Raw genomic sequence first — 57,671 nt, forward strand, 5'->3', positions numbered from 1 at the left:
AAATTATCAAAAAAGCAGCTAAAGAAGTTTTAGAAACTTTAGGTGTTAATGATCCAATTTTAGAGATTGCTAAAAAGCTAGAATCGGCTGCTCTTGAAGACGATTACTTCAAATCAAGAAATTTATATCCAAACGTAGATTTCTATTCGGGAATTATTTACAGAGCATTAGGAATTCCAACTGATATGTTTACAGTAATGTTTGCTATTGGTAGATTACCAGGCTGGATCGCACAATGGAAAGAAATGCGTGAAAACAAAGAGCCAATCGGAAGACCTAGACAAATTTATACAGGGCATCCATTGAGAGACTTTAAGCCTAATAAATAAAATAACTTTAAAGCTTCACTTAACTGTGAAGCTTTTTTTATATTTGCTCAAAATATAATAGAGTTATGTTGCAATTAAATATAAAGAACGAAACGTCAAGACTGCGTGCCGTAGTTTTGGGTTCTGCCGTTCATAATGGGCCAACTCCATCTTTAGGTGAAGCCTATGATCCCAAATCATTGGAACATATTAAGGCAGGAACTTATCCTGTTGAAAAGGATATGGTTGCTGAAATGGATGCTTTTAATGCTGTTTTTCAGAAGTATGATGTAATAGTTTATCGTCCCGAAATGATTGAAAATTACAATCAAATTTTTGCAAGAGATATTGGTTTTGTTATAGATGATATTTTTGTAAAATCGAATATTTTACCTGATAGAGAACGTGAATTAGATGCGATTCAATATGTTATTGATCAAATAGATTCTTCAAAAGTAGTTCGCCCGCCTGAGGAAGTTCACATTGAAGGGGGGGATGTGATGCTGTGGAATGATCATATTTTTATCGGGACTTATAAAGGAAGCGATTATAAAGATTATATCACGGCAAGGACCAATATGTACGGTGTAAACTATATTAAAGAATTATTTCCGAATAAAATTGTCAAAGAGTTCGACTTGGTAAAATCTAAATTAGAAGCTCGCGATAATGCTTTACACTTAGATTGTTGTTTTCAGCCTGTTGGAAAAGATAAAGGGATAATTTATAAAAGAGGTTTTCGCGAAGAAGCTGATTATTTATATTTAGTCAATCTTTTTGGAAAAGAAAATCTATTCCACATTGAAAGAAACGAAATGTATCATATGTTTTCGAATGTATTTTCTATTGATGAAAATGTAGTTGTTTCTGAGAAAAATTTTACACGTTTGAATAATTGGCTTCGTGCAAACGGATTTACAGTTGAGGAAATACCATATGCTGAAATTGCCAAACAAGAAGGTTTGTTAAGATGCTCGACTTTACCATTAATTAGAGATTAAATAAGTTCCAAGTTTCAGGTTTTAAATTTGGGAAACCTGAAATATGGAAAAAAAACATAAAGAAAATGAGACAAACAACAAATGCAATCGTAATGATTCGTCCGGTTGCTTTCAGAATGAATGAGCAAACAGCAGTGAATAATTATTACCAAAAAGTATTAGACGGACTTTTGCCAAGTACAGTGAATGCAAAAGCTCAACAAGAGTTTGACACTTTTGTTGAAAAACTGAGAGCAGTAGGTGTTGATGTTACGGTTATTGATGATACTTTAGAAACGGATACGCCAGATAGTATTTTTCCAAATAACTGGGTTTCTTTTCATGAAAATGGAGATGTAGCTCTTTATCCCATGTTTGCTGAAAATCGCCGTCAGGAGCGTCGTGAAGATATTTTAGATACTCTTGAAGAAAAGGGTTTTGAGATTGCTAATATAATGGATTATACATCTGCAGAAGATGATGGATATTTTTTAGAAGGAACAGGAAGTTTACTTTTAGACCGTGCAAATGCAAAAGCATATTGTGCTTTATCCCCTCGTGCTGATGAAGAATTGTTTATAGAGTTTTGTGAAGACTTTGATTATGCTCCGGTAATTTTTGAAGCATTTCAAACTGTTGATGGAGAACGTAAGCTAATCTATCATACAAACGTAATGATGTGTTTAGGAGAGACTTTTGCAGTAATTTGTGCAGATTGTATTGATGATAAAAAAGAACGTAAAATGGTTCTGGAAAATCTAAAGGCAGATAAAAAAGAAATTATTCTGATTACAGAATCACAAGTAAATAATTTTGCCGGAAATATGCTGGAGGTAAGAGGTACAAATGACAAGAAATACATTGTTATGAGTGCATCAGCACATCAAAGCTTAACTCCAAAGCAAATTGCCCAATTAGAAAATCATGCTGAAATTCTAAGTTCAAGTTTAGATACTATCGAAGCTTGCGGAGGAGGAAGTGCAAGATGTATGATGGCTGAAGTGTTTTTACCAAGAAATTAAAAAATTAATAAAAATATAAAAAGAGGGATAAAACGTAAAAAAAAGTTCTATCCCTTTTTATTTATGTGAGATTTAAAACTGATTTACATCAAATTTCCTTTTATGATATTAATGATTGAACTCACTATATATTGAATTCCTATAGAAATTACAATAAAACCAACAATTCGTGATATCGCTACAATTCCTGAAGCACCTAATATTCTTGCTAAATAATGGGCACTTTTTAAAATAGCAAAAATGGCAACCGCAATCGCTAAAATGGCTAAACTCGAAATAATAATTTCATTCATTTGGTGATGTTCCTGATAGAAAGCAATCAATAATGATATTGAACCTGGTCCGGCAAGCATAGGGATTGCTAAAGGAGTTAAAGCAATATCATTTCTTTGGTGAGCTTCATTTTCAATCTTTTTATTAATTCCTCTTTTTTTATTGAATTTCCCTGAAAGCAATGAGAACCCCGAATTTACAATGACAATTCCGCCGGCAATTCGAAGGGCGTCAATACTAATTCCGAAAAAAGTCAGAACATATTGACCTATAAAATAAGATACAATCAAAATAATAAAAACGTTTATTGCAGTCCACAATGAGATTCGGGAACGTTCTTTTTGAGAATCATGTTGGGTAAGGCCAACAAAAATAGGAACAGTACCAATTGGATTTAAAACCGAAAAAAGAGCAGCAAATAAATAAATGAAAAGATCCATAGAGTTTTGGTTAGTAAAGTAAAAATAATCAAATTTTAATTGAACAAAGTAAAATCATGTTAGGATATTGTTTTATTGATTGAATTCTAAATTAATAAGATAAACCAAGCTCATTCTTTTTGATTACTTTTGCGTTATATTTTAAAAATAATGAAAAATAAAAAAACTTTAGTTCTGGGAGCTACTACAAAACCAGATCGATACGCATATAGAGCTATAAACATGTTGGTTCAAAAAGGACATACTGTATTAGCAATTGGTCAAAATACCGGTGAGGTTGCCGGAGTGAAAATTTACACTAAAGCAATACCTGTAAAAAATATAGACACAGTAACCTTGTATTTAAATCCAAGTCGTCAGCGTGATTATTATAATTATATTATTGAAGCGCAGCCCAAAAGAGTTGTTTTTAATCCCGGAACTGAAAATCCAGAATTATATCAATTACTGGAGCTGAATAATATTAAGGCTGAAGTGGCTTGTACTTTGGTTTTATTGGCTACTAATCAATATTAATTTTTTAAGAGCTAATCACGCTATTCGTTTCAAACGAAGTTCACTGAACTCCAATTAAATGAAAACAAGGTGAAGTAATCTTTTTGTTTTTAAAGGAAAAACAAAAAGCATTTCTCTCAAAGCTTCGGGACTATCGGGGCTAAAAAGCAACATTAAAGTATTACTTTTGTCGTTATGGAATTTTCATCAAAATTAATAGAAAAAGCAGTTAACGAAATGTCTCAATTACCCGGAATTGGTAAACGTACGGCATTACGATTAGTTCTTCATTTGTTAAAACAACCGAAAGAACAAACTGGTTTTTTATCTCAGGCATTATTAAACATGCGAGAGGATATAAAGTTTTGTGAAAGCTGTCATAATATATCAGATACAAAGGTTTGCGAAATTTGTGCAAATGCAACTAGAAATCATCAGACTATTTGTGTCGTTGAAGATATTCGTGATGTAATGGCTATTGAAAATACAGGTCAATATAAAGGAATCTATCATGTTTTGGGTGGTAAGATTTCACCAATTGAAGGTGTTGGTCCCAGTCAGTTAAATATTTCGAGTTTGGTTGAGAAGGTAAAGAACGGAAAAGTAATAGAAATTATTTTTGCACTGAGTTCAACAATGGAGGGAGACACGACAAATTTTTATATCTATAAACAAATTGGTGAGTCAGAGATTATAATCTCAACAATTGCAAGAGGAATAGCTGTTGGCGATGAATTAGAATATGCAGATGAAATTACGCTCGGAAGAAGTATTTTACATCGTGTTCCGTTCGAAAAAACTTTTAAAAATAATTAAATACACCCAAATATAAGTTAGATTTCCTGAGAATTAAAGGAAAAGCTATATTTGCGATAAATTTTTAATAATGACAAAAAAGAGCTTTTATATACTAATACTAATTAGTGCACTATTTACATCCTGTATTCCGGTAAAAGATTTATGGTATTTACAGGATAAAAACAATTCAGGCGAGCAAAATACAGTTTCGGCTGTAGAATCTAAACCTTATAGACTGCAGGTAAATGACGTTTTAAGTGTTAATATAAAAGCTATTGATCCTAAATTGGTTTCGATTTTTAATACAACAGAAAGTACAACTACAGGAAAATCAGAATCAGCTTTGTATTTTGATGGATTTACTGTCGATGATCATGGTAATATTAGGATGCCGATTTTAGGCGAAATAAATGTCATAGGATATACTTTGGAAGAAGTTAGACTTATGATCGAGAAAAAATTACTCGAAGAATATTTTAAAAGTGAGGCAAATGTTTTTGTGACAGTAAAACTCGCTGGTTTCAGATATACAATAAATGGGGAAGTTGGAAGCACAGGGACTAAAACATTGTTTCAGGCGCATGTAAATGTTCTGGAAGCAGTTGCCAACGCTGGAGATATAACTACTGTAGGTAATAGAAAAGCCGTGATGATCATTCGTCAAACTCCAACCGGAGTGCAGATGAATGAAATTGATCTTACAGATGTCAACGTAATGAAATCCCCTTATTATTATTTGCAACCTAATGATTATATCTACGTAAAACCATTGAGACAGAAAACATGGGGAACTGGTCAAACCGGTATACAGTCAATCGGTACTATAATTACCTTATTGTCATTGGCTACAACTGTATATTTAATTATCAAAAACTAAAGTAAATTCAAAAAATGTTAGATATAAAAGATTTTTCCATTTTTGAGAATCATTCAAATTTTGATTTTAAAGGATTTTTATTAAAAATTCTTAGCTACTGGAAATGGTTTTTAGTTAGTTTGATTATTGCATTTACGATTGCCTATCAGGTAAATATCCGCAAAGAAAAAATCTACGGAATGCAAACGATGATTTCTATTAAAGAGGAAAGCAATCCGTTTTTTACATCTAACACAAGTTTGGTTTTTAATTGGGGAGGTATTTCAGATCAGGTAAACGGAATATCAACCATATTGCAATCTAGATCCCATAATGAATTAGTAGTTAGTAAATTACAGTTTTATATCGATTACCTAACACAGGGAAAATATAATTTGGTAGATGCTTATGGTGCAGTTCCTTTTTATGTAGATATTGACAAATCAAAAGGTCAGCTTGCCAATGTTTTAATAGGAATAAAATTTTTAAGTCCCAATGAATATGAAATCCGAATTCCATTTGAAAATAATTCAGTTTCACTAATTAATTATTCTGACAATTCTTATTCCAATACAGCTGTTCAACCCACTGAGTTTGTGAAAAAATATAAAGTTGGAGACCAGGTTTCATTGCCTTTTCTGAATTGGAAATTACAAATAAATGATAATCCGGGACTTTATAATGGAAATGAATACTTTGTAAGATTTAATGATTTTGATGGTACAGTTTCCCGATATAAAGGAATCAATGTTGACGCTGATGATAAAGCGGGTTCCATATTAACCTTAGGAATGCAGGGCACAAACAAAGCCAGAATGGTTGAATATTTGAATTCGACAGTAAAAATGTTAATCAAAATTCAACTTGATGGTAAAAACCAATTTGCAACTAATACAATAAGATTCATCGACAGTACTCTTGTTGCTATGGAGTCGCAATTGAAACAAAATGGTAACGAATTAAAGTCTTTTAGAAAAGATAAAAACATCTACGAAATCGAAGGTGGAGGTGCTAAGTTTTCGGACAAAATAATGGATTTTGATGTTGAAAGAGATCAGGTTTCCAGAAAAATAGCGTACTACAATTCCTTAAAAATGTACTTGAATAATAGTGTTGATTATTCAAGATTGCCAGCTCCGTCTGTTGCAGGAATTGAAGATCCTAATATTGTGGTTGCTGTATCAAAACTTATTGCGCTTTCTACCCAAAGATCAGAAATGGCTTATGCTGTAAAAAGTGAAAAGATTTTTAAGGATTTTGATAATCAAATGCAGGCACTTAAAAGTGTCCTTTTAGAAAATATTGCTTCAGCAAAATCATCATTATTGTATGATTTGTCATTGGTAAACGCTAAAATTGGCGAGGCAGAAAGTGTTGTAAAACGTCTTCCGGAAGAGCAGCAGGAATTGTTAAAGATTAAGAGGAAATATGATTTAAACGATAATATTTATACGGAATTTCTTCAGAAGAGAAATGAAGCAGAAATCGTAAAAGCATCTAATTTATCTGACATCCATTTTATAGATCCTGCAAAAGATATTGGAGGAGGATTAATTGGGCCAAAAACTTCTGTGAATTATGTTTTAGCGCTCTTTCTTGGTTTCCTGATTCCGTTGCTGTTTGTGTTTGGTATTTTCTTCATTAATGACTCTATTCAGAATACTGATGATATTAGTAAATTAACGCAAATTCCGTTAATTGGTGTTGTTGGAGTTAATAAAGATAATGTGAGTTTGGCAGTATTTGATAAACCAAAATCGGCCCTTTCTGAAGCTTTTAGAACAATTCGTTCCTCCTTACAATTTTTGTATAAAAAACAGCAGGTAAGCGGATCAAAGACTTTAATGATAACCTCTTCAATTAGTGGAGAAGGAAAAACATTTTGCTCTATCAATATTGCAACTGTTTTTGCCTTAAGTGAGAAAAAAACAGTTATTATCGGTTTGGATTTAAGAAAGCCAAGATTAGCTGATGAATTTAATTTAACTACTCAACTGGGTGTTGTGAATTATTTGATTAAACAGAATAGCTTGTCTGAAATTACTAACTCCACCCAAATTCCAAATCTGGATGTTATTCTTTCAGGACCTATACCTCCTAATCCTTCTGAGCTTATTTTAAGTGATGCAATGAAAGAACTGGTAGATGAATTGAAACAGAAATATGATTATATAATTTTGGATACACCTCCCGTAGGATTGGTTTCTGATGCATTAGAGTTGGCTCAGTATGCAGATGTCACATTGTATATTGTAAGACAAAATTATACGAAAAAAGATATGATTACGTTGTTGAATACAAGAATAAAAAGAGGTGAGCTTAATAATGCGAGTATTGTGTTTAACGGGTATGAGAATAAAGCTAAGTATGGATCAGGTTATGGTTATGGTTACGGCGCCTATTCTAACGGATATCATGAAGAGGAAGAAAAAGCACACTTCTTAAAAAGTATTTTTAATAGATTTAATAAAAAATAATCTGACTTAAATGAAAACACCAACTCAAAATACTATTCTTATTACTGGAGGTGCAGGTTTTATTGGTTCAAATTTATGCGAACATTTTCTAGAATTAGGTCATAAAGTAGTTTGTTTAGATAATTTTTCAACTGGTCACAGACATAATTTAAATGATTTTATAAATAATCCAAACTTTAAATTAATTGAAGGTGATATTCGAAATATAAATGATTGTATTCTAGCTGTTGAAGGTGTTGATTATGTTTTACATCAGGCGGCGCTTGGTTCTGTTCCAAGATCAATTAATGATCCTATAACCACCAATGATGTAAATGTTTCAGGATTTTTAAATATGCTTGTTGCTTCTCGTGATGCGAAAGTTAAGCGTTTTATATATGCTGCGAGTTCTTCAACATATGGAGATTCTCAAGGCTTGCCAAAAGTGGAGGATGTTATCGGGAAACCATTATCTCCATATGCCATTACAAAATATGTAAATGAATTGTATGCGGAGTTTGTTAGCAGAACATATGGATTAGAAACTATTGGGCTGCGTTATTTTAATGTTTTTGGAAGAAAGCAAGATCCTAAAGGTGCTTATGCAGCGGTAATTCCCAAGTTTGTAATGCAGTTAATGAATTATGAAAGTCCCGTAATTAATGGTGATGGAAATTATTCAAGAGATTTTACTTATATCGATAATGTAATTCAAATGAATGAATTGGCAATGACAAGTCAAAATCCACAGGCCATAAACACAGTTTACAATACTGCATTCGGTGATCGAAATACATTAAATGATTTGGTAGGTTATTTGAAAAAATATCTAGCCGAATTTGATTCTAAAATTGCAGATGTGGAAATAGTTTATGGTGCCAATAGAGCTGGCGATATTCCGCATTCATTGGCGAGTATAGAAAAAGCAAAATCAATATTGGGTTATAATCCAAAGTATTCTTTACAAGAAGGATTGAAAGAAGCTGTTAGCTGGTATTGGAATAATTTGAAATAATAGAGATTAAGATAAGAATAAGATAAATGAAAATTACAAAAATTTGTTGCATTGGTGCAGGTTATGTTGGAGGTCCAACAATGGCAGTAATTGCTCAAAAATGCCCACATATTCAAGTCACTGTTGTTGATTTGAACGAACAAAGAATTAAAGATTGGAACGATCCAAATACGGATAATATTCCAATTTATGAGCCAGGTCTTTCCCAAATTGTCGCAGAGGCAAGAGGTAGAAATCTTTTCTTTTCGACAGAAGTAGATAAAGCAATTGATGAAGCTCAGGTGATTTTTATCTCAGTAAATACGCCAACCAAAACTTATGGAAAAGGAAAAGGCATGGCAGCCGATTTGAAATATATTGAATTGTGCGCCAGACAGATTGCAAAAGTGGCTAAGCACAATAAAATTGTAGTGGAGAAATCTACTTTGCCTGTTCGAACAGCCGAAGCAATTAAGAGCATTTTAGATAATACAGGAAATGGGGTTCAATTCCAAATATTATCAAATCCTGAGTTTTTAGCGGAAGGAACAGCGGTAACAGATTTATTAAATCCGGATAGAATTTTAATTGGTGGTGATACAACTCCGGAAGGAGAAGTAGCAATTAATGCTTTAGTTGATGTTTACGCAAACTGGGTAGATAAAGATAAAATTTTGACCACAAATGTTTGGTCTTCAGAGTTATCAAAATTAACTGCGAATGCATTTTTAGCACAACGAATTTCGTCAATAAATGCAATGTCAGAATTATGTGAAAAAACGGGTGCCGACGTGAATGAAGTTGCAAAAGCAATTGGAATGGATAGCAGAATAGGGCCAAAATTTCTAAAAGCTTCGGTAGGTTTTGGAGGTTCTTGCTTTCAAAAAGATATTCTGAATTTGGTTTATATTGCAAAGTCATATGGATTAAATGAAGTAGCAGATTATTGGGAACAGGTTATTATAATGAATGATCATCAAAAAAGAAGATTTTCAAATAAAATAGTTCAAACATTATATAATACAGTCGCTGATAAGAAAATTACGTTTTTAGGATGGGCTTTCAAAAAAGACACTAACGATACTCGAGAGTCCGCAGCTATTTATGTGGCTGATGATTTAATCAATGAGCAGGCTAAAATATCTGTTTATGACCCGAAGGTTTCGAGAAATAAAATGTTGAGTGATTTAGATTACTTACAAACCAGATCAGTTGAAGAAAATAGTAATGCATTGACGATATTTGATAATGCTTATGAGGCCTCTAAAGGAGCACATGCTATCGCCATTTTAACAGAGTGGGATGAATTTACAACCTACGATTGGCATAAAATTTACGATTCTATGCATAAACCTGCATTTCTTTTTGATGGAAGAAATATATTAGACGCCAAAGAAGTGGAATCAATTGGATTTATTTATAAAGGAATAGGTTCGTAAAGTATAAAAATATGTTGAAGTAAAAGTTAATAGAAATAATAGGAGATGTTGGTTTGAGTATTTTATTTCAATAAAGAAATTATGAATTGGTATGTAGTTTATACAAAGCCCAAATGGGAGAAAAAAGTAGCGGAGAAACTTGTGCAAACAGGAATTGAATGTTATTGTCCTTTAATTACACAGATCAAGCAATGGTCTGACAGGAAAAAAAAGGTTGAAGTGCCGCTTTTTAATTCTTATGTATTTGTTCAATTACCGGATGCTGATCGAAATACTGTTTTTGCAGTTCCAGGGGTAGTTCGTTATTTATTTTGGTTAGGGAAACCTGCCATTGTGCGAGATGAAGAAATTAATATTATAAAGAAAAATCTTAATGCCTCGAACATAGCTGATATTTCTGTGTCGTCAATTCAGGTGGGTGACAGAATAAAATTAGATTCGGGTGCGTTTAGTAACCAGGATGCAATTGTTCAGGAAATATCAAAAACGTATTATATTTTGGTTTTGGAATCCTTAGGATGTGTTTTGAAAATAAAATACAATTAAGATTTCGATAATCTGATGGTTGATATTTTAAAACTCTAAGTAAAATTTCGCTTATATGAAGTTTGTTTTTTATTTTTTTGTAGTAAAATATTTTATAACCTGACTGATAGTAGGTTGGTACAATTTTATTTTTTTTAATTGTTTGTTTTTGGCCTATTACGGGAAACCGTATTGATTAAATTGACTTATTATGTTATATTTGCCGAAAATGAATTTTTTTTAGGGTGTCTCTGTCAAATTATGTGACTCAGAACGGCGAAGCCATGAATTGTAATGAAGCAAATATAAAAAAGTAATGAAATTGGAACAAAAAATAAAAATAGCTGTGATTGGCTTGGGTTATGTTGGTTTACCTTTAGCCAGGTTATTTGCTACAAAATATTCAGTTGTTGGTTTCGATGTTAGCGAATCAAGAATAACTACTTTAAAAACTGGAACAGATACAACATTAGAAATTGATGACACTACTTTGCAAAAAGTTTTGGTTTATGATGCCAATGATGAAAAAGGTCTATATTGTACTAGTTCTTTAGATGATATTGCTAATTGCAATTATTTTATAATTACAGTTCCTACCCCGGTTGACAAAAATAATCGTCCAGATTTAACACCATTGTATAAGTCAAGCGAATCAGTTGGTAAAGTGCTAAAGAAAGGTGATATTGTAATTTATGAATCAACAGTTTATCCTGGTGTTACAGAAGAGCAATGTGTTCCCGTATTAGAAAGAATTTCAGGATTAAAATTTAATGTAGATTTCTTCGCAGGTTATTCACCTGAAAGAATAAATCCGGGAGACAAAGAACATACAGTTGAAAAAATACTTAAGGTTACTTCAGGATCAACTTCTGAAATTGGCTTAAAAGTTGACGAACTTTATAAATCGGTAATTACAGCGGGGACCTATCTAGCTCCAACAATAAAAATCGCTGAAGCAGCAAAAGTAATCGAAAATTCGCAACGAGATATCAATATTGCTTTTGTAAATGAATTAGCAAAAATATTCAATCTAATGAATATTGATACACAGGAAGTTTTAAAGGCGGCATCTACAAAATGGAATTTTTTACCTTTTAAGCCTGGTTTAGTTGGTGGACATTGTATTGGTGTAGATCCCTATTATTTAGCACAAAGAGCACAAGAATTTGGCTATCATCCTGAAATAATTTTGGCAGGACGACGTTTAAATGACAGTATGGGCGAATACGTCGCATCGCAGGTGGTAAAGTTGATGATCAAAAAAGGAATTTCTGTTAATGGAGCTGAGCTACTAATGCTTGGAATTACTTTTAAAGAGAATTGTCCCGATGTAAGAAACACAAAAATTGTAGATGTTGTTAAAGCGCTAACTGAATATGGAATTTCAGTAGTAATATTTGATCCTCTTGCTAATGCAAATGATGTAAAAAAAGAATATAATTTAATAACAAATAACAGTATTCCAAATAATAAATTTGACGCAATTGTTTTAGGTGTATCTCACGCAGAATTTTTAGAATTAAATTTTGCTGAATTACTAAAACCAAATAGTTTATTATATGATGTAAAAGGAATTTTGGGTACTATAGCTGACAATAGATTATAGTAGTTAAATTTCTTTTTTATTAAGAAAATATGGAAACAAATAACTCAATTATACATGTTATTTTAACTGGAGGGGTAGGCAGCAGATTATGGCCCCTTTCTCGCAAAAGCCAACCTAAACAATATTTAGAAATATTTGAAAATAAATCCTTATTTGAAATGACAGTTGATCGTAATAGTCATTTAGCAAATAAAGTAATGGTGGTAGGAAATGTAGATAATCATCATTTAAGTGGTAAAGTAATGAATAAAACAAATACTACTTATGTTAATATCGTTGAAGCGACACCAAGAAATACAGCAGCAGCTATTGCTTTTGCAGCATTTGCATCAAATCCTGACGATATATTAATTGTAACCCCATCCGATCATATTATTGATCATATGGAAAATTACAACAAAGCAATTAAGGAAGCAATTTCGAAAGCAAAAGATGGTTACATAGTGACTTTTGGAATTATTCCCACCAAACCAGAAACGGGTTATGGTTATATCGAATCAAAAGGAGATAAAGTGATTTCTTTTCGTGAAAAACCTAATGAAACGACGGCAAAAGAATTCATTGCAAAAGGAAACTTTTTATGGAATAGTGGAATGTTTTGCTTTAAAGCGGGTATTCTCCTCGAAGAACTAAAACAATTTCAACCAGACGTCTATGAAAAATCAAGGGCCGTTTGGGAATCGAGTAAAGATGGTTTCTTAGATTTAAATCTTTCATTAGAAATCCCATCAATAAGTGTTGATTACGCTGTAATGGAACGTAGTAAAAAAATTAAAGTAGTTCCCGCATCATTTTCCTGGTCAGATTTAGGCTCATTTGAATCGGTATATGATTACTTGGTGTCAAATGGTCATCCTATCGATAAAAACGGTAATATGGTTATAGGAAGTGAGAAGCATACAACATTTCTAGGGTTGAAAAATACTATTTTTGTTTATACTGATACAGCCAATTTAATTTTGCAAAAAGAAAATTCACAAGATGTAAAGGATATTTACAATGAATTAGAAAAACAAAATTCTGACCTTTTAAATTAATAGAATGAAAAAAATTCTTATAACTGGCGGAGCTGGTTTTATTGGATCTCATGTAGTAAGACGTTTTGTAAATAAATATCCTGAATATAGTATATTTAATTTAGACGCCTTGACTTATGCTGGGAATCTTGAAAATATAAAGGATATTGAAAATGAACCTAATTATACTTTTGTAAAAGGTGATATTGTTGATGAAGCGTTTATAAATGAGCTTTTTTCATTACATAATTTTGATGGTGTTTTACATTTAGCTGCCGAGTCCCATGTAGATCGCTCGATTGAAGATCCATTAGCATTTGTGAAAACGAATGTTATTGGAACTATGAATTTGCTAAATGCAGCAAAAAATCAATGGAAAGATAACTTTGAGGATAAAAGATTCTATCATATTAGTACAGATGAAGTATATGGCTCACTAGGTACTGAAGGATTTTTTACAGAAACGACCTCATATGATCCTAATTCACCGTATTCAGCTTCTAAGGCAAGTTCAGATCATTTCGTAAGAGCCTATGGTGAAACGTATGGTTTACCTTATGTTTTGACAAATTGTTCTAATAATTATGGTTCGTATCATTTTCCTGAAAAATTGATTCCCCTGTTTATCAATAACATTATTAATAATAAGCCATTACCGGTATATGGAGATGGAAATTATACACGTGATTGGCTATTTGTCGAAGATCATGCAATTGCTATAGATTTAGTTTTCCATGAAGGAAAAAATCATGAAACTTATAATATTGGGGGTTTTAATGAATGGAAAAATATTGATTTAGTAAAATTACTTTGTCAAATTATGGATCAAAAATTAGGAAGAGATCCAAGAACTTCTGAAGGGTTGATTACCTACGTTAAAGATCGTCCCGGTCATGATCTAAGATATGCAATAGATGCTTCAAAGATTAATAAAGAGTTGGGTTGGAAACCATCTGTTACTTTTGAAGACGGACTAGAGAAAACTATAAATTGGTATCTAAATAATGAAGAATGGCTGCAAAACGTAACCTCTGGAGCTTATAAAGAATATTACCAAAAACAATACTCATAGACAGAGTATAAAACAACATTTAAAAAAATCATATATGAAAAAAATAATATACGCTCTTATTCTTTGCGTGGTACTATTAATGTCACTTAATATTAATGCGCAAGATATACTTAAATCTAAGGATTTGAGTGCTATACAGGTTGACTATCTTTCAGATGATGATTTGGCAAATATTAGCACTCAATTAAAGAGTAATAATGCGACTATTGATCAAGTTGAACCAATGGCCTTATCAAAAGGAATGAGCCAGACAGAATTCAATAAACTTAAGGTTAAACTTAATGAATACGAGAAGAAAAATGGCAAGAATTCTACGAGTAATAAAAGTAGCAAGCCAAAAATAGAACAAAAAGATTCTGGGTTCGGAAGAAAGGAAGAAAAAATAAAAAATGAAAAAGTAAAAGATTCCACAAATGCATTAATTTTTGGTTCAGAATTATTTGATAATCCAACCTTGAACTTTGAACCTGATTTAAAATTAGCTACTCCAATGAATTACATTCTTGGCCCTGGTGATGAATTACAGGTTAGCATATATGGTGCTCAGCAATTTGATGCAGCTATACCGGTAAGCGTCGAGGGGAAAATTACTATTGATTATGTTGGACAAATCGAAGTATCGGGAATGTCAATAGAGGCCGCTTCTAACAAGATAAAAACTGCTATTGCAAAAGTTTATAGCACAGTTCGTTCAGGACAGTCTCAAGTTAGTATTAGTTTAAGTCAAATAAGAACTATAAAAGTAACGATAGTAGGCGGTAAGCAGCCTGGTAATTATTCAATTTCTTCATTAGCGACAGTTTATAATGCCTTGCATTTGGCTGGGGGACCAGGAAAAAATGGTAGTTACAGAAATATAGAATTGATTCGAAACAATAAAGTTTATAAAAATATTGACATCTATAGATTTTTAGTAAAAGGTGATCAATCTGATAATGTTAGCTTAAAAGAAAACGATGTAATCCGAATTCCGGCGTACAGCCAGCGAGTGACCGTTGAAGGAGAAGTAAAGCGACCGGGAATTTTTGAAATGAAGAAAGGAGAGAAATTCTCTGATTTATTGAATTTTGCCTCTGGCTTTAATGAATTTGCCTATACTGCTTCGGTAAATGTTGTACAAAAAACAGGTAAGGAGTTTAAGGTTCACGATATAAATGAAAGTGAGTATAATTCGTATTTGCCGCAGTCAGGAGATGTATTTAGGGTTACTAAAATTTTAAATCGATTTGAAAACCGAATTAAAATAGAAGGAGCAATTTTTAGACCGGATTATTATTCTTATAGTGAAGGAATGCGAATTTTAGATCTTATCACCCGGGCCGAAGGTTTAAAGGAAGATGCTTACACAAAAAGAGCAAGAATTATTCGTTTAAAAACCGATTTGACTACTGAAATTGTAAATGTAGATTTAAGTGCAGCACTATCTGGTGATCTAAATGCGGATATAGAATTAAAAAGAGAAGATATTGTAACCGTTTATTCAATTTTAGATTTCAGAGAGGAATATAAAGTGACAATTGATGGAGAAGTTAAAAATCCCGGTGTATATGAATATTTTGATAATTTAACTTTGAATGATTTAGTCGTTCAGGTTGGTGGCTTGACAGGTTCAGCTTCTAAAAGAGTTGAAATTGCAAGAATGACAAAATCGGATGTAATAGATGATGCTGATCCGAAACGTATTGAATTAATTGAACTTGAAATTACAGCTGATAACAACGAGCAAATTAAAAACTTTGTACTTAAACCTTTTGATGTAATTAATATCCGAAGAATGGCAGTTTACGAAAAGCCCCAAATGGTTATTGTAAGTGGTGCTGTAGGATATCCTGGTAAATATGTTTTGGCTAATAAAAAAGAATCGGTTTATAATGTGGTCATGCGAGCTGGAGGGTTAACGTCAATAGCTAATTTAGACGGGATGAAAATTAAAAGACCAATTAAGCAGGAACAAATTGATCAACTTGAAAGCATTGACTTGAATTTATCAAAAAATGATACATTAAAAGAAAAATTAACCAAAAAGTTAAAAGAGGATTTAAAATATGCTACAATACCTGTTAACTGGGAAGAAATTGTAAAAAATAAAAGTCATTATTCAAATGTAACTTTATTTCCAGGAGATGAAATTGAAGTGGCTATTTATAATGAAGGAGTAAAAGTGACTGGAAATGTTTTGTTAACTTCTGAAATTCCATATAGAAGCGGTAAAGGATTTAAATATTACATAAATGCAGTTGGTGGTGTTGATAATAAAGGGTGGAAGAGAAAATCGTATATAATTTACCCTAATGGTAAAGCCTCAGTAACAGGGTCGTTCTTGTTTTTTAGATCTTATCCTAAAGTAACACCGGATTCTCAAATCGTTGTACCTGAAAAACCTGAAAAAAGAAAAATGAGTACTGGTGAATGGGTTGGAATAGGGAGTGTTATTTCTAGTTTAGCTTTGCTAATTGTTACTGCTTTTAAATAAATTTTTAAATGGAAAAGAATATTATTGAGAACGATGAAATTTCATTAAAAGAATTAATCCACAAAATAAAAGAATATTGTAAATACTTATTTAACCAATGGAAAATTATTGTCTTGGCTGGAATAATAGGGGCAGTTTTAGGATTAGGATATTCTTTTATAAAAAAACCTGTTTATACGGCAACATTAACATTTGCATTAGAAGATGAGAAATCTGGTGGAGGATTGGGGGGAGCTCTAGGGTTAGCGAGTACTTTCGGTATAGATCTGGGAACTGGCGGTGGTAGTATTTTTACCAGCTCTAATTTAACAGAGTTGTTTAAATCGCGTACCATGGTGGAGAAAACCTTATTAACGCCAGTTACGGTAAATGGAAAAGAGATATCATTGGCTGAAATGTACATTGAAAATAATGAGTGGCGAGATAAATGGAGTAATAAGCCTAAATTAAAAGACATAAAATTTTTACCTGACAGTAAACGTAAGGGTTTTACTAGAGTTCATGATAGTATATTAGGAGAAATTTATCAGGATTTGTCTAAAAATTCTTTGTCTGTCGCTCAAAAAGACAAAAAAATTTCTATTATAACTATGGATATGGCTTCTAATAGTGAATTGTTCTCTCTTTACTTTTGTGAAGCACTTGCCAGACAGGTAGGTAAATTCTATGTGGATACTAAAAGCAAAAAAGCTCGAATGAATATGGAAATTTTAAAGCATCAGGTTGATTCCGTTCGTGGTGAATTAAATGGGGCTATTATGGGAGTGGCAGTAGCAAATGATAATACTTTTAATTTGAATCCTGCATTTAATGTTCGTAGGGCGCCTTCTGCGAGAAGACAGGTAGATGTTCAGGCCAATACAGCCGTTTTAACAGAACTTGTTAAACAATCAGAGCTGGCAAAAGTAACTCTACGAAAAGAAACACCTTTAATTCAAGTAATCGATCGACCTATTTTGCCTTTAAGGAAAGAAAAACTTGGTAAAATAGAAGGAATGTTCACAGGAACTCTTTTATTTGGATTTTTATCGATATTATTTTTTATTATTAAATCATTTTTTAAAATTACGCTTCGTGAGAAAATATAAGATTGCCATTATTGGCTTGGGCTATGTAGGATTACCATTAGCATTAGAATTTGCGAAAAAATACTCTGTATTAGGATTTGATATCAATCAAGATCGAATTGATGAACTTTCTAGTGGAGAAGATCGAACGAAAGAAGCCGATATTGAGGCATTGAAAAAATTGTTGCAAAAAAAAGATGAAAATGAAGGTATTGTATTTTCTTCAGATATAAATTTGTTAAATGAGTATAATGTTTTTATTGTTACTGTACCTACACCAATTAATCAATTTAAAGCTCCAGATTTGACACCTTTGTTAAAGGCATCTGAAATGTTAGGTAAAATACTAAAAAAGAATGATATTATAATTTATGAATCTACTGTTTATCCTGGTTGTACAGAAGAAGATTGTGTTCCGGTATTAGAAAGATTTAGTAATTTGAAATTCAATGAAGATTTTTATTGTGGGTATTCACCTGAACGTATTAATCCTGGAGACAAGATAAATACTCTGACTAAGATCAAAAAGGTTACTTCGGGCTCCACTCCAGAAATTGCTGAGGAAGTTGATCAACTTTATCGTAGTATTATTGAAGCTGGTACTCATAAAGCTCCTAGTATAAAGGTCGCAGAAGCTAGTAAAGCTATTGAAAACGCTCAACGTGATGTAAATATTTCTTTTGTAAATGAATTAGCATTAATTTTTGATAGAATTGGAATTGATACTAATGATGTAATCGAAGCCGCTGGAACAAAATGGAATTTTTTAAAATATAAACCTGGCTTAGTAGGAGGACATTGTATAGGTGTTGACCCTTATTATTTAGCTCACAAAGCTGAGTCGCTGGGTTATCATCCTCAAGTTATTTTATCAGGTCGACGAGTAAATGATAACATGGGAATGTTTGTTGCTAATAAGGTTATTAAATTAATGATAAATAAAGGTCAGAAAATTCAGGGGTCTAAGGCATTAATTTTAGGCGTAACATTTAAAGAGAATTGTCCTGATATTAGAAATTCCAGGGTAATTGATATTTATAATGAATTGAAACAATTCGGTTTAAATGTCGATGTTTATGATCCTCATGCTGATAGTATAGAAGTTAAAGACGAGTATAATATTCAATTGGTCAAAAAAATAAATGAACAGTATGATGCAATTATATTGGCAGTAAGTCATGACGAATTTTTAGCTTTTGATTTTAAAAAAATAAAAAATAGTTATAGTACTGTGCTTTTTGATACCAAAGCGTGTTTGGATCGTGATATTATTGACGGAAGATTATAGATTGTATGTTAAAAGTTATAGCAAATATTTTTTTTTCTATTTTTTTAAACTCCTATAAAAAGTTTAATGCATCTTATAATATTAGATTATCACCGGATATATTTATTAAATTACTTAAGTCAAAAGATAAAAAGATAAATTTAAGAAACGTAATAATTGGTAGGGGAGTAGAAATCAATGAAGGATGTTCTTTTTTTAATAACCCTGAAATATTTGGAAATGTTGTTTTAAATAAGTATGTAAGTGTGAGTGGACCCTCTACAAGAATTTGTGCAGAGGTTAATAAAGTAACCATTGGTTCTTTTTCGTCAATAGCATCAAATGTTATTATTCAAGAATTTTATCATAACTATAATTTACCTACCACATACAATATTTTGAATAATTATTTTGGGCTTAAATCTAAGCCAATATTTACTTTATCTAAAGGAGATATTCAAATTGGTGAGGATGTTTGGGTTGGATCGAACAGTGTTATTTTATCTGGAGTTAAGATTGGAAGGGGAGCAATAGTTGGAGCAGGTTCTATAGTAACTAAAAATGTTGAACCATATTCAATTGTGGGAGGAAATCCAGCTGTCAGAATTAAAATGAGGTTTTCACCAGAAACAATAACAAGATTGGAAAACATGAGATGGTGGACTTGGGATTTTGAAACCATGAATAAGAATAAAGAATTTTTTAGTGAAAATGTAGATGATAAATTTTAAAAGTTCTTTTTATTTCTTAGGAAATATGATTGGTCAAGCAATTTCTTTAATTACCGCAATTTTTATAATTAAAAATATAAGTCCCGAACAGTTTGGTAGATTCAGTGTATTTACTTCTGTAGGTTCAATAATAGGCTCAATTGCGACTTTAAAATTTGAATTATCCATCGCCATATCAAGTAGTTTGACACAAGTTTATGAAAAATTTAATTTTTCAATTTTTGTAAGTTTTATTATGAATTTATTAATGGTTAGTATTTCTTTACCATTTTTAGATTTAGGTAATGGAGAAAATATTTTGCTATTGTTTTTTTTTACAATTTGTGTATCACTAACAGGAATTATGCAACAAGTATTCTTGTATCGCGAAAACCATATATATAATGGATTGTTATCTATTATTTTGTCGTTGTTTAACTTCTTATTTATTCTCTACGTTTTTAAAGGTGAAGCTTTATTAATTAAGTCTAATGTTTATACAAATATAATTGCAATATTTGTTTTTTTTGTAATTCTTAGATTTTCAGGATTTAAAGTTACTTTTTTTTCAATTCAAAAGTTGAAAGTATTATTTAAGAATAATATTGAGTATCCAAAATTTATTCTTCCAGGATCTATTGCGACTATATTGCTTACCTATTTTCATCCAATTTTGCTTTCGCTGATATTTAGTGATAAAGAAGTAGGTGTTTTTTCATTTTCGTTACGAGTGCTACTTTTGCCTACAATAGTAATTGGCGCGGTGACATCTGGTTTGTTAAGAGCAAAATTATCTAAATTATATTTTGATAATAATTTTTTACAATTTCATATAGAGGTGGTTAAAGCTATTAAACTACTCGTTTTCGCCGCTGTATTTTGTTATATAGCACTTGTTTTGATAATCAATAATTTAAGTTTATTTATTAATATAAGTAAATGGAAAGGATTAGAAACTACATCTTTATTTTTGTTATTTTACTGTGTAGCTCAGTTTTTTTATGTGCCGCTAAGTAATATTGCAATGGTATTGGGAGAAAATAAAACACTACTTAGATATAATATTATCCAAGTAATAATAACAGCGATAACTTATATGTTTACATATATTTTAAATTTTTCTTTTTACCACTTTTTAATTTTATTGTCTATAATTTTCTCTCTTTTTGCTTGTTATACTTGTTTTAAATTTTATTATATGTCAATATCTAAAAGTAAAATATCTTGAAATATATATTTCCTGTAATGCTTTTTTCGCTTTGTTATCAATATGTTCATGTAAACTATTTGGTTGAAAATTTTGATTACATGGGTTATATATCCAATAAATTTACATTTTTTGATGTCTTTACTACATGTATTTTTTTATTATTACCCTTAGTTGTAAAACCAAAGAAAATTTTGTTTTTGGATATAGCATTTTCAATATTTTACTTCTTATTATATATACCGATAATTATTACGTTTTTAAATAGTTATGAAAACACCCTAGAAATTATATATAATCAATCTTTTTTTGTACTAGGATTTATATTAATGTTTTATATTCCTAAAATTAAATTTATTGGATTGTATTTTCAAAAAATTAAACCTTTAAAATTTAGATATCTTATTTATATATGTTTAATATTTATTGCACTGTTACTGTTTCAGTATCGGAATTCGTATAAAATTGTAAGTTTTGATGATGTTTATAAACAAAGAAGTGATTCTCAACAGGATTCTGTTTTTTTTGGATATTTAACTTTATGGATTACATATTTTTTCGGGCCACTTCTTTTGGCTAATGGGTTAATAAAGAAGAATATCTTTGTTACTATTTTTGGTGTCTTATCTGTAGTGTTTATTTATGGAATTGGTGGAAGCAAGATTTCTTTATTTATACCTTTTTTGATAATTGGAATATTTTTTATATATAATAAGGGATATTCTATATTTTCATTTTTATCATATAGTTTTACAGGAATTATTTTATTCGTACTATCTATATCAAAAGATTTTCTTATGATTTCTTCCGTAATATTAATGAGAACATTTGGGATAGCTGGTCTTTTAACTTTTCAGTATAATGAGTTTTTTAAGAAGAATGACTTAACTTATTTTTCGCATGTTAATATTGTTAATTTTTTTTCAAGAAATTATCCATATGATAAGGCACTTGGATTTGTTGTTAGTTCTTATTATGGAGCAGATTCTGATGTAAATTCTAATGCTAATTTTCTCGCAACAGATGGTTTAGCTAGTTTTGGTTTAGTAGGTGTATTAATTGTATCAGTTTTATTAGGATTATATTTTTCTTTTACTAAAACACAAGTAAAAGAAGGAAATAAACTGATTTTTGGAATAATGATAGTTCCTTTTAGTTTTATAGTTTTAAATGTTGGACTTTTTACTTCGATACTTAGTGGAGGTTTTTTGTTTTTGAACATTTACTATTTGTTTTTTAAATCTGAATAAATCAATAGATCTTAATAAATATTATTATGTTAACTAAAATCTTTTATTTTTGGTCAAAATTTTTTAAAAAGATTAGGGGTAGTTCAATCTTGAATAGTCAAATACATAAAACATCTAAGATTGAGGCTGGATCTACTATAGTAAATTGTTCTATAGGTAAGTATTCTTCAAGCGGTTATGATTGTAAATTTGTAAATACTGATATTGGGTCTTTTTGCTCAATAGCAAGTAATGTTTGTATTGGGGATAGTATGCATCCTATTGACTGGGTTTCTACTTCTTCTGTATTTTATGATGTCAATGATAGTATAAAGAAAAAATTTTCGAAACATGCTTTTTCTGATGTCAAGAGAACAATTATTGGGAGTGATGTGTGGATAGGGCAAAATGTTTTGGTAAAACAAGGTGTTGTAATTGGTACGGGAAGTATCGTGGGTATGGGTAGTGTTGTAACTAAAGATATTCCGCCTTATTCAATTTTTGGAGGAAATCCTGCAAGATTAATCAGATACAGATTTCCAGTTGAAACTATTGATAAGCTATTAGAAACAACTTGGTGGGAATTAGATGATGACAAAATAGTAAGTTTGGCTGTTGATTTTAACTCCCCTGAAGAATTAATAAAAAAAATATAATAATGAAAATATTACATTGCTGCTTAGCAGCTTTCTATATAGATAATTATAGCTATCAGGAAAATGTGCTGCCTAAGATGCACAAAATTCAAGGGCACGATGTTAGAATATTAGCATCAACAGAAACTTTCATAAATAATTCTTTATTAGGGTTTACAGAATCTGGCAAGTATTATAATTCGGACGGTATTTTAGTATCAAGGGTTCCGTATGCTAAATTTTTACCGAGATTTATTATGAAAAAACTTCGTTTTTATAATTATATAAAAATAAATATAGAGGAGTTCAAGCCTGATATTATTTTCTTACACGATTGTCAATTTTTGAGTATTAAGGAGATTGTCAAATATGCTCAAAAAAATAAAAATGTTAAAATTTTTGTTGATGGACATACAGATTTTATAAACAGTGGGACTAATTGGATTTCGAAAAATATTCTTCATAAGATCATTTATAGAAAGTGTGCAAAAATGATTGAACCTTTTACGGAAAAATTTTACGGAGTTCTCCCAATACGAGTCGATTTTTATAGAGACGTATATAAAATCCCGGCGTCAAAAATAGATTTACTTGTTCTTGGCGCTGATCATACTCAGATTGATATTATAAACAGAAATAAATATAGAGATACTATCATTGAAGAGTCAAAATTTGAGAAGGATGATTTTATTATTGTAACCGGTGGTAAAATTGATGAGAGGAAAAATATTCATTATTTAATGGAGGCTGTTAGTTTAATAAATAATCCCAAAATTAAATTAATTGTGTTTGGTAGTGTTACAGAGGAAATGAAAGAAAAAATTATGTCATTTGCATCTTGTAGTAGTATTAATTATATTGGATGGATATCTGTTCAGGATTCCTATAAATATTTGCTTTCTGCTGATTTAGCGGTTTTTCCTGGTACTCATTCTGTTTTATGGGAACAAGCTGTTGGGTTAGGTGTACCGACTGTTTTTAAGCTGTGGGAAGGAATGAGACATGTTGATGTTGGCGGAAATTGCCTATTTCTCGAAAGTGTTGACGCTATTGTTTTAAAGGAAACAATTGAGAGGATTTTTAATGACCAAACTCTTTATGATAAAATGAAAGATGTTGCAATAAATCATGGAATTAATAAATTTTCTTATTTTGAAATAGCTAAGAAAGCAATAGCTCCTAACTATTTCTATTCTAATACTACAAATCAAATTTAAACAGTATTAATTACTTATATGAGTAATTAATTTAATATTATATAAATAAACTATATCATGAAGCAAAAAACATATCAAATTTGCACAAAAACAATTATGGATACTTCAGATCCTAGTATTATTTTTGATGAAAATGGAGTGTCAGATTATTATCATAATTTTCATAACAATATGTTGCCTAATTGGCATCCAGATGAGCGAGGGCATATTGAGTTAATGAAAATGGCTGAAAAAATTAAAAAAGAAGGAAAAGGAAAGGACTTTGATTGTATTATCGGATTAAGTGGTGGTTTGGATAGTTCTTATGTTGCGTATCTTGCAAAAGAAGTTATGGGTTTAAGACCATTGTTATTTCACGTGGATGCTGGATGGAACACAAGACAAGCAGTTAGTAATATTGAAAAATTGGTTAATGGTTTAGGTTTAGATTTATATACTGAAGTAATTAACTGGGAGGAAATGAAAGATTTGCATGTAGCATTATTAAAATCTCAAATTGCCGATCAGGATTTACCTCAAGATTACGCTTTTTTTTCGTCTCTATACAAGTTTGCTAGAAAAAATAAGATAAAATATGTAGTTACAGGGTCTAATATATCAACTGAATGTTGTAGAGAACCAAGAGAATGGGGGGGGTCTATTGGTATCGATACGACTTTAATTAAAGATATACATTCTAAATTTGGATCCAAGCCGTTAAAAACTTTTCCACTTGTGGACGTATTAACATATAAGATATTTTACCGTTACTTTCTTGGTATGCAGGTTTTTAAGCCTTTGGATTTATATCCTTTTTATAAAGATGATGCAGAAAAACTATTATTTGAAAAATTTGGATGGGAAAAATTTCAACATAAACACCATGAATCTCGTTTTACGAGATTTTATGAAGATTACTGGATGCCAAGAAAATTTGGTTATGAAAAAAGAAGAGCACATTTTTCGAGTTTGATTTTAACTAATCAAATGACAAGAGATGAGGCGCTGGAAAGAATTTCAAAGCCGGAATTGGACGAGTTTACTTTGAAGCAAGAATTTGAATATGTTGCTCACAAATTAGATTTAACAGTTGATCAATTGCAGGAGATTTTTGAAGGCGAAAATAAAACTTTCAAGGATTATAAAAACAAACAACATATAGTAAATATGGGTGCAGTTATTATGACTAAGCTTGGTTTGGAAAAAAGACTATTTAGATGATAACGATAATAGATTATGGTGTCGGTAATATTAATGCGTTTGTTAACGTATATAAAAGAGTGAATGTACCAACGAAAATCGCCAAAACAGCCGCTGATTTAGAAGACGCTCAAAAAATAATTTTACCAGGCGTCGGTCATTTTGATCATGCAATGGATGAATTAATTAAATCTGGGATGCTTGATAAGTTAAATGAGCTGGTTTTGATTAAAAAAATCCCTGTAATTGGTATTTGTGTGGGTATGCAAATGATGGCAAATTCAAGTGATGAAGGTACTTCAGAAGGACTAAAGTGGATTAACGCTACAGTTAAAAAGTTTGATGAATCAAAAATAAAGCAAGTTACCAGATTACCGCATATGGGGTGGAATGATGTCGAGCCTATCTCAGCTAATCCACTTTTTGAGGGCTTAGAAAAAGATGCTTTATTTTACTTCTTACATTCATATTATTTTCATTGTAATGATAGAAGTGATATTTTGGCGACTTCTGAGTACGGTGGTCAATTTACATGTGCAACAAATCATGATAATGTTTATGGAATTCAATTTCATCCTGAAAAAAGTCACAGTTTTGGAGAAACCTTATTACATAATTTTGCAAAATTATAAACATGCTTAGACCAAGAATAATTCCAAGTTTATTAATTCATGAAAATGGTTTAGTTAAAACTGTAAATTTTAAAAATCCGAAATATGTTGGTGACCCAATCAATGCAGTAAAGATATTCAACGAAAAAGAAGTCGATGAATTAGCTGTTTTTGATATAGATGCGACTGTGAAAGGTTTAGAACCAAATTACAGTTTAATTGAACGGTTAGCAAATCAATCTATGATGCCGTTATGCTATGGAGGTGGTGTTAAAAACATCGAACAAGCTCAGCGCATTTTTAGTTTAGGTATCGAGAAAATTGCATTAAGTTCTGCAGTATTGGAAAACCCCAAATTAATTACAAGTATAGCGGACCGGGTAGGAGCTCAAAGTGTTATTGTAGTTTTAGATGTCAAAAAAAAATTGCTTGGAGGTTACGAGGTATATACACATAATGGTAAAAAAGCTACAGGAATTAATCCATTTAAATTTGTAGAAGAGGCTCAGAAATTAGGAGCAGGTGAAATTGTTATAAATTCAATTGACAAAGATGGTCTTATGAAGGGATACGATCTAGATTTAATAGACAAAGTTAGAGAGAAGATTACTTTACCAATGACAGTTTTAGGCGGCGCTGGCTCTTTAGAAGATATTGAAAAGGTTATTGACAAACATGGAGTAATAGGTGTCGCGGCAGGAAGCTTATTTGTATTTAAAGGTCCGTATAAAGCAGTTTTGATAAATTATCCATCACAAAAAGAAAAGAACAAGATTTTCAAAATAAATCAATAATGAAAATACAAAATAAAATTCTTCTTATAACAGGAGGAACTGGCTCTTTTGGGCATGCAGTATTAAATCGTTTTTTACATACCGATCATTTTAAAGAAATTAGGATTTTTTCTCGTGATGAGAAGAAACAAGATGATATGCGAAATCAATTGAAAAATGATAAACTTAAATTTTACATAGGTGATGTAAGAGATTATAATAGTGTGGAGCGTGCAATGCGTGGTGTAGATTATGTATTTCATGCTGCAGCATTAAAACAAGTTCCTTCGTGTGAGTTTTTTCCTTTGGAAGCAACGAAAACGAATGTTTTTGGAACCCAAAATGTAATTGATGCTGCTGGAATTAACAAAGTAAAAAGAGTTATTTGTTTAAGTACTGACAAAGCTGCATATCCCATTAATGCAATGGGGATTTCAAAAGCCTTAATGGAAAAAGTAGCTGTAGCTGCTTCTAGAAATTTGACTGACACTACAGTTTGCCTAACTCGTTATGGGAATGTTATGGCTTCTAGAGGATCAGTAATCCCTTTGTTTTTAAAGCAAATTAAAGAAAATAATCCAATTACTATTACAGATCCAAATATGACTCGTTTCTTAATGTCATTAGATGAGGCAGTAGAATTAGTTTTATTTGCTTTTGAAAATGGTAATCCAGGTGATTTATTTGTAAATAAAGCACCAGCAGGAACTATTGGTGATCTTGCACAAGCTCTAAAAGAACTTTGTAATGCAAGTAATGAAATAAAAATTATTGGAACGCGTCATGGCGAAAAACTTTACGAGACACTTTGTACTCGTGAAGAAATGGTTAAAGCTGAAGATATGGGGGATTTCTATCGTATTCCTGCTGATAACCGTGATTTGAATTATGCACAATATTTTTCTGAAGGGGAAGAAGATATTTCTTTAATTGAGGATTATCATTCACACAATACTGAACAACAAGGTGTAGAAGGTATGAAGAAATTATTATCAACATTACCATTAATTCGAAAAGAAGTTTTTGGCGAAGATGTAGTTCAAATGCCTGGATAAAATACTATATGGAACCTAAATTAATTTCAGGTAATTGCCACTCCGATCACCGCGGACTTTTGTTTTATAATAATGAATTTAACTCTTCAGTTGTTAAAAGAATTTATATAATTCAAAATAAAAGCAATGATTTAATTAGAGGCTGGCAAGGTCATAAAATTGAGCAAAGATGGTTTTCTGCTATCTGTGGACAATTTAAAATTCAATTAATTAAAATAGATGATTGGGAGAATCCGTCTAAAAGTTTAGAGATAAAAACTTTTTTAATTGATTCTGAAAAGTTAAATATACTTCATGTCCCTCAAGGATATATAAGTAGTATTCAATCTTTAGAATCAGACTCTAAATTATTAGTAATGGCGGATTATTTATTAAGTGAAAATAAAGATGAATATCGTTACGATATTGATTATTTTAAAATTTAAAATCAAATATGTTAAAAATAGGAGTTACTGGTCAGGCAGGGTTTGTTGGTACACATTTATATAATACACTTGGATTGTATAACGAAGAATTTGATAGAATTGATTTTCAAAAGGAATATTTTGAAGATGAATATAAATTAAATGATTTTGTGGCACAATGCGATGTAATTGTTCATTTAGCAGCTATGAATCGTCATAATGATCCCCAGGTTATTTATGATACTAATCTTAGTTTAGTTCAAAAATTAGTCAATTCCCTTAAGTCAACAAATAGTAAAGCTCATGTTCTTTTTTCTTCATCAACTCAGGAAGAAAGAGATAATTTGTACGGAAAATCTAAGAAAGCAGGAAGAGAATTGATGATTGATTGGGTAAAGAGTTCAGAAGGAAAATTTACCGGAATGATTATTCCTAATGTTTTTGGACCTTTCGGGCATCCAAATTACAATTCAGTCATAGCTACTTTTTGCCACAAATTATCACATAATGAAACACCTGCTATTGATGTAGATGGTGATTTAAAATTAATTTATGTTGGAGAATTAGTTGATGCTATTCTTTCTGAAATTAGAAGTAAAAAAGGGGGACATGAAATAGTAGTACAGCATACTTCTGAATCTAAAGTTTCTCAGATTTTGAGTTTGTTAGAAAAATACAAATCAGAATATCAGGAGAAAGGAGTGATACCAAATATAGATAATACATTTGAATTGAATTTATTCAATACTTTTCGTTGCTATATGGACATAAAAAATCACTTTCCAGTAAAATTTGTAGAACATACTGATCCGAGAGGATCTTTTGTAGAAATTATTCGATTGGGAGTTGGCGGGCAAGTTTCTTTTTCAACAACTGTTCCCGGAATTACAAGGGGAAATCATTATCATACAAGAAAAATTGAACGTTTTGCAGTAATTAAAGGGAAAGCTTTAATTCAATTACGTCGTATTGGTACTGATGAAGTATTGGATTTTTATTTGGATGGAAATGAACCAGCATATGTAGATATGCCTATTTGGTTCACTCATAATATAAAAAATATCGGTGGTGAAATTTTGTATACCAATTTTTGGATTAATGAATTTTATGATCCTAATGATCCGGATACATATTTTGAGAATGTATAATATTGACTTAAGTTAAGCCATTTTTTTTAGGTAAAAGAAAATATAAAAATGAAAACACAATTAAAAGTAATGACCGTGGTTGGTACACGACCAGAAATTATACGATTATCAAGAGTGATGGCTGCTTTAGACGCCTCTGAAGCAATTGAACATATAATTGTTCACACAGGTCAAAATTACGACTATGAATTAAACCAAATATTTTTTGATGATTTGGGGATTCGTAAACCAAATTTTTTCCTGAACGCAGCTGGTGCTACTGCTACAGAAACAGTTGGTCAGATTTTAATTAAAATAGATCCTTTATTGGAGTCAGAAAAACCAGATGCTTTCCTAGTTTTAGGAGATACAAATAGTTGCTTGTGTGCTATTCCAGCCAAAAAAAGACATATTCCAATTTTTCATATGGAAGCAGGAAACCGTTGTTTTGATCAAAGAGTTCCGGAAGAAACAAATCGAAAAATTGTTGATCATGTTTCTGATGTAAATTTGACTTATAGTGATATTGCGCGTGAGTATTTACTGCGTGAAGGATTGCCAGCGGATAGAATCATTAAAACTGGTTCTCCAATGTTTGAAGTATTGAATCATTATTTGCCTGAAATTAAAGCTTCTACTATTTTAAGTAAACTCAATTTAGAAGAAAATAAATATTTTGTTGTTTCAGCACATCGAGAAGAAAATATCAATAGTGACAAAAACTTTAATGGTTTAATGAAGACACTTAATTTGATTGCCGAAAAATATGGCTATCCTATTATTGTGAGTACACACCCAAGAACCCAAAAGATGATTGATTCTAAACAAATTGCGATGCGTTCCGAAGTGCAATTCCTGAAGCCAATGGGATTTAATGATTACAATGCATTGCAAATGAAGTCGTATGCTGTTTTGTCAGATAGTGGTACTATTTCTGAAGAATCTTCTACATTAAATTTTCCTGCCTTAAATATTAGAGATGCTCACGAACGTCCGGAAGCTATGGAAGAAACATCGGTTATGATGGTTGGTTTGAATCCAGAAAGAATTATGCAGGGATTAACTGAATTAAAAACGCAAAAAAGAGGGGTTGAGCGTAATTTTAGGCCAGTAGCTGATTATTCTATGCCGAATGTATCACAAAAAATGGTTAGAATTATCTTGAGTTATACCGATTATATTAAAAGAGTGGTTTGGAGCGAGATATAAAAAATAAAAAAATGGTTTGGATTATTTCGGAACTGTTTTATCCTGATCAAGTTTCAACAGCTCAAATATTGACAGATGTAGCAAAAAAAATTGCTAAAGAACAAAAAGTTAGTGTTTTGGCAGGGCCAATTGGATATGAAAAAAGCTATCATACTAATGATAGTGGATTAAATGAAAATATCATGGTCCATAGAGTTTCACTTCCTGAATTTGATAAAAATAATTTATTAGAAAGGGTTTTGAAACTTCTTTTGTTAACTTTTAAAATGAGTTTCTTTATATTGTTTAATGTTAAAAAAGGAGATAGAGTTATACAAGTAACAAATCCAATTTTTTTAATTTTAACAACATCATTAATTAAGAAAATAAAAAGATTTAATCTAGAAATTCTCGTTCATGATGTATATCCGGAAAATTTAGTTCCAGCGGGTATGCTTACTGAAAATAGTTTAAAATTTAAATTCATTTCAAAGTTGTTTAATTATTCATTTAAACAGGCTGACAGACTAATAGTTTTGGGTGAGGACATGAAACAATTGTTGATCTCTAAAACAAATAATAAAGTAAAGAAAATTGACATTATACCAAATTGGGCGGATGATGATATTCAACCAATTGCAGATTTTGATAAGTCAGGTTATTTAAATGAAAATGTTAAAGATAAAATAGTAATTGGATTTGCTGGAAATTTGGGAAGAGTTCAGGGGATTGTTGAATTTATTACTGTTTTTAAAAAATCAGAAAATCCCAATTTAGTATTAACAATAATTGGAGATGGAGCACTTAAAGATGAAATTAGCGATTTGATTTCAAAGGAAAACATTAGTAATGTTTATTTATTGGGGTCAAGACCTAGAAATGAACAATTAAAATTTCTTAATTCTTGCGATATTGGACTGATAACTTTAAAAAAAGGAATGAAAGGATTAGGAGTTCCTTCTAAAACGTATAATTTAATGGCCTCAGGAAAACCAATTTTGTTTATAGGGGATATTGATTCTGAAATTGACAATTACATTAAGAAATATAATTGTGGATGGTCATTTGAATGGGATGAACAAAGCATGATTGATTTCTTTAATAGATTAACACTTGATAATAAAGAAATAGTTGCTAAAGGATTAAACTCATTTAATACTTGTAATGATTTATTTTTAAAAGAAATAATTTTAAATAAGTTTTGATATGATTTTAATAACAGGAATAAGTGGCTTTTTAGGAAAGTCAATTACAAAAGCGCTAGAAAACAATTACGAACTGTTTAGCTTATCTAGAACTTATGGGGATTACAAAATTTCTTTAGAAAAAGAAGTTCCTAAGTTTGTCCAATCATTTGACATGGTTATTCATGCAGCAGGGAAAGCTCATTCTGTGCCTAAAACAGAATCAGAAAGGAAACAGTTTTATGATGTAAATGTTATAGGAACTGAAAATCTATTAAGAGGATTAGAAAATAAAGGAGTACCTAAAGAATTTGTGTTTATCAGTTCGGTTTCTGTTTATGGGCAGGAATTTGGAATAGAGATAAAAGAAGAACAGATGCCACAAGCGAAAGATCCTTATGGTCTAAGTAAAATTAAAGCAGAAATATTGATAATGGAATGGTGTAAAAAACATAATGTTGTTTGCACGATTTTGCGTTTGCCATTGTTAGCAGGAGAAAATCCTCCAGGGAATTTAGGGGCAATGATAAAAGCAATAGAAAAAGGATATTATTTTAATATTGGAGGAGGAAAAGCAAGAAAAAGTATTGTGCTTTCAGAAGATGTTGCCAACTTTATACCAAAAGTTGCAAAGATAGGAGGTGTTTATAATCTAACAGATGGGTTTCATCCTGATTTTTATGAACTGAGCATGGCTATTTCAAGGCAAAAACATAAAAAAGCACCATATAACATACCTGTATTTATAGCAAGAATGATTGGTTTTGTTGGAGATATGTTAGGAGAGAAAGCGCCATTTAATTCATCGAAATTTAAAAAAATAACTTCAGATCTTACCTTTGATGATTCTAAGGCCAGAGAGATAATTGGCTGGAAACCGCAAAGCGTTTTGGAATATTTTGAAAGAAAAGTATTTTAAATTCGTTTAAATTTAAAATACTTTGCAAAACTGACTATAGTTGCATGAGATAAAATCTTATAGATTGATATTAATAATATTTAATAAAACTACCTTTAATTCAGAAACAATTCAAAAGTTAACTGAGAATTTAGCACTTTAAATCAAAAATATAGTTAGCAGTAGTATTAAATACTTCCAAATGCTATTTATCGATGAGTAGAAAAAATAATAAGTTTTATAACTAAATAATGGAATATATAATATTAGGAATTCTTTTAATGATATTAATGCTTCTTTATTTTAAAGTGGCAAATCACTTTAATATTATAGATAAACCCAATCAGAGAAGTTCTCATACAGAAATAACATTACGGGGAGGAGGAATCATTTTTTGGTTTGCTGCATTATTGTATTTTTTACAGCATATTCAGGTTAATTATTTCTTTTTTGTAGGCATAACGATGGTCAGTTTAGTAAGCTTTTGGGATGATATTCAGAGTTTATCAAATAAAGTAAGAATTTCTATTCATTTTATTTCCATCACGCTGATTTTCTATGACTTACAGTTGTTTGATTTATTTCCGATTTGGGGAATTGTAATAGCTTACATTTTATCAATAGGATTAATCAATGCCTATAATTTCATGGACGGAATTAATGGTATAACCGGGCTTTATACTTTGGCTGTGATGGGATCATTATTGTATGTTAATACAAAAGTGCAATTATTTACAGATGGAAATTTAATAAGATACGGAATGATTGCAAGTTTAGTCTTTTTGTTTTTTAATTATAGAAAGAAAGCTAAATGTTTTGCGGGTGATGTTGGAAGTATAGCTATTGCTTTTTGGATAATTTATTTGGTTTTGAAACTTAGTTTGATTACAAATTCCCTTATTTGGCTTCTATTCATTGCTGTTTATGGCGTTGATGCTATTTGTACCATCATGCATCGTTTGTATTTAAAACAAAATATTTTCGAGGCGCATAGATTGCATTTATATCAGGTTTTAAGTAATGAATATAAGATACAGCATAGGCTTGTGTCACTATATTATGCATTAGTTCAAATAGGAATTTCGATTTTGGTTGTGTTTCTTTATCAAAAAATTCACGATGTATTGCTTTTTGCAATTATAATAACGCCATTACTTTTAATATACACATTGAAGTTTTATTTGTTAAGTAAAAGTAATTTAAGATTAAAAGCATGACTCGTAAAATAATCTAAAGTAATCTCAATTTCGATTTTACCATTTAGCAAATGTTGGCATACTCTGTCAAGTTATTGGAAAATTAATGAATAATAAACGAATTTATTTATCCTTATCACAGCAAAGTGGTTTTGAACAAGACTATGTTCAGAAGGCATTGGATACAAAATGGATTACCTCAGGAGGTCCACATGTAGATGAGTTTGAAAAGAAAATAGAAAATTACCTTGCGGACAATTTATTTATCACCGCTTTAAATTCAGGAACTTCGGCAATTCATTTGGCATTGATTTTATTAGGAATAAAAATTGGTGATGAAGTTATTTGTCAAAGTATGACTTTTTCTGCTTCTGCCAATCCGATTTTATACCAAGGAGCAGTCCCTGTTTTCATTGATAGTGAATCGGATACTTGGAATATTTGTCCTGAAAATCTTGAAATCGCAATTAAGGACAGAATTAAGAAGGGTAAAAAACCCAAAGCAATAATTACAGTTCATTTATATGGGAATCCATATAAAGTAGATGAAGTTCATGCAATTGCAGATCGCTATGAAATACCTATTATTGAAGATAGTGCTGAAGCACTTGGAAGTTCATATAAAGGAAAAAAATGCGGAACGTTTGGAGCTTTCGGTATATTTTCATTTAATGGAAATAAAATTATTACAACTTCAACTGGAGGGGCATTAATTTCAAATTCAAAGGAGTTTAAAGAAAAAGCAATTTTCTATGCTACCCAGTCTAGAGATGAAGCGATTCATTATGAGCATAGTGAAATTGGCTATAACTATAGAATGAGTAATATATGTGCAAGTGTTGGACTTGGGCAAATGAAAATTTTGGACAGAAATGTCAAATTAAGAAGGGAAAATCATAATTTTTATAGAGATATTTTTGATTCCATTGAGTATGTTGAGCTTTTTGAGTCACTCAATAAAGACTATTTTTCTAATTGTTGGATGAATACTATTTTGTTTGAGCCAAATATTAAAAGAAATTTAAATAGAGAAAGTTTAAGACTTGCTCTTGAGATTGCTAATATCGAAAGTCGTCCACTTTGGAAACCAATGCATTTGCAGCCATTTTTTAAAAAACACCTATACTATGGAAATAAAATTGCTGAAAATTTGTTTCAAAAAGGATTGTGTTTGCCATCAGGGTCAAATCTTACGAGTGAAGATAAAAATAGAATTGAAAAAGCAATCAGAAACTTTTTTAATTAAAAATTAATATGAATTAGGTTTTATATGAAAATTGAAGAAACATATATAAAAGATTTAATTGTTGTAAAACCAACAGTTTTTGATGATGGACGAGGTCATTTTTTTGAATCTTATAGCAAAATTAAATTTGAAAATTTGGATATTCATATTGAATTTATTCAGGATAATCAATCGTTTTCAAAAGGAAGTACGTTAAGAGGTTTGCATTACCAAAACCCACCTTATGCTCAGACCAAGTTAGTTCGTGTTCTTGATGGAGAAATCATTGATGTTGCAGTAGATTTAAGAAAAAATTCTCCTACATATGGGAAATCATTTAGTATTTTATTATCCTCAGAAAATAAAAAACAACTCTTAGTTCCGAAAGGTTTTGCTCATGGCTTTTCAGTTATCAGTGAAACAGCTTCTGTATTTTACAAATGCGATCAATATTATAATAAAGCCTCTGAAGGAGGGATTAAATTTAATGATCCTTCTTTGAATATTGATTGGGGTATGGATTTAGAGAATGCAATTGTTTCAGAAAAAGACCAGTTTCTTCCTTTTATTCAAAATTGTAATAGTTTATTTTAGTGAAAAAAATTCTTGTGACAGGAGCAAATGGACAGTTGGGATCTGAACTTTCTGTTCTATCTAAATTTTACCCAGAATTCAAATGGATTTTTGCTGACAGGAAAAAGATTACTCTTGATAATTTAGAGTTATTGCAGGTTCAGTTAGATAAAATTAAGCCAGATATTGTGTTTAATTGCGCTGCGTATACTGCAGTTGATAAAGCTGAAACAGAAAGAGAATTAGCTTTTACAATTAATTACTCAGCTGTTGAATTAATTGCAAAATATGCTTTTAAAAATGATCTAAAATTAATCCATATATCTACAGATTATGTTTTTGATGGATCTTCTTCAAATGCTTTAGATGAAGATGCTGAGACTAATCCTGTAAATATGTATGGTAAAAGCAAAAGAGCTGGTGAAATAGCTTGTTTACAAGAAAATCCCAATTCAATAATAATAAGGACATCTTGGGTTTATAGCAGGTTTGGAAACAATTTTGTTAAAACTATGCAGAGATTAATGCAGGAAAGAGATGAAATAAATGTGGTTAATGATCAGATAGGTTCTCCGACTTATGCAGCGGACTTGGTCCAAGCAATGCTAGATATTATTAAATTTTCGAGATGGATTCCTGGAATATACAATTATTCGAATGAAGGGGAAATTACCTGGTATGAATTTGCTCTTTCAATAAAGGAACTAGGGAATTACAATTGCAAAGTTGGTGGAATTTCATCTTCGGCATACTCCACTCCAGCAGAACGTCCAAGGTTTTCATTATTGAATAAAGAGAAAATTAAGGCAACTTATAATTTAAATGTGCCAGATTATAAAAAGAGTTTAAAAAAAATGTTTATTTAAAAATCTAAGACTAGAATTTTAGAAGTTTGAGTGATCAGGAATCTAAATAAGATTTATGAAAGGAATTATTTTAGCTGGAGGATCTGGTACACGTTTACATCCTCTAACTTTAGCGATGAGTAAGCAGATGATGCCTGTTTATGATAAGCCAATGATTTATTACCCATTGTCAACTTTAATGATGTCAGGGATTAATGAAATTCTTATTATTTCAACTCCTCATGATTTGCCAAATTTTAAAAAATTATTGGGAGATGGCTCTGCTTTAGGCTGCAAATTCAGTTATGCTGAACAAGCAATTCCTAATGGCCTTGCTCAGGCTTTTGTTATTGGCGAGGACTTTATAGGTAATGACGATGTAGCCTTAATATTAGGTGACAATATTTTTTTTGGGTCTAATATGCAAGAACTTTTAAAATCAAATACTAAACCTGAAGGAGGTGTTGTGTTCGCATATCATGTGTCAGATCCAGAAAGATATGGTGTTGTGGAATTTGATGAAAATCTGAAAGCTATTTCCATTGAAGAGAAACCAAGGGAGCCAAAATCTAATTATGCGGTACCGGGACTGTATTTTTATGATAATTCTGTGGTACAAATTGCCAAAAATATAAAGCCAAGTGCTCGTGGTGAATATGAAATTACTGATGTAAACAAAATATATCTTAGAAAGGGATCTTTAAAAGTTGGTATTTTAGGGAGAGGTACTGCATGGCTTGATACTGGTACTTTTAATAGCCTGATGCAGGCAGGGCAATTTGTTCAGGTTCTGGAGGAAAGGCAAGGTTTAAAAGTGGGCTGCATTGAAGAGATTGCCTGGAGACAGGGATTCATAAATGATAACCAATTAGAAAAATTGGCATTACCTTTAGTCAAGTCGGGATATGGCTCTTATTTAATTGAATTTTTAAAACAAAAAAGAAAAGGTGTTAAAGTCTAAATTACTACAAGAAATAATTTTTTAAAACCTTTAATTTGTATTTTTGTAAAACATAAATGTATACAAAATCAAACCAGTCAAAATTGAATACAGATAAACAAACCAAAATAGCCGATATATTGCATAGCTCTTTGTCGCCACGAAATTTAAGAGCTAATATTAATAATCTTAGTTATCTACCTAGATGGATTATTATTGCCATTGATGTAATGGTTCTAATCTTCTCATTTACGTTTACTTATATGCTCTTTGAAGGAACTGCATTAGGTTACATAATTACTTCGCATGATTTTTATTTTGTTGCTAGTTTAATAGTTGTAAATATATTTTTCTTTTGGCTCTTTAGAACGTATTCTGGAATTATTAGGCATTCTTCTTATATTGATGCAATAAAGCTTTTGTTTTCTCAAATGTCGGTTTTAGTATTTTTTTTATTTTTCAATTTAGTTTTTGAATTATATACTGGACACAAAGCTTTTTTAAATACGGCACTTTTTATCAATTTGGTTTTATCCTTTTGTGGTTTGTTTTTATATCGTGTTATCGTTAAACAAACTTTTGAATTGTATTTTTCTGAAAAAACTAGTACTAAGCTAATTAGAACGGTAATTTACGGAACTGATGCTAATGCTATTTCAGTAGCTAATGCTTTAAAATTTGAAACTCCTTCCCGATTTAAAATTGTTGGTTTTGTAGATAAAAACAATCAAAATGCATCTAAACGAATGCTGGATTTACCTATTTTGATTTTGAGAAAAAAATTGCCTGCCTTAATGCGTTCTGTGGCAGCAGAAGGTGTAATTATAGCAGATAAAAGTTTGTCAAAAGAAGAACAATTGATTATTGTTGATCAATGTTTGGAGTTTAACTATAGAGTTTATACTGTCCCATTGATTTCGGATTGGGAAAATCAGAAGGAGATTTCTCAAAAAGTAAAAAACATTCAAATTGAAGATTTATTAGAAAGAAAACCAATTGTATTGGATAGTAAGTCAATTTCTAAACAGTTAAAAGAGAAAACAATTCTGATTACCGGAGCAGCAGGATCTATTGGAAGTGAAATAGTGAGACAAGTTCTAAGCTTTAATCCAAAGACGGTTATTATTTTAGATCATGCTGAAACTCCTCTGCATAATTTATGTTTAGAAACATTAGGAATGAATTCTGAAGCAAAAATTGTTGCGGTAATTGGTGATGTCAGAAGTAAAAAAGCCTTAGAAAAAGTATTTAAAAGTTATAATCCCCATGTGGTTTTTCACGCTGCAGCTTATAAGCATGTTCCCTTAATGGAAGAAAACCCTTCGCAGGCCATTCTCACAAATATAAAAGGAACAAAGAATTTAGCTGACTTATCATGCAAGTACCATGTTAAGAAATTTGTGATGGTCTCGACAGATAAGGCTGTGAATCCTAGCAATGTTATGGGAGCAAGTAAACGTATTGCAGAAAAGTATGTACAATCTCTTTTCCTGAAAAATCAACGTGAAAATAACGGAGGGGCTACAAAATTTATTACAACCCGTTTTGGAAATGTTTTAGGCTCAAACGGATCTGTTGTACCATTATTTACGAAACAAATTGCCGAAGGCGGACCAGTTACCATAACCCATCAGGATATTATTCGTTATTTTATGACAATTCCTGAAGCTTGTCAGCTGGTTTTAGAAGCCGGAGCAATGGGTAATGGAGGTGAAATTTACATCTTTGACATGGGTAAGCCAGTTAAAATTATAGATTTGGCTAAAAAAATGATCAAATTAGCAGGTTTTATTCCGGACAAAGAAATCAAGATAAAAATTGTAGGTTTGCGACCAGGTGAGAAGCTTTATGAAGAGTTATTAAACGATACCTCTAAGACCTTACCAACTTATCATAACAAAATCATGATAGCACAGGAAATTCAGGATGAATATGAAAATCTGCATACTGAGGTAGATGAACTTATTGGTATTGCCGATTTCTATGATAATGATGACATTGTGGCCAAAATGAAAAAAATAGTTCCTGAATTTAAAAGTATGAATTCTGCTTTTGAAGTTCTGGATAAATAAAAAGTCGGAGTCATATTTTAAATTTAAAATAAATGATATAAAGGTGTTTTGTAAAAACGCCTTTTTGTTTTTTTAAACAATTTTAAAATGTGTAAAATCTTGTTAATTAGAAATTAATGCCCTATAATTTCATTTGACAAAATAAAAAAAATACAATACTATAAGATGAACCCTACTAATCATTCTAATGACTGGCTGTTTGAGATAACGCCAAAAAATAAATTTTTCTCCCTTAATCTCAAGGAAGTTTGGCAATATAGAGATTTATTAATGCTTTTCGTAAAACGCGATGTAATTACTGTCTATAAACAAACAGTTTTAGGACCACTTTGGTACTTAATTCAACCCTTGTTTACTGCGGTTACATTTACTATCATATTTAATAATGTAGCTGGTATAAATACAGGAACAATTCCACCATTTTTGTTCAACTTAGCTGGAATAACAGTTTGGAATTATTTTACAGCATGTCTTAATGGGACTTCTGATACTTTTAAGGGTAATGCAGGTGTTTTTGGTAAGGTTTATTTTCCCAGAATTATTACACCTTTATCAGTTGTTATTTCTAATTTGATTAAATTTGGAATACAATTTTTTATATTTATAATTTTTTACTGCTTTTATTATATACAAGGTGCAGATTTAATTTTAAACAACAATGTCGTGTTTTTTCCTGTTTTAATTGGTGTCATGGGAATTCTTGGTTTAGGTCTGGGAATGTTAATTTCGTCTATGGTGACTAAATATCGTGATTTTAGTAATTTAATTGGATTTGGTATACAGTTGCTAATGTACCTTTCCGCCGTAATGTATCCTATGGAATTAATCAAGGAAAAAATGCCACAATACGGTTGGCTTGTTGATTATAATCCTTTGGCATACATTATACAAACTTCTCGGTATATGCTTTTAAACGTTGGAGAAATTTCATATTTAGGTTTAGGATATACAATACTATTCACAATAACTGTATTTTTTATTGGACTTTTGGTTTTTAACAAAACTGAAAAAAGTTTTATTGATACAGTTTAGTTAATATTAACAAGAGTAAAAAACGAACCTTTTTGTTCTATTCACAATATTTAAAGTTAAATTGAAAAAAGATATAATATTAAAAGTAGAAAATATTTCTAAGCAGTATCGCTTAGGATCGGTTGGAACAGGGACTTTGGCTCATGATATAAATCGTTGGTGGCATGAAATAAGAGGCAAAGAAAATCCATACTTAAAATTAGGGGAAATCAATGACCGTTCTACTGAAGGAACTTCAGATTATGTTTGGGCTTTACAGAATATTAATTTTGAAGTGGAAAGAGGTGAAGTCTTAGGGATAATTGGTAAAAATGGCGCAGGTAAATCTACACTTTTAAAAATTCTTTCAAAAGTTACAGCTCCAACTACTGGAATTATAAGATATAAGGGAAGAATAGCATCTCTTCTTGAAGTAGGGACTGGCTTTCACGGAGAAATGACTGGGCGCGAAAATATTTTTTTAAATGGAGCTATTCTTGGTATGACTAAAAAAGAAATTGCATCAAAACTTGATGAAATTATTGAATTTTCTGGCTGCCAACGTTATATAGATACTCCGGTGAAACGTTATAGTAGTGGAATGACCGTTCGTTTGGCTTTTGCTGTGGCTGCTTTTCTCGAACCTGAAATTTTGATAATCGATGAGGTTTTGGCGGTTGGAGATGCTGAATTTCAGAAGAAAGCCATTGGCAAAATGCAGGATATCTCTAGAGGAGAAGGAAGAACTGTTTTATTTGTGAGTCATAATATGGCAGCAGTAGAAACATTGTGTACACGAGTTATTAGTATGAAGAACGGAAGTATTGATGGAGTTGGAGATCCTACTAAGATTATATCAGATTATTTGCAAAGCAACTCTTTTTCGGAGCGTTTAATATCTTTCGACTCAATTGATATTGCTAAAGGGAATGAAAATATTAAAATTATGTATGCTGCAATCGAAAATGTATCATCTGAAAATGCAACTGATGTTATTGATGTGACTTCAGAAATTGACTTCAGATTAAAAATTATTAATCAGACAAACCAATCGAAAATATCTATAGGATATGATTTATTAACCATTAAAGGGGATGTTATCTTTGGCTCTGGAGGTAAATTTGAATGTTCTATTAATCAAATTACAGATATTTCTTGTCGAATTCCATCCAATTTTTTAAATGATGATGTTTATCAAATATATTGTTACTTTCATACTAATGAAATGAAGGAGTTATTTAGTGATGAAGAACTATTGACCTTTGAGGTTAAAGATGTAAAGAGAGAATCTGGTTATTTAGGGAAGGTTAATGGAATGCTAAGGCCTTCTTTACCTTGGACTATCAAACAGTAATTTGAGATGAAAAAAATTGTTATTACTCAATCCAATTATATTCCTTGGAAAGGTTATTTTGATGCTATTGCATTAGCAGATGAATTTGTAATATATGACGATATGCAGTTCACTCGTCGAGATTGGAGAAATAGAAATATTATTAGGACAGTTAAAGGCAATAAATGGCTGACAATTCCTGTTGAAGTAAAAGGTAAATATTTTCAAAAAATAAATGAAACTAAAATTTCAGATAAAAATTGGAATATAGATCATTGGAATAGTATTAAGAATAATTATAGTAAATCTAAGAATTTTAATGATTATAAGGATTTTTTTGAAGATTTATATTTAAATTCGACATCACTTTATTTAACTGAAATAAATTTTAAATTTATCTCAGCAATTTGTAAAATACTAAATATAAAATCAAATATTCGGTTTTCTTCTGAATTCGAATTAAAAGAAGAGCGGTCAGAAAGATTAGCAAATCTTTGCTTAAACTTGGATGGGACAGATTATTATTCAGGTCCTGCTGCCAAAGCATATATGAATGAAAAAGTTTTTGATAAAGCGGGCATAAAAGTTCATTATTTTGATTACTCAGGTTATCCTGAATATAATCAATTGCATAACCCATTTGAACATTATGTGTCTGTTTTAGATTTGATTTTTTGTGAAGGAAAAAATGCGATTAATTTTTTTAAAATTGCTGGAAATGAATAAGATAATTAATCAAGTAAGCGAGTATTATACATCAAAAATTAAGAAACATGGGACAACTGCTCAAGGAGTAGATTGGAATTCGCCTGAATCTCAGGAATTACGATTTGAAGTATTGTCAAATTTAATTCAAGAACAGGAACATTTTTCAATTCTTGATTTTGGTTGCGGATTCGGTTCGATGTTTGACTATTTTAATTTAAAATACAGTTCATTCGAATATATTGGATTTGATGTTGCTGAAGAAATGATCGTCGCCGCATTAAATAAATTTCCTACACAAGAAAACGCTAAATGGACATCTAGCCTTCCGATCAAAAAAACAGATTATGTTATTGCAAGTGGTATATTTAATGTAAAACTTGAAAATACAAATGAAGATTGGCTGACTTATATTTTAGAAACATTAGAAAAAATTGATGCTATTAGTGTAAAAGGGTTTTCTTTCAATATTTTGACTAAGTATTCTGATATCGAATATATGAAAGAATATTTATACTATGCAGATCCTTCACTATTGTTCGATTATTGCAAAACGAATTTTTCAAAAAATGTAGCTTTATTACACGATTATAATCTTTATGAATTTTCAATAATTGTTAGAAAATGAAAACAAAAAAAGTAGTCATATTTGGAACAGGAGATATTGCTCAATTGGCTAAATATTATTTTGATATTGATTCAGCATATGAGGTTGTGGGTTTTACTGTTGATAAAGATTATTGCTTATCTCCAACTTTTGAAAATCTCCCATTAGTTCCTTTTGATGATGTTGAAAAACATTTTTCTCCAAATGAGTTTGAAATGTTTATTGCTTTAAGTTATGCTAAAATGAACAAACTAAGAGAAATAAAATATTTTAAAGCTAAAGAAATGAATTATAAAATCGCTTCTTATGTTAGTTCGCATTGCAGCTATCTTTCTCAATTTTCTCCTGGTGAAAATGCTTTTATTCTTGAAGACAATACGATTCAGCCTTATGTGAAAATTGGTGATAATGTTACATTATGGAGTGGAAATCACATAGGACATCATTCTGTAATAAAAAACCATAATTTTATTAGCTCACATGTAGTAATATCAGGACATTGCATTATTGAGCCTAATTGTTTTATTGGTGTTAATGCTACTATTGGACATCAAGTAACAATAGCTAACGAAACTCTTGTAGCCGCTGGAGCAGTGATTACAAAAAATACAGAAGTAGCTTCTGTTTATTTACCAACCAGATCAATAAAATTGGATAAAAAAAGCAGTTCAATAAAACTTTAATATGGATACTGAGAAATCATACGGAGTTAATAAGCAAACCAAACTTCAAAGTTCGCTTGATTTCCATATCGAAGAACTCCAAATAAATGGGTTTTCCATATTGGAAGATATTTTGAATCCTGTCGAGCTATCTGATTGCAGAATTAAACTTGACTCTATTTACGAAAAACAAAAAGAACAATTCAGTGAAGAGAAATTAAAAAAGATTAATGAGCAAAATTTAGTAAGGTGCCCATTAGTTTATGACGAGTATTTTTTAAATATTGCTACTAATTCTAGAGTTCTTGAAGTCATAGAAAAAATGATTGGGGATTATTTTATTTTGCATCTTCAAAATGGAATAATAAATATGCCAAAAGAAGAACATCATCAAAGTTCGTGGCATCGTGATTTACCATATCAGAATTTTACTATTTCAAAACCGCTTGCAATAGGTGCTTTATATTGTATTGATGATTTTACTAATGAGTCAGGAGGAACATTTGTTTTGCCGTATTCTCATAAAGTAGAATCAATTCCATCAAAACAATATGTCGAAAAATATAGTAAGCAAATAATTGTAAAAGCAGGTTCGGTAATTTTATTTGATTCTATGCTTTTTCATAAAGCGGGATACAATTCATCTGGCTTTATAAGAAGAGCAATTAATAATGTATACGTTGTTCCAATTTTAAAGCAACAAATCAATTTGTATAAAGCTCTAAAGGGAAAATATTCTGAAGATGAATATTTGTCGAAATTTTTAGGTTACCGTTCAAATAGCCCAGATAACGATATTGAATGGAGAAATGATAAATTTAACAGATAAAAAAAATATGAATGTTAACTGTTATGTCTGTAATACTATATTTTTTAAACCTATTCTTAAAGCAATACCCTCTATGTCGTCAGATGGACAAACTGTAGACATAGAAATTCTTAAAGAAGAATGCCAAAATTGCGGTACTGTCCGTTCTTCTGACATATCCTTTTTAAATGATTTTTATAATAATTTTTATAAACTCAATATAGTAAACAATGATCCTCGATATATTTATAATTGTGAGAGTATGCTTAAAAGCGAAATGCATTTTGAGTGGATTGAAAAATTAGCAGGTGAAAGCATAAAAGATGCTGATAGTATTATTGAAATCGGCTGTGGCAGTGGGAATTTATTAAATTTATTTGATGTTAAAAATAAATATGGAGTAGAACCAAGTATCGAAGCTGCTGTACATGCTAATAAAATTGCCAACGTACGGAATATTAGTTACGAAGACATATCAGATCAGGAAAAGTATGATCTGATTTTATCTACATGTGTGATTGAGCACACAATGGACCCAAATGATTTTCTTATAAAAACCAGAAATATTGCGAAAGAAGATAGTTTAGTAATAATTGGCTTGCCAATACAAGACTCAGAGAGTTTTGATGTTTATTTCCTGGATCATTTACATCATTTTACAACGAATCAATTTATATATCTATGCCAAAAAAATGGATTTGAAGTTGAAAAATACGAAGTGGGTTATAAATGTATGACAACAATAGGTTATTTTTTTTTACGAAAACGAATTTCTAGTTCCAATATATTAACATATGAAAAAAATAAAAATTTTTATACATCATCCAATTGGATATCAAATTTAAATACATATTTGGAAAATAAAAAAGAAAAAAATATTATCGCTTTTGGATATGGCGAAACATCTTTTTTCTTTCAGACCTATACGCATCTAAGTTCTTATATAAGTTATTATATAGATGATGTAAAGGCAGGAACAGTTGAGAATGTAATAAGTACGGAATATGCAATTCAATCAAATATATTAAAAAATAGTATTTTAATTTTACTTGCCAATCCTCATTATCACGAGTTTTTGAGGAAAAAATTTGAAGGAGTTGACAATCTTGAATTTTATTCTCCATTCTCAAATGTTATTAGTTAGATGGTATGAAATGGAAAAAGTTAGGTCAAATATTTAAAGTATCAAGTAGTTGTGACGAAATTGTTTCTCATGCTTCAAATCCACTTGCAATTCATCTTTATAATGATGTATTTAGAATATTTTATAGTGCAAGAAATGTTTTAAATAAATCCTCAGTATCTTTTGTTGATATAGATGTAATTACTTTAGAAAATATCAATAATCCAGATGAAGTTATTTTTTCTTATGGTCAAAAAGAAAGTTTTTATTCTCATGGAGTCAGTATTGGAAATTGTTATTTGGAGAAAAATAAGCATTATATACTTTTTATGGGGTGGCAACTTAAAGATGGTGAACATTGGAGGGGAGATGTTGGGAGATTAGAACTGATTGATAAAAAAACCTTATTACTAAATCCAATTGATCCATTTATGGGAGTAGATGAAGAAGATAAAATAAGTTTATCATACCCTTGGGTAATGTTTCATGAAGGCATTTACAAAATGTGGTATGGGTCGACAATAGATTGGACTTCAGAAAATGGAGAAATGATACATATTATTAAATATGCTACATCAATAGATGGAGAGAGTTGGAAAAAACACGGTATTGCGATACCATATGAAATAGGGGTTGCTCAAGCATTTTCGAAACCGTCTGTATTAATCGATGACAAGGGTTATCATATGTGGTATTCGTATCGAAGCGGGGATGGAACAAAATACAAAATAGGATATTCTCATAGTGTTGACGGAATTCATTGGGAACGAAGGCATAATGATGTTGGTATTGATGTCTCAAAAACAGGATGGGATTCAGAAATGATATGTTATCCTTTTGTTTTTGAACATAAAAACAATAGATATATGCTTTATAATGGTAATGAATATGGAAAGTCAGGATTTGGAATGGCAAAATTTGAATAAATGATATTAAAAATTATCGATTTTTTTATTTCTAAAACATTCTTAAATGTAAATTATGTAGTAGAAAATGAGTTTAAAAAAGTTTCAGTTTTAAGAATTTTAACAGGTGTAATTATTTTTTTTCGTTTTTATGAGATTTTTGCTTCACATATTTTTATTTATGGCTTTAGTAGGATTTCTGTTTTTTTTTTAATTACCTTACTTGCAATACTGTTATTTACGATTGGATTTTTAACCCCATTAATGAACATTCTTCTAATAATTGGACTGCCAATTTTAGACTCTATTTTATCTACAAAAACACTTGGGACTACTATATTGGTAAATTTGTTGATTGTTTTTTTACTAACAAATTCTGGTCTATATTTTTCAATAGATAATTTGTTATTAAAGAAAAATAGTTTTTTTTCTAAATTACTTTTTAAAAGTTACACACTCATTGGTATTCCTAATAGCTTAGGAATAAGAAGAGCTTATTTTTTGGGTTTTATTCTATATGCTATTAGTAGCTTATTTGCTTTGTTTCTTCATATTCAGGATCCTTATTGGGTCGAAGGAATTACTATAAAATCAATACTTTCAAATAGTTTTTTATGTAAATATGCGCTTAATTTCAGGTGTTTAGAGTTTCTTTTTCCTAAAATATTTGATATTGTTAGCATTGTAGGAATTGTTTTACAATCTGTATTTCAAATTTTAATGATTCCTTTAGTTTTCTTTAAAACGGGAACAAAATATGTTAAATTTTGGGGATTCATTTTTTTTACAATATCATTGTTTTTTTTATCATTATCTTATTTGCCACATATAGAATTAATTTTATGGATAACAATCTTTTGTCCTTTACAATCGCCGACTAGAAGAGTAAGAATATTGTTTGATGATAAATGCAATTTTTGTAACAAGTCCATATCTTTATTAAGATGGACAAACATTAATAATATATATGAATTTTTACCAATTTCTACGAATTCCAATATCTATGAAAGATATTCACTCAGTGAAGTAGAAATTAAAACTTACATGGCAGGTTTTTATGAGGAACAACTTTTAAAAGGATATGATTTATATATGGTTATTGTCAAAAAGAATCCTCTTTTATTCTTTTTGTTTCCATTATTTTGGTTAGGAAAAATAACTGGAATAGGGGAGTATTTATATAAATTAATTGCTCAAAATAGATATAAGTTGTTAGGTACATGTAAACTTCAGCTTAATAATGAAATAAGATCTAAAGATCATATTTTGAGGAGTAATATTAAAAATGATACCCATTTTATTAAATTTATTTATTCATTCTATTTCATCTGTGTTTTTTTGTTTATTGTGGTAAATAATTCCAAATACAATAGAATATTTGGATCTCGAGACTCAGTTGTTTTATTCAAAGAATCTTATATTGCTTTTTGTAAAAATATTGGAATTGAGGCACCTCAAGTTTTCAATAATATTGATTTATCAATGGGAGATAATTTCATGACAATTAAAAAATTAAAAAATAATAAATGGGAATTAATTCCATATACAGGAATAAATGGAGAGCGATTAAATTATTTAAATTTTGATATTTTACTTTTTGCAAATTACAATTCAGATTTGCTTTATTTTGGAAATTCTTTAATGTATCGAAGAATGTTAATTTCACAGATTAATAATGTTGAAGAATTTCATAATAATGGATATGGTAAAAATCAAATAGATTTTTGGTTAAAATATGATTATATTAAAACTAAAGAAATAGGGAATGTTAAGTATCGTATTGAAATATTTACCAGCCAATCTTCAAAGGTTAAGTTGCTTGAGTATAATGGTAATAGACATAACTTAAAAAAAATATTTGAAAGAATAATAGTATTTAATGGACAAACTTACTAATTAAATGATTGGATTCAATAAACCATATCTAACAGGTAGTGAAACTCAGTATATTACCGATGCAGTAGCTTCCGGAAAAATATCAGGAAATGGTAAGTACACACAATTGTGCCAGCAATTTTTCGAAAAAAAATACGGTTTCGGTAAATGCTTGCTTACTACATCTTGCACAGATGCTCTGGAAATGGCTGCAATTTTAATAAATATTGAGCCTGGTGACGAAGTTATAATCCCGTCATATACTTTTGTCTCTACTGCAAATGCTTTTGTACTAAGAGGAGCAAAGATTGTTTTTGCAGATTCTAATGAACAAAATCCAAATATAGACACTAAAAAACTAGAATCTTTGATTACGTCTAAAACAAAAGCCATAGTTCCGGTACATTATGCAGGTATGGCATGTGATATGGATACAATTATGGAATTGGCTAATCGTTATAGTTTATTTGTTATAGAAGATGCCGCCCAAGCAGTAGATAGTTTTTATACAGGGAAAAATGGAGAAAAAAAAGCTTTAGGATCTATAGGACATTTAGCAGCTTTTTCTTTTCATGAAACTAAAAATATTATTTCAGGAGAAGGAGGAATGCTGGTTATCAATGATAAAAAGTTTGCAAATAGAGCAGAAATAATTTGGGAAAAAGGAACCAATCGTTCTGCTTTTTTTAGAGGTGAAGTAAATAAATATGGTTGGGTTGATATTGGTTCCTCTTTCTTGCCGTCAGAGATTATTAGTGCTTTTTTATGGGCTCAAATAGAACGCTTAGATGAAATTCAGAAAAAAAGAAAACAAATTTGGAATCAGTACTATGATGGGCTAAAAGAATTTAATATTAAATATAATTTTGAACTACCAGAGATTCCCATATATGCCAGTAATAACGCACATATGTTTTATTTGGTTTTTGAGTCTTTAGAAAAAAGAAATGAATGCATTTATCGTTTGAAAACTAAGGAAATCCACGCTGTGTTTCATTATCTAAGTTTGCATAAAAGTCCTTATTACAAAGATAAATACATGGGAGATGACTTAATTTGGAGTAATCATTATTCAGATAGGTTGTTGCGATTGCCATTTTATTATGAGTTGTCAAATGAGGATATTGCATTTATTATAGCTACATTAAAAAATGAGTAAAAAAAGGATATTATTTGTGGTATCTGATTTTTATCACAATGGAGCTCAACGGGAAATGTATGAGTTTGACTATGCATTGGATAAAACAAAATTTGAAATATCGATTTTGAGTTTAATAGAATTGAACACCAGAAAAGATTTGCCAGATTTTTTTTACGAAAAACACCTTCAGTTAGGATCTGAAATTCTCTTTTTAAAAGATTTTATTACACAATTCAAGAAAGGACTATCATATAAGATCGTAAACAAATTTTTGAGAAATTCATTAAATGAAAGAATTAAAAAGAAGAATAGTAAAAATCTAATTACGCTATTCAACAACTATGATAAGGTAGCTTTTATGGGGGAATATGTTTATCAACATTTATCACCTATAATACCAGTTGATTATTTCAAAAGAATTTTTATTTTCATTATGTCAACTAGATTTCAAGATGAAAATTATAGAAATTTTGCAAAAAATAATAAATACTTATTTTTTACAGGTTTTAACAGTTTAGAAGAAATAGAATATGAATTCGAAGGTTTTAATAATTATAAACATCAATTTATGCCTTTGTGTTTAGCAGTAACAGAGGTCTATAATAAGTGGAAATTCAATCAGAACAAGGAAGCAAAAAAGATTGGAATTTTTACAAGGCTGCATAAGGATAAACCTTTAGATCCATTTTTATATACTTATCAAGTATTACTTTCTCAAGGTTTAGATATAGAACTGCATGTTTTTGGGGTAGGAAATTATAAACTGGCAGAATATGATCGTTATATCAATAATCTTGACCTGGAAGGGAAGGTTTATTTTCGAGGTCATCAATCTGATATGAAGAAAACTATTTTGGATGAAAAATTAGATTTGATATGGTTTCAGGGATACAATAATTCTCCAGCAGGGTATGCTGGATTAGAGGCTTGTTTGACAGGAACGCCTCAATTATTTTGGGAATTTTTTAGTGGTGAAAACACAAAATTGAATCAATTGAATGATGATACAATATATCCTCATTTTAAAAATTTACTTGCTTTTTCAGAAGTTGCAAAAAAAGTTTTATTTGATAAAGAGGTTGCTGAATCAATTTCAATTAAGCAATTTCAAGATGTTGTCAATAACAGGGATATTTTTAAAAGAATACATATAATTGAAAAAAATCTTTTAGATAATGAATGATTTTGCAAATCCGAGGATAACAGTATTGATGCCAGTATACAATTGTGAATTGTATATAAAAGAAACAATCAATAGCATACTAAATCAAACTTTTATCGATTTTGAATTTTTAATTATAGATGATGCGTCAACAGACAAAACGATCGATATAATTAAAACATACAATGATGAAAGGATTAAATTAATAAAAAAAACATTAAATACTGGTTTAACAAATAGTTTAAATATTGGCTTAAAATTAGCAAAAGGTGAATATATTGCTAGAATGGATGGAGATGATATCAGTTTTCCGCAAAGATTTGCTAAACAGATTGCTTTGTTGGATGCCAATCCGGACATTGTTTTATGTGGAACTCTGTATAAAGTAATTGGAACTGAAAAAATTTGTAATCATCCATTATTGTATGAAGAAATTAAAGTGAAATTAATTTCCGGATGTTATATTGCTCATCCAACTGTAATGTTTCGTAAATCAGTTTTTGAATCTTATCAGCTCGAATATGATCCTGCTATGGAACCAGCAGAGGATTATGATTTATGGGCAAGATTATCTTTTATAGGAAAAATCGTGAACATTGGGGAAGTGTTGCTCTATTACAGAATACATTCTAAGCAAACCTCCATAATTTACGGTGAGAAACAAAAAAAAATCACTGAAGATGTTACCATTAGAATGTTACAAAAGTTAATTCCTTTAGTAGATCGACAAGTATACTTTTTTGACTTGAAAAAAAATGTTATAAATAATCACAATGTTTTAACTGCTGTCGTAATGAAAATGAACTTATTAAATTCTTTAGCTTCAGCAAATAACCAAATAGGTATTTATGACAAAAAGTTTTTTTTAAAGTTTGTAAATATTGAAAAGAAACACTTAAGCGATTTATTAAAAGAAAATTTAAAATCTTATTCTTTGATTAATTTAGGAAATATTTTAAAACAATTCCCAAGCTTCTTTATAGACATTGGTTTTAAAGAAACGCTGAAATTTGTTATTCGATCTATTTTTCACAAAAAAATATCAGTTATCCAAATTAAGAAAAATTTGGAATCATTTTTCAAAGAAAGTAAGAGCTGGGGTAAGTTTAAATTTATTCAATTAAAAGGCAACATTTTTAGTAAAACTATCCGCAGCCAAAATGCAGATTATAAATCTATTCCCATAATAATTATTAGTTTTAATCAGTTTCATTATCTAGAGAAACTTATTGATTTTTTAACCAGTAATAACTATAGTAATATTGTTATTATTGACAACAATTCAACTTACGAACCTTTGCTCAATTACTTTAATAAAATTGAATCAATAGCAACAATTCATCGTTTAAAAGATAATCATGGTCACTTAGTCTTTTGGGAGAATAAAGATTTATTTAAAAAGTACTCAAAAGGATATTATGCATTGACTGACGCAGATATTAATCCGATTACTGAATGCCCTACTGATTTTCTAAATTATTTTAAAACTATTCTAGATCGGGATAGTAAAATAACCAAAGTTGGATTTAGTCTAAAAGTTAATGATATACCTGATACGAATTTGTATAAGGACAGAATTCTGAAATGGGAATCTCAATTCTCAAATAATCAGAGGAAAGATGGGAATTTTGTAGCACATATAGATACTACTTTCGCATTGTACCGACCAAAATATAAGCATAATGAAAAAGATTTTTATAATGCCTGTCGTACTAAAATGCCATTTGTAGCAAGACATGGAGGATGGTATATAGATAACAGAAATTTGACAGAAGAGCAAAAGTTTTTTTTTGCTACTTGCACTGACTCTAGTTCTTGGCGAATTAATGAAGATGGAATAATGGATAATCAAAATTATTTACTGTAAGTGTTAGCAATTATAATACCATATTACAAGCTTAGTTTCTTTGAAGAAACGTTAGTATCACTTGCAAATCAAACAGATAAAAGATTTAAAGTTTACATAGGTGATGATGCAAGTCCTGAAAATCCTTTAGAAACATTAAAAGAATTTCAGGGAAAATTTGAGTATGTTTATCATCGATTTGAAGAAAATCTTGGAAGCAGGTCTCTCGTAAAACAATGGGAACGTTGTATTGATCTGAGTAAAGATGAGAAATGGCTTATGATTCTGGGAGATGACGATTTTATCGGCGATACTGTGGTTGAATTATGGTATAAAAATTTTGATTTATTTTATAAAAAGACTAATGTTGTTCGTTTTGCTTCAAAAATGATAGTTCAAGAAACAAATAAGATTACAGATACATTTTTCCATCCAGTTTGGGAAATGTCTACAGAATCTTATTATAGAAAGTTTAGACATTTAACAAGAAGCTCATTATCAGAATATATTTTCTCTAGGGAGTCATTTATTAAGTTTGGATTTCATGACTATCCTTTAGCTTGGAATAGTGATGATAGGGCATGGCTTGATTTTTCTGACAATAAACCGATTTATACTATAAATGAAGGGTTAGTTTATTTTAGGCTTTCTGCATTAAATATTTCTGGAAAACAAGATAATGTCAATGTGAAAAGTTTATCTGTTATATCTTTTTACAGTTTTTTAATTTTAAATAAACTTAAATTTTATACACCTAAACAACAAGAAAAGATCATAAGATTTTACGAAAATGAGATCAGTAAACAAAGAAAACTGAAACTATCAGAGTGGCTTTTTTTATCTTATTTTTATATGAAATATTTAGATTTTTATTCAATAAAAAAATTTATTAAAAGATTTTTCAAAAGTATCTTTAAAAAAAAATGAATAAAAAAGTATCAGTAATTGTTCCATGTTATAATCAAGCGCAATTCCTTGATGAAGCATTGATTTCAGTGTGGGAGCAAACCTATTCAAATTGGGAATGTATAATTATAAATGATGGAAGCCCTGACGATACAGAAGATATTGCTTTAAATTGGTGTAATAAAGACACAAGATTTATATATTTAAAAAAGGAAAATGGAGGCTTATGCAGTGCTAGAAATGCAGGAATTGATATAGCAGATGGAGAACTAATTTTACCATTAGATGCAGATGATAAAATTGGAAAAAAATATTTGGAACTTGCAACTAAAGCTTTTGATGCTGATAATTCATTAAAAGTAGTCTATTGTAAAGCAGAGAAATTTGGCGATGAAGTCGGTTTATGGGATTTACCACAATTTTCGCTTTTTAACTTAAGCAGAAATAATTTGATTTTTCCTTCTGGAATGTATCGAAAGACAGATTGGAAAATGATTGGAGGATACGACTCTAAAATGATTTATGGATGGGAAGATTGGGAAATTTGGATTGCACTGTTAAAAAATGGTGGTAAGGTTAAACAGTTAAATGAAATTGGTTTTTATTATAGAATAAAATCTGTTTCAATGTTAAAACAGATAGATAAAGAAAAGGGAGATTATTTACTTAATTATCTCAGTGTAAAGCATGCCGATTTTTTTGTTAAACACTATGGATCTTTTAAAACAATGGAACATCAACTATTAGCTCTAAAAAGAGAAAATGAAACCAACCTAAAGAGCGAAAAATTTGTAATCGATGTTTTTTGCAAAAGATTCTTTGGTTTTACAATATTTGGTAAATATAAATAACTAGAATTATTCCTTTAGGTTAGTTGAAAATAGAACTCTAAATGTCTGAAAATAAAATAAAATTCCTCGCTTACTACCTTCCGCAATACCACCCTATACCAGAAAATGATCTGTGGTGGGGAAAAGGTTTTACCGAATGGACAAATGTTACTAAGGCTAAACCTTTATTTAAAGGGCATTACCAGCCTATTTTACCAGCAGATCTAGGTTTTTATGATTTAAGATTACCGGAAATTCAAGAAGCACAAGCCAAATTAGCCAAAGAATATGGTGTTGATGGTTTTATATATTATCAATATTGGTTCGGGAATAATAAAATGCTGCTTGAAAAACCAGCGGAAGCTATGCTTTTTAATCAAAAAATTGGTATTCCATTTTGTTTTTGCTGGGCAAATGAAACCTGGAAAGGAATATGGCATGGCTTGGATAGTCCAGACATATTGATAGAACAGACTTATCAGGGAGAAAAAGGCTATCAAACTTATTTTGATTATTTACTGCCTTTTTTTAAAGATGAGCGTTATATTAAAATAGAAAATAAACCTATGTTTCATGTATACAGGTTTGATGATATTCCAGATCCAGATCAATTTATAAATGTATTTAATGATTTAGCCATTTCAAATGGTTTTGATGGTATTCATTTTATAGGGACGCTTGGTTCTGATACGATTCTAAAAAACAATCATGTATATGGAAAGGTTGGTATTGACGTTTTTCATAAAATGAGATATAAAAAAGGATTTTTATTTGAGGGAGTCAGATATTTAGGATGGCTGGAAAGACAAATTAAAGTAAAGCTTGGTTTTACAAATGAATTAGGTAAAAGATTGAAACCTTTAATTTTTGACTATAAAAAAGCAGTTTCCTGTTTGAATTTGACTTTTCCGAACGAAAAATACATACCCTGTGTTTTTCCAAATTGGGATAATTCAGCAAGAAGTGGAAAAAAATCATTAATTTTTGTGAATTCGAGTCCAGACTCTTGGAAGAATCATTTAAAAAAAGCAGTGAAAGAATTGATTAAAAACCCAAAAAATCCCCAATTCATAGTTATAAAATCATGGAATGAATGGGCAGAAGGAAACCATTTAGAACCTGATTTGAAATATGGTTTAAAGTGGCTGGAAGTGCTAAAAGAAGTTAAAAGAAATTATAGAAATGAGTGAGATTTCGAATGAATTAGTAAGTATATTACTTCCTGTTTATAATGGTGAAAAATACCTTTCCTTATCTATTGAAAGTTGTCTAAGTCAGACTCATAAAAATATAGAGTTGATAATAGTAAATGATTGTTCTACTGATAACACTTTGAGTATTGCTAATCAATATGCACAAAAAGATAATAGAATTAAGATTATAAGCAATTTTGAAAATAAAAAATTACCAGCAAGCTTAAATATTGGTCACAATGAAGCAAATGGAGATTTTATAACATGGACAAGTGATGATAATTTTTATGAGCCTGATGCTTTAGAAAAACTTTTAAAATCATTGCTAGAGAATGAAGTTGATATTGTTTATAGTAATATTTTCTTAATTGATAATTTAGGCAACAGAATAAGAGAAGTTAGATTATTAGGAGTAGAAAATTTAATTTTTGGGAATGTTATAGGATCTTGTTTTTTATATAGACGAAATGTCTTTCAAAAAAATAATGGTTATAATGAAACTTTATTTTTAATTGAAGACTATGATTTTTGGTTACGTGCTATCTTACATAGTAAATATTGTAAACTTGATCAGTTTTTATATAATTATAGAAAACATGAGGATAGTTTAACGAATCAGATTAAAACAGTTAGTGACAAACAAATTATTTGGAAAAAAAATATAGAGGCGATGTATCTTGAATTTTCAAGAAATTTTATAGATCATGATTTTGAAGTTTTTTCAGAATTACAATCTAAAATACTAAGTTGTCAACAAATAAAATTTGAGTGGATTATAAAAAATCATTCTACTATTAAAAAATTCCAAGAAAACATTTCTAAAAATAAAAACTTTCAAAATAAAAAAGCAACCGGGAAAGTTTTTTTGAATCAGATAATCATGTTGATGGTATCAGATTTTGTCAGAAAAAAAAGTAAGTTTTATTGTTTTTTCATATTTAAAAATTATTATCCATTTTTAGATAAAAATAGTATAAAAACTTTAATAAAGTACTCCTGTTTTAAATGAAAAAAAAAGTAACTATAATCATGGCGACTTATAATAGAAGCCATTTTATTTTAGAATCTTTACGGTCTATTCAGAATCAAACCTATTCAGAATTTGAATGTTTAATAATTGATGACGGAGGAAGTGATAATACATTAGAAGTTGTTGTGCCAATTCTGGAGCAAGATCCAAGATTTAAATTTTTAAGACGTCCAGATAATTATAAGAAAGGATTGCCTGGTTGTCGAAATTATGGTATCGATTTAGCACAAGGTGATTACATTATATTTTTTGATGATGATGATATTGTACATCCACAGAATTTAGAATTGTGCACAGGAGAATTAAGCAAAACTGAGGTTTCATTCTGCAGATATCAACGAGAAGTTTTTTTTAATGAGTTTGATTATAACTTTGATTATTCTAAAACATGTACCACTTTTAAAATTGATAGTAGCGATGTTGAAAGAGTCTTAAATCATGAATTACCCTTTAATTCCTGTGCGGTAATGTGGAAGAGAGAATGTTTTGAAAAGAATCGTTTCGTTGAACATTTGATGTATGCTGAAGAATGGGAACTATATTCTAGAATAATATCTTCGGGATTTAAAGGAATATCAATTAACAAGTGTTTATTTTATGGACGAAAACATGCCAATTCAAATACTGGTGAATTTTTTCAAAATAATCCTGTTAGAATGGCTTCTCAAGCTGATGCAGTTGTTTTGGTTGTTCAAAATCTTAAAGAAAAACAATTACTTACAAATTCATTGCTTCAATATTTCATAACTATTTCTATTAGTTTCAAAGAGTATGATTTATTTAATAGAATATTAAATGTTTTGGATTTAAGTGTTTTTAAAAGTTTAAAATGGATTTTTTTTTATCAATCTTATCCTTTACGTCTGCCCATTTATAAAATAAAAAAGAGATTTAAGCAATGAAAATTCTACTTTGTTTCGGTACGCGCCCAGAAGCCATCAAAATGGCACCATTATATCATAAGTTACAAAAGGAAAATTTTGAAGTTATTGTGTGTGTAACAGCTCAGCATCGTGAAATGCTTGATCAGGTTTTGGATTTTTTTGAAATTAAACCTGATTTTGATTTAGATTTAATGCAATCGAACCAATCTTTAAATAGTTTAAGTGCACTTATTTTATCAAAAATAGATACTGTCCTTAGGAAAACAGACCCAGATTTAGTTTTAGTTCATGGGGA

55 protein-coding genes (2 of these 55 running past the window's edge) are annotated in these 57,671 nt (G+C 30.1%); 54 read left to right on the plus strand and 1 reads right to left on the minus strand.

Annotated elements, in window-relative coordinates; translation table 11 throughout:
- The 3 genes from ASC72_RS20560 to ctlX form a co-directional block, all read left to right on the plus strand.
- Nucleotides 1-329: the 3' end of a citrate synthase gene (locus ASC72_RS20560; RefSeq protein WP_056195295.1), read on the plus strand. 949 nt of this gene lie to the left of the window's left edge; 329 of the gene's 1,278 nt are visible here — the last part of the coding sequence; its start codon lies beyond the left edge, outside the window; its stop codon occupies nucleotides 327-329.
- A gap of 65 nt (nucleotides 330-394) precedes the next feature.
- Complete coding sequence (locus ASC72_RS20565) at nucleotides 395-1,309, plus strand: dimethylarginine dimethylaminohydrolase family protein (RefSeq protein ID WP_056195300.1); 915 nt, start codon at nucleotides 395-397, stop codon at nucleotides 1,307-1,309.
- 65 nt (nucleotides 1,310-1,374) lie between these two features.
- Complete coding sequence (gene ctlX, locus ASC72_RS20570) at nucleotides 1,375-2,310, plus strand: citrulline utilization hydrolase CtlX (RefSeq protein WP_056195303.1); 936 nt, start codon at nucleotides 1,375-1,377, stop codon at nucleotides 2,308-2,310.
- Between the two features lie 83 nt (nucleotides 2,311-2,393).
- Here ctlX and ASC72_RS20575 read toward each other — a convergent pair whose 3' ends face one another.
- Complete coding sequence (locus ASC72_RS20575; RefSeq protein ID WP_056195307.1) at nucleotides 2,394-3,023, minus strand: MarC family NAAT transporter; 630 nt, start codon at nucleotides 3,021-3,023, stop codon at nucleotides 2,394-2,396.
- 150 nt (nucleotides 3,024-3,173) lie between these two features.
- Here ASC72_RS20575 and ASC72_RS20580 point away from each other — a divergent pair, with 150 nt between their 5' ends.
- From ASC72_RS20580 to wecB (ASC72_RS20830), 51 genes are all read left to right on the plus strand, one after another.
- Nucleotides 3,174-3,539: a CoA-binding protein gene (locus ASC72_RS20580; protein ID WP_056195310.1), complete on the plus strand. Its 366-nt coding sequence runs from the start codon at nucleotides 3,174-3,176 to the stop codon at nucleotides 3,537-3,539.
- Between the two features lie 174 nt (nucleotides 3,540-3,713).
- Complete coding sequence (recR, locus tag ASC72_RS20585; protein WP_056195313.1) at nucleotides 3,714-4,334, plus strand: recombination mediator RecR; 621 nt, start codon at nucleotides 3,714-3,716, stop codon at nucleotides 4,332-4,334.
- Nucleotides 4,335-4,404: 70 nt separating this feature from the next.
- Nucleotides 4,405-5,193 (plus strand): polysaccharide biosynthesis/export family protein, encoded by a 789-nt coding sequence (locus ASC72_RS20590; protein WP_056195316.1) that lies wholly within the window; start codon nucleotides 4,405-4,407, stop codon nucleotides 5,191-5,193.
- Between the two features lie 14 nt (nucleotides 5,194-5,207).
- Complete coding sequence (locus tag ASC72_RS20595; protein ID WP_056195321.1) at nucleotides 5,208-7,649, plus strand: polysaccharide biosynthesis tyrosine autokinase; 2,442 nt, start codon at nucleotides 5,208-5,210, stop codon at nucleotides 7,647-7,649.
- 10 nt (nucleotides 7,650-7,659) lie between these two features.
- Nucleotides 7,660-8,643: an SDR family oxidoreductase gene (locus ASC72_RS20600; protein ID WP_056195324.1), complete on the plus strand. Its 984-nt coding sequence runs from the start codon at nucleotides 7,660-7,662 to the stop codon at nucleotides 8,641-8,643.
- A gap of 26 nt (nucleotides 8,644-8,669) precedes the next feature.
- Nucleotides 8,670-10,061 (plus strand): UDP-glucose 6-dehydrogenase, encoded by a 1,392-nt coding sequence (locus ASC72_RS20605; RefSeq protein WP_056195327.1) that lies wholly within the window; start codon nucleotides 8,670-8,672, stop codon nucleotides 10,059-10,061.
- An 81-nt stretch (nucleotides 10,062-10,142) separates the two neighbouring features.
- Complete coding sequence (locus tag ASC72_RS20610) at nucleotides 10,143-10,607, plus strand: UpxY family transcription antiterminator (RefSeq protein ID WP_056195330.1); 465 nt, start codon at nucleotides 10,143-10,145, stop codon at nucleotides 10,605-10,607.
- A 295-nt stretch (nucleotides 10,608-10,902) separates the two neighbouring features.
- Nucleotides 10,903-12,192, plus strand: coding sequence for a nucleotide sugar dehydrogenase (locus tag ASC72_RS20615; protein ID WP_056195333.1), 1,290 nt, complete (start codon nucleotides 10,903-10,905; stop codon nucleotides 12,190-12,192).
- 29 nt (nucleotides 12,193-12,221) lie between these two features.
- Nucleotides 12,222-13,229: a mannose-1-phosphate guanylyltransferase gene (locus tag ASC72_RS20620; protein WP_056195336.1), complete on the plus strand. Its 1,008-nt coding sequence runs from the start codon at nucleotides 12,222-12,224 to the stop codon at nucleotides 13,227-13,229.
- Between the two features lie 4 nt (nucleotides 13,230-13,233).
- Nucleotides 13,234-14,280 carry a dTDP-glucose 4,6-dehydratase gene (gene rfbB, locus ASC72_RS20625; RefSeq protein ID WP_056195337.1) on the plus strand — a complete coding sequence of 349 codons (1,047 nt, stop codon included), beginning with the start codon at nucleotides 13,234-13,236 and terminating at the stop codon, nucleotides 14,278-14,280.
- Between the two features lie 34 nt (nucleotides 14,281-14,314).
- Nucleotides 14,315-16,753, plus strand: coding sequence for an SLBB domain-containing protein (locus tag ASC72_RS20630; protein WP_056195339.1), 2,439 nt, complete (start codon nucleotides 14,315-14,317; stop codon nucleotides 16,751-16,753).
- Nucleotides 16,754-16,761: 8 nt separating this feature from the next.
- Nucleotides 16,762-17,841 (plus strand): Wzz/FepE/Etk N-terminal domain-containing protein, encoded by a 1,080-nt coding sequence (locus ASC72_RS20635; protein ID WP_056195342.1) that lies wholly within the window; start codon nucleotides 16,762-16,764, stop codon nucleotides 17,839-17,841.
- Nucleotides 17,828-19,108, plus strand: coding sequence for a nucleotide sugar dehydrogenase (locus ASC72_RS20640; RefSeq protein ID WP_056195893.1), 1,281 nt, complete (start codon nucleotides 17,828-17,830; stop codon nucleotides 19,106-19,108). The genes ASC72_RS20635 and ASC72_RS20640 overlap by 14 nt, the downstream gene beginning before the upstream one ends.
- Nucleotides 19,109-19,113: 5 nt before the next feature.
- On the plus strand, nucleotides 19,114-19,818 hold the full coding sequence (locus ASC72_RS20645) for a CatB-related O-acetyltransferase (protein ID WP_056195345.1): 705 nt from the start codon (nucleotides 19,114-19,116) through the stop codon (nucleotides 19,816-19,818).
- Nucleotides 19,805-21,025, plus strand: coding sequence for a lipopolysaccharide biosynthesis protein (locus tag ASC72_RS20650; RefSeq protein WP_056195349.1), 1,221 nt, complete (start codon nucleotides 19,805-19,807; stop codon nucleotides 21,023-21,025). Before ASC72_RS20645 ends, ASC72_RS20650 begins: the two co-directional genes overlap by 14 nt.
- Complete coding sequence (locus ASC72_RS20655; protein WP_131725841.1) at nucleotides 21,022-22,254, plus strand: oligosaccharide repeat unit polymerase; 1,233 nt, start codon at nucleotides 21,022-21,024, stop codon at nucleotides 22,252-22,254. The genes ASC72_RS20650 and ASC72_RS20655 overlap by 4 nt, the downstream gene beginning before the upstream one ends.
- Before the next feature lie 26 nt (nucleotides 22,255-22,280).
- Nucleotides 22,281-22,889, plus strand: coding sequence for a CatB-related O-acetyltransferase (locus tag ASC72_RS20660; protein ID WP_056195355.1), 609 nt, complete (start codon nucleotides 22,281-22,283; stop codon nucleotides 22,887-22,889).
- 2 nt (nucleotides 22,890-22,891) lie between these two features.
- On the plus strand, nucleotides 22,892-24,085 hold the full coding sequence (locus ASC72_RS20665) for a glycosyltransferase family 4 protein (protein WP_056195358.1): 1,194 nt from the start codon (nucleotides 22,892-22,894) through the stop codon (nucleotides 24,083-24,085).
- Nucleotides 24,086-24,142: 57 nt separating this feature from the next.
- On the plus strand, nucleotides 24,143-25,285 hold the full coding sequence (locus ASC72_RS20670) for an N-acetyl sugar amidotransferase (RefSeq protein ID WP_056195361.1): 1,143 nt from the start codon (nucleotides 24,143-24,145) through the stop codon (nucleotides 25,283-25,285).
- The gene (hisH, locus tag ASC72_RS20675; protein WP_056195364.1) at nucleotides 25,282-25,896 is read left to right on the plus strand and encodes an imidazole glycerol phosphate synthase subunit HisH; all 615 of its coding nucleotides are present in this window, start codon (nucleotides 25,282-25,284) and stop codon (nucleotides 25,894-25,896) included. Before ASC72_RS20670 ends, hisH begins: the two co-directional genes overlap by 4 nt.
- A gap of 2 nt (nucleotides 25,897-25,898) precedes the next feature.
- A complete protein-coding gene (locus ASC72_RS20680; RefSeq protein ID WP_056195367.1) occupies nucleotides 25,899-26,669 on the plus strand; it encodes an AglZ/HisF2 family acetamidino modification protein in 771 nt (256 codons plus the stop codon).
- Nucleotides 26,669-27,703, plus strand: a complete 1,035-nt coding sequence (locus ASC72_RS20685) for a polysaccharide biosynthesis protein (RefSeq protein WP_056195370.1) — start codon at nucleotides 26,669-26,671, stop codon at nucleotides 27,701-27,703. The genes ASC72_RS20680 and ASC72_RS20685 overlap by 1 nt, the downstream gene beginning before the upstream one ends.
- 8 nt (nucleotides 27,704-27,711) lie before the next feature.
- Nucleotides 27,712-28,128 carry a WxcM-like domain-containing protein gene (locus ASC72_RS20690; protein WP_056195372.1) on the plus strand — a complete coding sequence of 139 codons (417 nt, stop codon included), beginning with the start codon at nucleotides 27,712-27,714 and terminating at the stop codon, nucleotides 28,126-28,128.
- Nucleotides 28,129-28,136: 8 nt separating this feature from the next.
- The gene (locus ASC72_RS20695) at nucleotides 28,137-29,255 is read left to right on the plus strand and encodes an NAD-dependent epimerase/dehydratase family protein (RefSeq protein ID WP_056195375.1); all 1,119 of its coding nucleotides are present in this window, start codon (nucleotides 28,137-28,139) and stop codon (nucleotides 29,253-29,255) included.
- A 48-nt stretch (nucleotides 29,256-29,303) separates the two neighbouring features.
- Entirely contained in the window at nucleotides 29,304-30,443 is a 1,140-nt protein-coding gene (gene wecB / locus ASC72_RS20700; RefSeq protein ID WP_056195377.1) for a non-hydrolyzing UDP-N-acetylglucosamine 2-epimerase, read from the plus strand.
- Between the two features lie 11 nt (nucleotides 30,444-30,454).
- Complete coding sequence (locus ASC72_RS20705) at nucleotides 30,455-31,627, plus strand: glycosyltransferase family 4 protein (RefSeq protein ID WP_056195381.1); 1,173 nt, start codon at nucleotides 30,455-30,457, stop codon at nucleotides 31,625-31,627.
- 1 nt (nucleotide 31,628) lies between these two features.
- Nucleotides 31,629-32,525, plus strand: a complete 897-nt coding sequence (locus ASC72_RS20710; protein WP_056195384.1) for an NAD(P)-dependent oxidoreductase — start codon at nucleotides 31,629-31,631, stop codon at nucleotides 32,523-32,525.
- 230 nt (nucleotides 32,526-32,755) lie between these two features.
- Nucleotides 32,756-33,721 carry a glycosyltransferase family 4 protein gene (locus tag ASC72_RS20715; RefSeq protein ID WP_056195387.1) on the plus strand — a complete coding sequence of 322 codons (966 nt, stop codon included), beginning with the start codon at nucleotides 32,756-32,758 and terminating at the stop codon, nucleotides 33,719-33,721.
- 85 nt (nucleotides 33,722-33,806) lie between these two features.
- Nucleotides 33,807-34,946 (plus strand): DegT/DnrJ/EryC1/StrS aminotransferase family protein, encoded by a 1,140-nt coding sequence (locus tag ASC72_RS20720; RefSeq protein WP_056195390.1) that lies wholly within the window; start codon nucleotides 33,807-33,809, stop codon nucleotides 34,944-34,946.
- 24 nt (nucleotides 34,947-34,970) lie between these two features.
- On the plus strand, nucleotides 34,971-35,519 hold the full coding sequence (gene rfbC / locus ASC72_RS20725; RefSeq protein ID WP_056195394.1) for a dTDP-4-dehydrorhamnose 3,5-epimerase: 549 nt from the start codon (nucleotides 34,971-34,973) through the stop codon (nucleotides 35,517-35,519).
- Entirely contained in the window at nucleotides 35,519-36,364 is an 846-nt protein-coding gene (gene rfbD / locus ASC72_RS20730; RefSeq protein WP_056195398.1) for a dTDP-4-dehydrorhamnose reductase, read from the plus strand. The genes rfbC and rfbD overlap by 1 nt, the downstream gene beginning before the upstream one ends.
- Before the next feature lie 55 nt (nucleotides 36,365-36,419).
- Nucleotides 36,420-37,304, plus strand: coding sequence for a glucose-1-phosphate thymidylyltransferase RfbA (gene rfbA / locus ASC72_RS20735; protein WP_056195401.1), 885 nt, complete (start codon nucleotides 36,420-36,422; stop codon nucleotides 37,302-37,304).
- Nucleotides 37,305-37,387: 83 nt separating this feature from the next.
- Nucleotides 37,388-39,355: a nucleoside-diphosphate sugar epimerase/dehydratase gene (locus ASC72_RS20740; protein ID WP_056195896.1), complete on the plus strand. Its 1,968-nt coding sequence runs from the start codon at nucleotides 37,388-37,390 to the stop codon at nucleotides 39,353-39,355.
- A gap of 165 nt (nucleotides 39,356-39,520) precedes the next feature.
- Nucleotides 39,521-40,387: an ABC transporter permease gene (locus tag ASC72_RS20745; RefSeq protein ID WP_056195404.1), complete on the plus strand. Its 867-nt coding sequence runs from the start codon at nucleotides 39,521-39,523 to the stop codon at nucleotides 40,385-40,387.
- A 61-nt stretch (nucleotides 40,388-40,448) separates the two neighbouring features.
- On the plus strand, nucleotides 40,449-41,720 hold the full coding sequence (locus tag ASC72_RS20750) for an ABC transporter ATP-binding protein (protein ID WP_056195407.1): 1,272 nt from the start codon (nucleotides 40,449-40,451) through the stop codon (nucleotides 41,718-41,720).
- Between the two features lie 6 nt (nucleotides 41,721-41,726).
- Nucleotides 41,727-42,425: a WbqC family protein gene (locus ASC72_RS20755; protein ID WP_056195410.1), complete on the plus strand. Its 699-nt coding sequence runs from the start codon at nucleotides 41,727-41,729 to the stop codon at nucleotides 42,423-42,425.
- Nucleotides 42,418-43,032 carry a class I SAM-dependent methyltransferase gene (locus ASC72_RS20760; RefSeq protein WP_056195897.1) on the plus strand — a complete coding sequence of 205 codons (615 nt, stop codon included), beginning with the start codon at nucleotides 42,418-42,420 and terminating at the stop codon, nucleotides 43,030-43,032. Before ASC72_RS20755 ends, ASC72_RS20760 begins: the two co-directional genes overlap by 8 nt.
- Nucleotides 43,029-43,694 carry an acetyltransferase gene (locus ASC72_RS20765; protein ID WP_056195413.1) on the plus strand — a complete coding sequence of 222 codons (666 nt, stop codon included), beginning with the start codon at nucleotides 43,029-43,031 and terminating at the stop codon, nucleotides 43,692-43,694. The genes ASC72_RS20760 and ASC72_RS20765 overlap by 4 nt, the downstream gene beginning before the upstream one ends.
- 1 nt (nucleotide 43,695) lies before the next feature.
- The gene (locus ASC72_RS20770; RefSeq protein WP_056195416.1) at nucleotides 43,696-44,502 is read left to right on the plus strand and encodes a phytanoyl-CoA dioxygenase family protein; all 807 of its coding nucleotides are present in this window, start codon (nucleotides 43,696-43,698) and stop codon (nucleotides 44,500-44,502) included.
- 73 nt (nucleotides 44,503-44,575) lie between these two features.
- Complete coding sequence (locus ASC72_RS20775; protein ID WP_157849297.1) at nucleotides 44,576-45,625, plus strand: bifunctional 2-polyprenyl-6-hydroxyphenol methylase/3-demethylubiquinol 3-O-methyltransferase UbiG; 1,050 nt, start codon at nucleotides 44,576-44,578, stop codon at nucleotides 45,623-45,625.
- 5 nt (nucleotides 45,626-45,630) lie between these two features.
- Complete coding sequence (locus tag ASC72_RS20780; protein ID WP_056195421.1) at nucleotides 45,631-46,530, plus strand: hypothetical protein; 900 nt, start codon at nucleotides 45,631-45,633, stop codon at nucleotides 46,528-46,530.
- The gene (locus tag ASC72_RS20785) at nucleotides 46,531-48,405 is read left to right on the plus strand and encodes a DCC1-like thiol-disulfide oxidoreductase family protein (protein WP_056195423.1); all 1,875 of its coding nucleotides are present in this window, start codon (nucleotides 46,531-46,533) and stop codon (nucleotides 48,403-48,405) included.
- 4 nt (nucleotides 48,406-48,409) lie between these two features.
- Nucleotides 48,410-49,543, plus strand: coding sequence for a dTDP-4-amino-4,6-dideoxygalactose transaminase (gene rffA / locus ASC72_RS20790; protein WP_056195428.1), 1,134 nt, complete (start codon nucleotides 48,410-48,412; stop codon nucleotides 49,541-49,543).
- Nucleotides 49,536-50,708 (plus strand): glycosyltransferase family 1 protein, encoded by a 1,173-nt coding sequence (locus ASC72_RS20795; protein WP_056195432.1) that lies wholly within the window; start codon nucleotides 49,536-49,538, stop codon nucleotides 50,706-50,708. The genes rffA and ASC72_RS20795 overlap by 8 nt, the downstream gene beginning before the upstream one ends.
- A complete protein-coding gene (locus tag ASC72_RS20800; protein WP_056195434.1) occupies nucleotides 50,701-52,554 on the plus strand; it encodes a glycosyltransferase family 2 protein in 1,854 nt (617 codons plus the stop codon). Before ASC72_RS20795 ends, ASC72_RS20800 begins: the two co-directional genes overlap by 8 nt.
- On the plus strand, nucleotides 52,555-53,460 hold the full coding sequence (locus ASC72_RS20805) for a glycosyltransferase family 2 protein (protein ID WP_056195438.1): 906 nt from the start codon (nucleotides 52,555-52,557) through the stop codon (nucleotides 53,458-53,460).
- Nucleotides 53,457-54,290 (plus strand): glycosyltransferase family A protein, encoded by an 834-nt coding sequence (locus tag ASC72_RS20810; RefSeq protein ID WP_056195441.1) that lies wholly within the window; start codon nucleotides 53,457-53,459, stop codon nucleotides 54,288-54,290. Before ASC72_RS20805 ends, ASC72_RS20810 begins: the two co-directional genes overlap by 4 nt.
- Nucleotides 54,291-54,331: 41 nt before the next feature.
- Nucleotides 54,332-55,459 carry a glycoside hydrolase family 99-like domain-containing protein gene (locus ASC72_RS20815; protein ID WP_056195446.1) on the plus strand — a complete coding sequence of 376 codons (1,128 nt, stop codon included), beginning with the start codon at nucleotides 54,332-54,334 and terminating at the stop codon, nucleotides 55,457-55,459.
- Nucleotides 55,452-56,471, plus strand: a complete 1,020-nt coding sequence (locus ASC72_RS20820; protein WP_056195449.1) for a glycosyltransferase — start codon at nucleotides 55,452-55,454, stop codon at nucleotides 56,469-56,471. Before ASC72_RS20815 ends, ASC72_RS20820 begins: the two co-directional genes overlap by 8 nt.
- Nucleotides 56,468-57,394 carry a glycosyltransferase family 2 protein gene (locus tag ASC72_RS20825; protein WP_056195452.1) on the plus strand — a complete coding sequence of 309 codons (927 nt, stop codon included), beginning with the start codon at nucleotides 56,468-56,470 and terminating at the stop codon, nucleotides 57,392-57,394. Before ASC72_RS20820 ends, ASC72_RS20825 begins: the two co-directional genes overlap by 4 nt.
- Nucleotides 57,391-57,671, plus strand: the 5' portion of a protein-coding gene (gene wecB / locus ASC72_RS20830) for a non-hydrolyzing UDP-N-acetylglucosamine 2-epimerase (protein WP_056195455.1). Its footprint extends 820 nt past the window's final position; only the first 281 of its 1,101 coding nucleotides appear in the window; its start codon is at nucleotides 57,391-57,393; its stop codon lies off the right edge, out of view. Before ASC72_RS20825 ends, wecB (ASC72_RS20830) begins: the two co-directional genes overlap by 4 nt.

This window comes from Flavobacterium sp. Root420 (assembly GCF_001427905.1).
GTDB lineage: Bacteria > Bacteroidota > Bacteroidia > Flavobacteriales > Flavobacteriaceae > Flavobacterium.

What these genes read in the sequence shown, in the direction of transcription:
- ASC72_RS20565 (WP_056195300.1), top strand. Translation starts at nt 395, where the DNA reads ATGTTGCAATTAAATATAAAGAACGAAACGTCAAGACTGCGTGCCGTA.
- ctlX (WP_056195303.1), top strand. Translation starts at nt 1,375, where the DNA reads ATGAGACAAACAACAAATGCAATCGTAATGATTCGTCCGGTTGCTTTC.
- ASC72_RS20575 (WP_056195307.1), bottom strand. Translation starts at nt 3,023, where the DNA reads ATGGATCTTTTCATTTATTTATTTGCTGCTCTTTTTTCGGTTTTAAAT.
- ASC72_RS20580 (WP_056195310.1), top strand. Translation starts at nt 3,174, where the DNA reads ATGAAAAATAAAAAAACTTTAGTTCTGGGAGCTACTACAAAACCAGAT.
- recR (WP_056195313.1), top strand. Translation starts at nt 3,714, where the DNA reads ATGGAATTTTCATCAAAATTAATAGAAAAAGCAGTTAACGAAATGTCT.
- ASC72_RS20590 (WP_056195316.1), top strand. Translation starts at nt 4,405, where the DNA reads ATGACAAAAAAGAGCTTTTATATACTAATACTAATTAGTGCACTATTT.
- ASC72_RS20595 (WP_056195321.1), top strand. Translation starts at nt 5,208, where the DNA reads ATGTTAGATATAAAAGATTTTTCCATTTTTGAGAATCATTCAAATTTT.
- ASC72_RS20600 (WP_056195324.1), top strand. Translation starts at nt 7,660, where the DNA reads ATGAAAACACCAACTCAAAATACTATTCTTATTACTGGAGGTGCAGGT.
- ASC72_RS20605 (WP_056195327.1), top strand. Translation starts at nt 8,670, where the DNA reads ATGAAAATTACAAAAATTTGTTGCATTGGTGCAGGTTATGTTGGAGGT.
- ASC72_RS20610 (WP_056195330.1), top strand. Translation starts at nt 10,143, where the DNA reads ATGAATTGGTATGTAGTTTATACAAAGCCCAAATGGGAGAAAAAAGTA.
- ASC72_RS20615 (WP_056195333.1), top strand. Translation starts at nt 10,903, where the DNA reads ATGAAATTGGAACAAAAAATAAAAATAGCTGTGATTGGCTTGGGTTAT.
- ASC72_RS20620 (WP_056195336.1), top strand. Translation starts at nt 12,222, where the DNA reads ATGGAAACAAATAACTCAATTATACATGTTATTTTAACTGGAGGGGTA.
- rfbB (WP_056195337.1), top strand. Translation starts at nt 13,234, where the DNA reads ATGAAAAAAATTCTTATAACTGGCGGAGCTGGTTTTATTGGATCTCAT.
- ASC72_RS20630 (WP_056195339.1), top strand. Translation starts at nt 14,315, where the DNA reads ATGAAAAAAATAATATACGCTCTTATTCTTTGCGTGGTACTATTAATG.
- ASC72_RS20635 (WP_056195342.1), top strand. Translation starts at nt 16,762, where the DNA reads ATGGAAAAGAATATTATTGAGAACGATGAAATTTCATTAAAAGAATTA.
- ASC72_RS20645 (WP_056195345.1), top strand. Translation starts at nt 19,114, where the DNA reads ATGTTAAAAGTTATAGCAAATATTTTTTTTTCTATTTTTTTAAACTCC.
- ASC72_RS20650 (WP_056195349.1), top strand. Translation starts at nt 19,805, where the DNA reads ATGATAAATTTTAAAAGTTCTTTTTATTTCTTAGGAAATATGATTGGT.
- ASC72_RS20660 (WP_056195355.1), top strand. Translation starts at nt 22,281, where the DNA reads ATGTTAACTAAAATCTTTTATTTTTGGTCAAAATTTTTTAAAAAGATT.
- ASC72_RS20665 (WP_056195358.1), top strand. Translation starts at nt 22,892, where the DNA reads ATGAAAATATTACATTGCTGCTTAGCAGCTTTCTATATAGATAATTAT.
- ASC72_RS20670 (WP_056195361.1), top strand. Translation starts at nt 24,143, where the DNA reads ATGAAGCAAAAAACATATCAAATTTGCACAAAAACAATTATGGATACT.
- hisH (WP_056195364.1), top strand. Translation starts at nt 25,282, where the DNA reads ATGATAACGATAATAGATTATGGTGTCGGTAATATTAATGCGTTTGTT.
- ASC72_RS20680 (WP_056195367.1), top strand. Translation starts at nt 25,899, where the DNA reads ATGCTTAGACCAAGAATAATTCCAAGTTTATTAATTCATGAAAATGGT.
- ASC72_RS20685 (WP_056195370.1), top strand. Translation starts at nt 26,669, where the DNA reads ATGAAAATACAAAATAAAATTCTTCTTATAACAGGAGGAACTGGCTCT.
- ASC72_RS20690 (WP_056195372.1), top strand. Translation starts at nt 27,712, where the DNA reads ATGGAACCTAAATTAATTTCAGGTAATTGCCACTCCGATCACCGCGGA.
- ASC72_RS20695 (WP_056195375.1), top strand. Translation starts at nt 28,137, where the DNA reads ATGTTAAAAATAGGAGTTACTGGTCAGGCAGGGTTTGTTGGTACACAT.
- wecB (WP_056195377.1), top strand. Translation starts at nt 29,304, where the DNA reads ATGAAAACACAATTAAAAGTAATGACCGTGGTTGGTACACGACCAGAA.
- ASC72_RS20705 (WP_056195381.1), top strand. Translation starts at nt 30,455, where the DNA reads ATGGTTTGGATTATTTCGGAACTGTTTTATCCTGATCAAGTTTCAACA.
- ASC72_RS20710 (WP_056195384.1), top strand. Translation starts at nt 31,629, where the DNA reads ATGATTTTAATAACAGGAATAAGTGGCTTTTTAGGAAAGTCAATTACA.
- ASC72_RS20715 (WP_056195387.1), top strand. Translation starts at nt 32,756, where the DNA reads ATGGAATATATAATATTAGGAATTCTTTTAATGATATTAATGCTTCTT.
- ASC72_RS20720 (WP_056195390.1), top strand. Translation starts at nt 33,807, where the DNA reads ATGAATAATAAACGAATTTATTTATCCTTATCACAGCAAAGTGGTTTT.
- rfbC (WP_056195394.1), top strand. Translation starts at nt 34,971, where the DNA reads ATGAAAATTGAAGAAACATATATAAAAGATTTAATTGTTGTAAAACCA.
- rfbA (WP_056195401.1), top strand. Translation starts at nt 36,420, where the DNA reads ATGAAAGGAATTATTTTAGCTGGAGGATCTGGTACACGTTTACATCCT.
- ASC72_RS20745 (WP_056195404.1), top strand. Translation starts at nt 39,521, where the DNA reads ATGAACCCTACTAATCATTCTAATGACTGGCTGTTTGAGATAACGCCA.
- ASC72_RS20755 (WP_056195410.1), top strand. Translation starts at nt 41,727, where the DNA reads ATGAAAAAAATTGTTATTACTCAATCCAATTATATTCCTTGGAAAGGT.
- ASC72_RS20760 (WP_056195897.1), top strand. Translation starts at nt 42,418, where the DNA reads ATGAATAAGATAATTAATCAAGTAAGCGAGTATTATACATCAAAAATT.
- ASC72_RS20765 (WP_056195413.1), top strand. Translation starts at nt 43,029, where the DNA reads ATGAAAACAAAAAAAGTAGTCATATTTGGAACAGGAGATATTGCTCAA.
- ASC72_RS20770 (WP_056195416.1), top strand. Translation starts at nt 43,696, where the DNA reads ATGGATACTGAGAAATCATACGGAGTTAATAAGCAAACCAAACTTCAA.
- ASC72_RS20775 (WP_157849297.1), top strand. Translation starts at nt 44,576, where the DNA reads ATGTCGTCAGATGGACAAACTGTAGACATAGAAATTCTTAAAGAAGAA.
- ASC72_RS20780 (WP_056195421.1), top strand. Translation starts at nt 45,631, where the DNA reads ATGAAATGGAAAAAGTTAGGTCAAATATTTAAAGTATCAAGTAGTTGT.
- ASC72_RS20785 (WP_056195423.1), top strand. Translation starts at nt 46,531, where the DNA reads ATGATATTAAAAATTATCGATTTTTTTATTTCTAAAACATTCTTAAAT.
- rffA (WP_056195428.1), top strand. Translation starts at nt 48,410, where the DNA reads ATGATTGGATTCAATAAACCATATCTAACAGGTAGTGAAACTCAGTAT.
- ASC72_RS20795 (WP_056195432.1), top strand. Translation starts at nt 49,536, where the DNA reads ATGAGTAAAAAAAGGATATTATTTGTGGTATCTGATTTTTATCACAAT.
- ASC72_RS20800 (WP_056195434.1), top strand. Translation starts at nt 50,701, where the DNA reads ATGAATGATTTTGCAAATCCGAGGATAACAGTATTGATGCCAGTATAC.
- ASC72_RS20810 (WP_056195441.1), top strand. Translation starts at nt 53,457, where the DNA reads ATGAATAAAAAAGTATCAGTAATTGTTCCATGTTATAATCAAGCGCAA.
- ASC72_RS20815 (WP_056195446.1), top strand. Translation starts at nt 54,332, where the DNA reads ATGTCTGAAAATAAAATAAAATTCCTCGCTTACTACCTTCCGCAATAC.
- ASC72_RS20820 (WP_056195449.1), top strand. Translation starts at nt 55,452, where the DNA reads ATGAGTGAGATTTCGAATGAATTAGTAAGTATATTACTTCCTGTTTAT.
- ASC72_RS20825 (WP_056195452.1), top strand. Translation starts at nt 56,468, where the DNA reads ATGAAAAAAAAAGTAACTATAATCATGGCGACTTATAATAGAAGCCAT.